Annotated in this window: 56 protein-coding genes and 9 pseudogenes (1 of these 65 only partly in view); 34 read left to right on the top strand and 31 right to left on the bottom strand. The window is 59.1% G+C overall.

Annotated elements, in window-relative coordinates:
* Positions 1 to 186: the 3' portion of a hypothetical protein gene (locus tag AC1D2R_RS19520; RefSeq protein WP_477969512.1), read on the top strand. It extends 126 nt beyond the left edge of the window; the window shows 186 of its 312 coding nt (coding positions 127–312); the start codon falls outside the window, past its left edge; it ends in the stop codon at positions 184 to 186.
* A gap of 23 nt (positions 187 to 209) precedes the next feature.
* Here AC1D2R_RS19520 and AC1D2R_RS19515 read toward each other — a convergent pair whose 3' ends face one another.
* Entirely contained in the window at positions 210 to 596 is a 387-nt protein-coding gene (locus AC1D2R_RS19515) for a helix-turn-helix domain-containing protein (protein ID WP_477969511.1), read from the bottom strand.
* On the opposite strand from AC1D2R_RS19515, the gene AC1D2R_RS19510 reads away from it, so the two are divergent.
* A complete protein-coding gene (locus AC1D2R_RS19510; RefSeq protein WP_477969737.1) occupies positions 595 to 1,485 on the top strand; it encodes a LysR family transcriptional regulator in 891 nt (296 codons plus the stop codon). The two genes, AC1D2R_RS19515 and AC1D2R_RS19510, sit on opposite strands and share 2 nt — an antisense overlap.
* A gap of 115 nt (positions 1,486 to 1,600) precedes the next feature.
* On the opposite strand, the pseudogene AC1D2R_RS19505 reads toward AC1D2R_RS19510, so the two are convergent.
* Positions 1,601 to 1,752 (bottom strand): annotated as a pseudogene (locus AC1D2R_RS19505) (HU family DNA-binding protein); the annotation flags it as partial.
* A gap of 266 nt (positions 1,753 to 2,018) precedes the next feature.
* On the opposite strand from AC1D2R_RS19505, the gene AC1D2R_RS19500 reads away from it, so the two are divergent.
* Complete coding sequence (locus AC1D2R_RS19500) at positions 2,019 to 2,942, top strand: ArdC family protein (RefSeq protein ID WP_477969509.1); 924 nt, start codon at positions 2,019 to 2,021, stop codon at positions 2,940 to 2,942.
* 83 nt (positions 2,943 to 3,025) lie between these two features.
* On the opposite strand, the pseudogene AC1D2R_RS19495 reads toward AC1D2R_RS19500, so the two are convergent.
* From AC1D2R_RS19495 to AC1D2R_RS19485, 3 genes and pseudogenes are all read right to left on the bottom strand, one after another.
* A pseudogene (locus tag AC1D2R_RS19495) lies at positions 3,026 to 3,269 on the bottom strand (hypothetical protein); the annotation flags it as partial.
* A 185-nt stretch (positions 3,270 to 3,454) separates the two neighbouring features.
* Positions 3,455 to 4,456, bottom strand: a complete 1,002-nt coding sequence (locus tag AC1D2R_RS19490; RefSeq protein ID WP_477969508.1) for an NADP-dependent oxidoreductase — start codon at positions 4,454 to 4,456, stop codon at positions 3,455 to 3,457.
* A gap of 136 nt (positions 4,457 to 4,592) precedes the next feature.
* The gene (locus tag AC1D2R_RS19485; RefSeq protein ID WP_477969506.1) at positions 4,593 to 5,180 is read right to left on the bottom strand and encodes a TetR/AcrR family transcriptional regulator; all 588 of its coding nucleotides are present in this window, start codon (positions 5,178 to 5,180) and stop codon (positions 4,593 to 4,595) included.
* Between the two features lie 105 nt (positions 5,181 to 5,285).
* Here AC1D2R_RS19485 and AC1D2R_RS19480 point away from each other — a divergent pair, with 105 nt between their 5' ends.
* From AC1D2R_RS19480 to AC1D2R_RS19470, 3 genes and pseudogenes are all read left to right on the top strand, one after another.
* Positions 5,286 to 6,092, top strand: coding sequence for an oxidoreductase (locus AC1D2R_RS19480; protein WP_477969504.1), 807 nt, complete (start codon positions 5,286 to 5,288; stop codon positions 6,090 to 6,092).
* 151 nt (positions 6,093 to 6,243) lie between these two features.
* Positions 6,244 to 6,564 (top strand): hypothetical protein, encoded by a 321-nt coding sequence (locus tag AC1D2R_RS19475; RefSeq protein WP_477969503.1) that lies wholly within the window; start codon positions 6,244 to 6,246, stop codon positions 6,562 to 6,564.
* Between the two features lie 69 nt (positions 6,565 to 6,633).
* Positions 6,634 to 7,584: pseudogene (locus tag AC1D2R_RS19470) on the top strand (ABC transporter ATP-binding protein); the annotation flags it as partial.
* Between the two features lie 46 nt (positions 7,585 to 7,630).
* Here AC1D2R_RS19470 and AC1D2R_RS19465 read toward each other — a convergent pair.
* Both AC1D2R_RS19465 and AC1D2R_RS19460 read right to left on the bottom strand, forming a co-directional pair.
* Positions 7,631 to 7,810: pseudogene (locus AC1D2R_RS19465) on the bottom strand (inorganic phosphate transporter); the annotation flags it as partial.
* 322 nt (positions 7,811 to 8,132) lie between these two features.
* The gene (locus AC1D2R_RS19460; protein WP_477969502.1) at positions 8,133 to 8,759 is read right to left on the bottom strand and encodes an eCIS core domain-containing protein; all 627 of its coding nucleotides are present in this window, start codon (positions 8,757 to 8,759) and stop codon (positions 8,133 to 8,135) included.
* A 227-nt stretch (positions 8,760 to 8,986) separates the two neighbouring features.
* Here AC1D2R_RS19460 and AC1D2R_RS19455 point away from each other — a divergent pair.
* Positions 8,987 to 9,138 (top strand): annotated as a pseudogene (locus AC1D2R_RS19455) (helix-turn-helix domain-containing protein); the annotation flags it as partial.
* A gap of 50 nt (positions 9,139 to 9,188) precedes the next feature.
* Here the strand turns inward: AC1D2R_RS19455 and AC1D2R_RS19450 are convergent.
* The 3 genes from AC1D2R_RS19450 to AC1D2R_RS19440 form a co-directional block, all read right to left on the bottom strand.
* Positions 9,189 to 10,436 carry a type II toxin-antitoxin system HipA family toxin gene (locus AC1D2R_RS19450; protein ID WP_477969500.1) on the bottom strand — a complete coding sequence of 416 codons (1,248 nt, stop codon included), beginning with the start codon at positions 10,434 to 10,436 and terminating at the stop codon, positions 9,189 to 9,191.
* A complete protein-coding gene (locus AC1D2R_RS19445; RefSeq protein ID WP_477969498.1) occupies positions 10,429 to 10,764 on the bottom strand; it encodes a helix-turn-helix domain-containing protein in 336 nt (111 codons plus the stop codon). The genes AC1D2R_RS19450 and AC1D2R_RS19445 overlap by 8 nt, the downstream gene beginning before the upstream one ends.
* A 732-nt stretch (positions 10,765 to 11,496) precedes the next feature.
* Positions 11,497 to 11,835 carry a hypothetical protein gene (locus AC1D2R_RS19440; RefSeq protein WP_477969497.1) on the bottom strand — a complete coding sequence of 113 codons (339 nt, stop codon included), beginning with the start codon at positions 11,833 to 11,835 and terminating at the stop codon, positions 11,497 to 11,499.
* Between the two features lie 254 nt (positions 11,836 to 12,089).
* Between AC1D2R_RS19440 and AC1D2R_RS19435 the strand changes: the two genes are divergently transcribed.
* The 3 genes and pseudogenes from AC1D2R_RS19435 to AC1D2R_RS19425 all read left to right on the top strand — a co-directional run bounded on the left by AC1D2R_RS19435 (position 12,090) and on the right by AC1D2R_RS19425 (position 14,305).
* Positions 12,090 to 12,419, top strand: a complete 330-nt coding sequence (locus tag AC1D2R_RS19435; RefSeq protein ID WP_477969496.1) for a DUF982 domain-containing protein — start codon at positions 12,090 to 12,092, stop codon at positions 12,417 to 12,419.
* 296 nt (positions 12,420 to 12,715) lie between these two features.
* Positions 12,716 to 12,914 (top strand): annotated as a pseudogene (locus AC1D2R_RS19430) (hypothetical protein); the annotation flags it as partial.
* Between the two features lie 731 nt (positions 12,915 to 13,645).
* Entirely contained in the window at positions 13,646 to 14,305 is a 660-nt protein-coding gene (locus AC1D2R_RS19425) for a methyltransferase family protein (protein WP_477969495.1), read from the top strand.
* Positions 14,306 to 14,588: 283 nt separating this feature from the next.
* On the opposite strand, the gene AC1D2R_RS19420 is transcribed toward AC1D2R_RS19425, so the two are convergent.
* The gene (locus AC1D2R_RS19420; RefSeq protein ID WP_477969493.1) at positions 14,589 to 15,659 is read right to left on the bottom strand and encodes a helix-turn-helix domain-containing protein; all 1,071 of its coding nucleotides are present in this window, start codon (positions 15,657 to 15,659) and stop codon (positions 14,589 to 14,591) included.
* Positions 15,660 to 15,787: 128 nt separating this feature from the next.
* Here AC1D2R_RS19420 and AC1D2R_RS19415 point away from each other — a divergent pair, with 128 nt between their 5' ends.
* Positions 15,788 to 16,786 (top strand): alpha/beta hydrolase family protein, encoded by a 999-nt coding sequence (locus tag AC1D2R_RS19415; RefSeq protein ID WP_477969492.1) that lies wholly within the window; start codon positions 15,788 to 15,790, stop codon positions 16,784 to 16,786.
* A 282-nt stretch (positions 16,787 to 17,068) separates the two neighbouring features.
* Positions 17,069 to 18,295, top strand: coding sequence for an MFS transporter (locus AC1D2R_RS19410; protein ID WP_477969491.1), 1,227 nt, complete (start codon positions 17,069 to 17,071; stop codon positions 18,293 to 18,295).
* Positions 18,296 to 18,477: 182 nt separating this feature from the next.
* Here AC1D2R_RS19410 and AC1D2R_RS19405 read toward each other — a convergent pair.
* A pseudogene (locus AC1D2R_RS19405) lies at positions 18,478 to 18,579 on the bottom strand (HU family DNA-binding protein); the annotation flags it as partial.
* Positions 18,580 to 18,841: 262 nt separating this feature from the next.
* On the opposite strand from AC1D2R_RS19405, the gene AC1D2R_RS19400 reads away from it, so the two are divergent.
* From AC1D2R_RS19400 to AC1D2R_RS19385, 4 genes are all read left to right on the top strand, one after another.
* Positions 18,842 to 19,138, top strand: a complete 297-nt coding sequence (locus AC1D2R_RS19400; RefSeq protein WP_477969490.1) for a hypothetical protein — start codon at positions 18,842 to 18,844, stop codon at positions 19,136 to 19,138.
* Positions 19,128 to 19,718: a type II toxin-antitoxin system VapC family toxin gene (locus tag AC1D2R_RS19395; protein WP_477969488.1), complete on the top strand. Its 591-nt coding sequence runs from the start codon at positions 19,128 to 19,130 to the stop codon at positions 19,716 to 19,718. The genes AC1D2R_RS19400 and AC1D2R_RS19395 overlap by 11 nt, the downstream gene beginning before the upstream one ends.
* A 113-nt stretch (positions 19,719 to 19,831) precedes the next feature.
* A complete protein-coding gene (locus AC1D2R_RS19390; protein ID WP_477969486.1) occupies positions 19,832 to 20,197 on the top strand; it encodes a hypothetical protein in 366 nt (121 codons plus the stop codon).
* Between the two features lie 264 nt (positions 20,198 to 20,461).
* Complete coding sequence (locus tag AC1D2R_RS19385; RefSeq protein ID WP_477969484.1) at positions 20,462 to 21,475, top strand: LacI family DNA-binding transcriptional regulator; 1,014 nt, start codon at positions 20,462 to 20,464, stop codon at positions 21,473 to 21,475.
* On the opposite strand, the gene AC1D2R_RS19380 is transcribed toward AC1D2R_RS19385, so the two are convergent.
* Positions 21,465 to 22,601, bottom strand: coding sequence for an MFS transporter (locus AC1D2R_RS19380; RefSeq protein ID WP_477969482.1), 1,137 nt, complete (start codon positions 22,599 to 22,601; stop codon positions 21,465 to 21,467). The two genes, AC1D2R_RS19385 and AC1D2R_RS19380, sit on opposite strands and share 11 nt — an antisense overlap.
* Positions 22,602 to 23,408: 807 nt before the next feature.
* On the opposite strand from AC1D2R_RS19380, the gene zwf reads away from it, so the two are divergent.
* Positions 23,409 to 24,947 (top strand): glucose-6-phosphate dehydrogenase, encoded by a 1,539-nt coding sequence (gene zwf, locus AC1D2R_RS19375; protein ID WP_477969480.1) that lies wholly within the window; start codon positions 23,409 to 23,411, stop codon positions 24,945 to 24,947.
* Positions 24,948 to 25,203: 256 nt separating this feature from the next.
* On the opposite strand, the gene AC1D2R_RS19370 is transcribed toward zwf, so the two are convergent.
* Together AC1D2R_RS19370 and AC1D2R_RS19365 are read right to left on the bottom strand one after the other, a co-directional pair.
* Positions 25,204 to 25,470, bottom strand: a complete 267-nt coding sequence (locus AC1D2R_RS19370; RefSeq protein ID WP_477969478.1) for a type II toxin-antitoxin system prevent-host-death family antitoxin — start codon at positions 25,468 to 25,470, stop codon at positions 25,204 to 25,206.
* 123 nt (positions 25,471 to 25,593) lie between these two features.
* Positions 25,594 to 25,742, bottom strand: a pseudogene (locus tag AC1D2R_RS19365) (DUF736 family protein); the annotation flags it as partial.
* Positions 25,743 to 25,947: 205 nt separating this feature from the next.
* Here AC1D2R_RS19365 and AC1D2R_RS19360 point away from each other — a divergent pair.
* On the top strand, positions 25,948 to 26,172 hold the full coding sequence (locus tag AC1D2R_RS19360; protein ID WP_477969476.1) for a hypothetical protein: 225 nt from the start codon (positions 25,948 to 25,950) through the stop codon (positions 26,170 to 26,172).
* A gap of 45 nt (positions 26,173 to 26,217) precedes the next feature.
* On the opposite strand, the gene AC1D2R_RS19355 is transcribed toward AC1D2R_RS19360, so the two are convergent.
* Both AC1D2R_RS19355 and AC1D2R_RS19350 read right to left on the bottom strand, forming a co-directional pair.
* Entirely contained in the window at positions 26,218 to 26,418 is a 201-nt protein-coding gene (locus AC1D2R_RS19355) for a hypothetical protein (RefSeq protein ID WP_477969474.1), read from the bottom strand.
* Entirely contained in the window at positions 26,411 to 27,367 is a 957-nt protein-coding gene (locus AC1D2R_RS19350; RefSeq protein ID WP_477969472.1) for a hydrogen peroxide-inducible genes activator, read from the bottom strand. The genes AC1D2R_RS19355 and AC1D2R_RS19350 overlap by 8 nt, the downstream gene beginning before the upstream one ends.
* Before the next feature lie 161 nt (positions 27,368 to 27,528).
* On the opposite strand from AC1D2R_RS19350, the gene katG reads away from it, so the two are divergent.
* The gene (katG, locus tag AC1D2R_RS19345) at positions 27,529 to 29,703 is read left to right on the top strand and encodes a catalase/peroxidase HPI (RefSeq protein ID WP_477969470.1); all 2,175 of its coding nucleotides are present in this window, start codon (positions 27,529 to 27,531) and stop codon (positions 29,701 to 29,703) included.
* Between the two features lie 169 nt (positions 29,704 to 29,872).
* Here katG and AC1D2R_RS19340 read toward each other — a convergent pair whose 3' ends face one another.
* Positions 29,873 to 30,070 (bottom strand): hypothetical protein, encoded by a 198-nt coding sequence (locus tag AC1D2R_RS19340; RefSeq protein ID WP_477969468.1) that lies wholly within the window; start codon positions 30,068 to 30,070, stop codon positions 29,873 to 29,875.
* A gap of 334 nt (positions 30,071 to 30,404) precedes the next feature.
* Between AC1D2R_RS19340 and vapB the strand changes: the two genes are divergently transcribed.
* On the top strand, positions 30,405 to 30,635 hold the full coding sequence (gene vapB, locus AC1D2R_RS19335; RefSeq protein ID WP_477969466.1) for a type II toxin-antitoxin system VapB family antitoxin: 231 nt from the start codon (positions 30,405 to 30,407) through the stop codon (positions 30,633 to 30,635).
* Positions 30,635 to 31,036 carry a type II toxin-antitoxin system tRNA(fMet)-specific endonuclease VapC gene (vapC, locus tag AC1D2R_RS19330; protein ID WP_477969464.1) on the top strand — a complete coding sequence of 134 codons (402 nt, stop codon included), beginning with the start codon at positions 30,635 to 30,637 and terminating at the stop codon, positions 31,034 to 31,036. The genes vapB and vapC overlap by 1 nt, the downstream gene beginning before the upstream one ends.
* 147 nt (positions 31,037 to 31,183) lie before the next feature.
* Here vapC and AC1D2R_RS19325 read toward each other — a convergent pair whose 3' ends face one another.
* Together AC1D2R_RS19325 and AC1D2R_RS19320 are read right to left on the bottom strand one after the other, a co-directional pair.
* Complete coding sequence (locus AC1D2R_RS19325; protein WP_477969462.1) at positions 31,184 to 31,567, bottom strand: type II toxin-antitoxin system VapC family toxin; 384 nt, start codon at positions 31,565 to 31,567, stop codon at positions 31,184 to 31,186.
* A complete protein-coding gene (locus tag AC1D2R_RS19320; protein ID WP_477969460.1) occupies positions 31,564 to 31,764 on the bottom strand; it encodes a type II toxin-antitoxin system VapB family antitoxin in 201 nt (66 codons plus the stop codon). Before AC1D2R_RS19320 ends, AC1D2R_RS19325 begins: the two co-directional genes overlap by 4 nt.
* 545 nt (positions 31,765 to 32,309) lie before the next feature.
* Here AC1D2R_RS19320 and AC1D2R_RS19315 point away from each other — a divergent pair.
* On the top strand, positions 32,310 to 33,041 hold the full coding sequence (locus AC1D2R_RS19315; protein WP_477969458.1) for a hypothetical protein: 732 nt from the start codon (positions 32,310 to 32,312) through the stop codon (positions 33,039 to 33,041).
* A gap of 178 nt (positions 33,042 to 33,219) precedes the next feature.
* On the opposite strand, the gene AC1D2R_RS19310 is transcribed toward AC1D2R_RS19315, so the two are convergent.
* Positions 33,220 to 34,056 carry a bile acid:sodium symporter family protein gene (locus tag AC1D2R_RS19310; RefSeq protein WP_477969456.1) on the bottom strand — a complete coding sequence of 279 codons (837 nt, stop codon included), beginning with the start codon at positions 34,054 to 34,056 and terminating at the stop codon, positions 33,220 to 33,222.
* 538 nt (positions 34,057 to 34,594) lie between these two features.
* Here AC1D2R_RS19310 and AC1D2R_RS19305 point away from each other — a divergent pair.
* Both AC1D2R_RS19305 and AC1D2R_RS19300 read left to right on the top strand, forming a co-directional pair.
* Positions 34,595 to 34,957 carry an ArsR/SmtB family transcription factor gene (locus AC1D2R_RS19305; RefSeq protein WP_477969735.1) on the top strand — a complete coding sequence of 121 codons (363 nt, stop codon included), beginning with the start codon at positions 34,595 to 34,597 and terminating at the stop codon, positions 34,955 to 34,957.
* On the top strand, positions 34,938 to 35,429 hold the full coding sequence (locus AC1D2R_RS19300) for an SRPBCC family protein (RefSeq protein ID WP_477969454.1): 492 nt from the start codon (positions 34,938 to 34,940) through the stop codon (positions 35,427 to 35,429). Before AC1D2R_RS19305 ends, AC1D2R_RS19300 begins: the two co-directional genes overlap by 20 nt.
* A gap of 99 nt (positions 35,430 to 35,528) precedes the next feature.
* On the opposite strand, the gene AC1D2R_RS19295 is transcribed toward AC1D2R_RS19300, so the two are convergent.
* The 4 genes from AC1D2R_RS19295 to AC1D2R_RS19280 form a co-directional block, all read right to left on the bottom strand.
* Positions 35,529 to 36,152: an ATP-dependent Clp protease proteolytic subunit gene (locus tag AC1D2R_RS19295; RefSeq protein WP_477969452.1), complete on the bottom strand. Its 624-nt coding sequence runs from the start codon at positions 36,150 to 36,152 to the stop codon at positions 35,529 to 35,531.
* A 44-nt stretch (positions 36,153 to 36,196) separates the two neighbouring features.
* Positions 36,197 to 36,568 (bottom strand): SRPBCC family protein, encoded by a 372-nt coding sequence (locus AC1D2R_RS19290; protein WP_477969450.1) that lies wholly within the window; start codon positions 36,566 to 36,568, stop codon positions 36,197 to 36,199.
* Entirely contained in the window at positions 36,565 to 36,879 is a 315-nt protein-coding gene (locus AC1D2R_RS19285; protein ID WP_477969448.1) for an ArsR/SmtB family transcription factor, read from the bottom strand. The genes AC1D2R_RS19290 and AC1D2R_RS19285 overlap by 4 nt, the downstream gene beginning before the upstream one ends.
* Before the next feature lie 514 nt (positions 36,880 to 37,393).
* Complete coding sequence (locus AC1D2R_RS19280; RefSeq protein WP_477969446.1) at positions 37,394 to 38,362, bottom strand: SDR family NAD(P)-dependent oxidoreductase; 969 nt, start codon at positions 38,360 to 38,362, stop codon at positions 37,394 to 37,396.
* Between the two features lie 132 nt (positions 38,363 to 38,494).
* Between AC1D2R_RS19280 and AC1D2R_RS19275 the strand changes: the two genes are divergently transcribed.
* The 3 genes and pseudogenes from AC1D2R_RS19275 to AC1D2R_RS19265 all read left to right on the top strand — a co-directional run bounded on the left by AC1D2R_RS19275 (position 38,495) and on the right by AC1D2R_RS19265 (position 39,713).
* Entirely contained in the window at positions 38,495 to 39,118 is a 624-nt protein-coding gene (locus tag AC1D2R_RS19275; RefSeq protein WP_477969444.1) for a TetR/AcrR family transcriptional regulator, read from the top strand.
* 107 nt (positions 39,119 to 39,225) lie between these two features.
* Positions 39,226 to 39,492 (top strand): annotated as a pseudogene (locus AC1D2R_RS19270) (type II toxin-antitoxin system RelE/ParE family toxin); the annotation flags it as partial.
* The gene (locus AC1D2R_RS19265; RefSeq protein WP_477969442.1) at positions 39,492 to 39,713 is read left to right on the top strand and encodes a hypothetical protein; all 222 of its coding nucleotides are present in this window, start codon (positions 39,492 to 39,494) and stop codon (positions 39,711 to 39,713) included. The pseudogene AC1D2R_RS19270 and the gene AC1D2R_RS19265, both read left to right, overlap by 1 nt.
* A gap of 563 nt (positions 39,714 to 40,276) precedes the next feature.
* On the opposite strand, the gene AC1D2R_RS19260 is transcribed toward AC1D2R_RS19265, so the two are convergent.
* The 6 genes from AC1D2R_RS19260 to AC1D2R_RS19235 all read right to left on the bottom strand — a co-directional run bounded on the left by AC1D2R_RS19260 (position 40,277) and on the right by AC1D2R_RS19235 (position 45,785).
* Positions 40,277 to 41,323 carry a glutathione synthase gene (locus tag AC1D2R_RS19260; RefSeq protein ID WP_477969440.1) on the bottom strand — a complete coding sequence of 349 codons (1,047 nt, stop codon included), beginning with the start codon at positions 41,321 to 41,323 and terminating at the stop codon, positions 40,277 to 40,279.
* Positions 41,324 to 43,213 carry a flavohemoglobin expression-modulating QEGLA motif protein gene (locus tag AC1D2R_RS19255; protein WP_477969438.1) on the bottom strand — a complete coding sequence of 630 codons (1,890 nt, stop codon included), beginning with the start codon at positions 43,211 to 43,213 and terminating at the stop codon, positions 41,324 to 41,326.
* Positions 43,210 to 44,028: an N-formylglutamate amidohydrolase gene (locus AC1D2R_RS19250; RefSeq protein WP_477969437.1), complete on the bottom strand. Its 819-nt coding sequence runs from the start codon at positions 44,026 to 44,028 to the stop codon at positions 43,210 to 43,212. The genes AC1D2R_RS19255 and AC1D2R_RS19250 overlap by 4 nt, the downstream gene beginning before the upstream one ends.
* 494 nt (positions 44,029 to 44,522) lie before the next feature.
* A complete protein-coding gene (locus AC1D2R_RS19245; RefSeq protein WP_477969435.1) occupies positions 44,523 to 44,963 on the bottom strand; it encodes a helix-turn-helix domain-containing protein in 441 nt (146 codons plus the stop codon).
* A 10-nt stretch (positions 44,964 to 44,973) separates the two neighbouring features.
* Positions 44,974 to 45,276 (bottom strand): type II toxin-antitoxin system HigB family toxin, encoded by a 303-nt coding sequence (locus AC1D2R_RS19240; RefSeq protein WP_477969733.1) that lies wholly within the window; start codon positions 45,274 to 45,276, stop codon positions 44,974 to 44,976.
* Positions 45,277 to 45,437: 161 nt separating this feature from the next.
* Complete coding sequence (locus tag AC1D2R_RS19235) at positions 45,438 to 45,785, bottom strand: hypothetical protein (RefSeq protein ID WP_477969731.1); 348 nt, start codon at positions 45,783 to 45,785, stop codon at positions 45,438 to 45,440.
* Here AC1D2R_RS19235 and AC1D2R_RS19230 point away from each other — a divergent pair.
* The 7 genes from AC1D2R_RS19230 (at position 45,768) to AC1D2R_RS19200 (ending at position 54,029) form a co-directional block, all read left to right on the top strand.
* Positions 45,768 to 46,292, top strand: coding sequence for an O-methyltransferase (locus tag AC1D2R_RS19230; RefSeq protein ID WP_477969433.1), 525 nt, complete (start codon positions 45,768 to 45,770; stop codon positions 46,290 to 46,292). The genes AC1D2R_RS19235 and AC1D2R_RS19230 overlap by 18 nt on opposite strands.
* Before the next feature lie 441 nt (positions 46,293 to 46,733).
* On the top strand, positions 46,734 to 47,780 hold the full coding sequence (locus AC1D2R_RS19225; RefSeq protein WP_477969431.1) for a LacI family DNA-binding transcriptional regulator: 1,047 nt from the start codon (positions 46,734 to 46,736) through the stop codon (positions 47,778 to 47,780).
* Positions 47,777 to 48,781, top strand: coding sequence for a Gfo/Idh/MocA family protein (locus AC1D2R_RS19220; protein WP_477969429.1), 1,005 nt, complete (start codon positions 47,777 to 47,779; stop codon positions 48,779 to 48,781). The genes AC1D2R_RS19225 and AC1D2R_RS19220 overlap by 4 nt, the downstream gene beginning before the upstream one ends.
* 2 nt (positions 48,782 to 48,783) lie before the next feature.
* Positions 48,784 to 50,397, top strand: a complete 1,614-nt coding sequence (locus AC1D2R_RS19215) for an acyl CoA:acetate/3-ketoacid CoA transferase (RefSeq protein WP_477969427.1) — start codon at positions 48,784 to 48,786, stop codon at positions 50,395 to 50,397.
* Complete coding sequence (locus AC1D2R_RS19210) at positions 50,390 to 51,169, top strand: enoyl-CoA hydratase/isomerase family protein (RefSeq protein ID WP_477969425.1); 780 nt, start codon at positions 50,390 to 50,392, stop codon at positions 51,167 to 51,169. The genes AC1D2R_RS19215 and AC1D2R_RS19210 overlap by 8 nt, the downstream gene beginning before the upstream one ends.
* The gene (locus AC1D2R_RS19205; RefSeq protein ID WP_477969423.1) at positions 51,169 to 52,677 is read left to right on the top strand and encodes an aldehyde dehydrogenase family protein; all 1,509 of its coding nucleotides are present in this window, start codon (positions 51,169 to 51,171) and stop codon (positions 52,675 to 52,677) included. Before AC1D2R_RS19210 ends, AC1D2R_RS19205 begins: the two co-directional genes overlap by 1 nt.
* Positions 52,678 to 52,769: 92 nt before the next feature.
* On the top strand, positions 52,770 to 54,029 hold the full coding sequence (locus tag AC1D2R_RS19200; RefSeq protein WP_477969421.1) for an ABC transporter substrate-binding protein: 1,260 nt from the start codon (positions 52,770 to 52,772) through the stop codon (positions 54,027 to 54,029).
* Positions 54,030 to 54,036 lie beyond the last annotated feature (7 nt).

Below are 54,036 nucleotides of genomic sequence, written 5' to 3'. Positions count from 1 at the left end.
CCCGGGCATGACGGAGGGCGAACTTGCGAAAGCAAAATAGAGAAAACCGCTTGCTACCGCGGAGTCAGCAGGCCTTGCCCGGACGGCGCTGACGTCGGCGGCGGGCGTATCGGTCTGGACGCGCCGGGGGGCAGTCCACCGTTTCGTTTCCGCATGGCTAAGGACCGCGCATTTGGAACTCAATGATGACGAATCTTCTCCCCCATGACTCAAGTCGAAGGCTTCCGCCCGCTTTTGAGCGGTTTAAGTGGATTTGCACCATCCGGTAGAGGAGAAAACAGTTCGGAGATATCGCAGGACAAAGCGATCGCCAACTTCTCAAGAGTCGTAACGGTGGGGTTTTTTCCCCCTCGCTCCAGATGGCCCGCGTAAGCGCGTTCGATATCAGCAGCGAGCGCAAGATCATCCTGCGAGATTCCTCTCGAAACCCGCAAGCGTCTCAAATTCAGTGCAACTCGCAGCCGTGCGTCCATTGCCGGAAAGACAGCATTTGACAGTTCATGAAACCACGTATTATAAAACCATGAAAGCAATGTAGCTGAATCGCGCTGTGAGGCACCAGCTTCGCTAGCCTCTGATATTCCGATGGCCGACATGGAACTACGCCAGCTTTCATATTTCGTTGCCGTGGCCGAGGAACTGCACTTCGGCAGGGCGGCCGCCAAGATCCGCATTGCCCAGCCAGCGCTGAGCACGCAGGTGCAGGCGCTGGAAAAGGAGCTTGGCCTGCAGCTGCTGGTCCGCACCACCCGGCGGGTGGAGCTGACACGGGCAGGCGAAACCTTCTATGATCGCTGCATCAGGATCCTCAGCGAAATCGACCTAACGACCGAGATCACCAGGGCGGTTGCCGGCAAGACGATGAAGCAGATCCGGATCGGCACCGTCTATCCGGCCACCACAGGGGTGCTGCCGGCGTTCCTGGCAAAGATTGCCCGCAAGTATCCGGATGTGCGCATCCATATTTCCAGCGGCAACACCAGCGATATCATCCGCAGCCTGGAAAGCGGCCAGATCAATCTCGGCTTCATCCGACCGGTCGAGAACATCGGCTCGCTGCGGTTCTTCTCGATTGCCCATGAGCGCTATCTGCTGGCGGTGGCAAAGGCGAGCCCGCTGGCAGCGCAAGAGGAGATCGGCATCGATGATCTTCGCAATGAGAAGATCATCGCCTTCAACAGGCAGAACCTGTCTTATACCGAGAGGTACTTCAACGAGAAGTTCGCGGCGTATGATCTGACCCGCAACATCGCCTATACCTGCGACGACACCTACTCACTGGTCTCACTTGTCTCGGCAGGGCTTGGCATCGGCTTTGCACCGGAGTGGGTTCGCGATCTGCCCAACCGTGCCTTCGAGCTCAAGAAGGTGAGGGGGATCGATTTCCGGATCGGGCTCGGGGTTGCCTGGAACAGAGACGATCCCACTGCCTCGCGCGATGACATCGTCGATATTGCCCGTTCGCTGGCACGGCCGGGCAGGTGAGGGGGCGGTTCGATCCGCGATTTCATCGTAGTCACGGGATGAGACACCGGGACATGCATTGACGGGTATCGATTGACGAGTCCCTTCACCACCACTTCGGCGAAGCAGGCTCGACCTACTTGTTCAGCGCATCCTTGAGTGCCTTGGCCGGCGTGAAGGCGAGCTTCTTTTGCGCTGCGACCTTGATGACCGCACCCGTTCCTGGTTGCGTGCCTCGCGCTCCGGTGTTTCCTTCGGCTTGAACTTGCCAAAGCCCGGGATCGAGCTTTATCCGGGCGGGCTGATCTTTCCATCGCCGTTCGCCCTTCGAATGGATCCGGCAGCGTGTTTCCCGCCGTTAAACACGCCGTCGTGTCACGGACCTCGCGTCCTGCCCCGGCTTTGGGTCCTGCCGGGCCCGCGCTGCCCCGCAACGGCTTTGCCGTCCTCCACTGCGTTGCGGCCCATTCGGGTGCAGGTCAGCGCTTGCAGCCCGGTGTTCGGACCGCCGTAGCAGGTCGCGATGGTCGCGACCTCAAGCCGGAGGTTCGAACATGAGCAGGCAACACACCAGCCAGCGATCCGATATCTACAGCCGCATCACCGACAAGATCATCGCCGAGCTCGAACAGGGCGTGAGACCGTGGATGCAGCCCTGGAGCTCGGCACAGGCGACCGATCGGATCACCCGGCCACTGCGCCACAACGGCCAACCCTATTCCGGCATCAACGTCCTGCTTCTGTGGTCCGAAGCGATCGCCCGCGGCTTTACATCGCCAACCTGGATGACATTCCGCCAGGCGCTCGAACTCGGGGCTGCGGTCCGCAAGGGCGAAACCGGCACGACGGTCGTCTTCGCCAGTTCCTTCATCCGCACCGAAACGGATGGCACTGGCCAAGAAGTCGACCGCGACATCCCGTTTCTGAAAGCCTACACCGTCTTCAATGCCGACCAGATCACCGGTCTGAACCCGCGCTTCCATCACGTCACACCAGTCGAGGATCCGATCAGCCGCATCGCCCATGCCGACCGCTTCTTTGCCGAAACAGGCGCGCTCATCCGGCACGGTGGATCAGCCGCATACTACGCTCCGGCCCGCGACTACATCCAGATGCCAGCTTTCGAAGCGTTCAGGGATGCCGCATCCTATGTCGCCATCCTCAGTCACGAACTGACCCACTGGACGGCGGCACCCAATCGACTTGATCGCGACCTCAGCCGCTACGCCAAGGACAGAAGCGAACGCGCCCGTGAAGAACTGATCGCCGAGCTTGGCAGCTGCTTCCTCTGCGCCGATCTCGGTATCGTTCCAGAACTCGAGCCGAGGCCTGATCACGCCAGCTATCTCGACAGCTGGCTCAAGGTTCTCGCCGGCGATAAGCGGGCGATCTTTACTGCCGCTGGCCACGCCCAGCGCGCCATCAGCTATCTGCACTTCCTGCAGCCGAACCAGATCGATGAAGGGGAGGCGGCGTGAGCCGCCTTTCAAAGGCTCCGATGGTCGGGGCTTCTACCGCCAAGTTTGGCAAATCAACAGTGGCTCCATGGGGCGATGGCACCCCGACGCAGGATGTCGAAGGTCGCAACTGACCGCGACGCGCGCTCGCCTTGGATCCAGCGGTCGGATGCTTCGTTCATTGGACGACGGCGCGGTAAAGCTGCCAATAGCTGTCGCCGAACCGGCGCATGTGATAGACGAGCGCATCCTGAAAACTTGTCGGATCGTTGCTTCGAACAATGGTTCCGGAAACGGGCTGATCGCCTTTGGTTTAGGTCCGCGTGGCGCGGAAGCGGACTGGGCAATGGAGCCCTCGGCGGCAAGTAGCTGTGGCTTTCTGGTGGGAGGCGCGCAGAAATGTCAGTCTCGGGGTCATCGGTTCGATCCCGTTCTAGGCGCAGGAAACTATCTGACGCATCCGTGAGAGCCGGCGAGCTTTGCAACTTGCCCCGATGCCACAGCTCGCCGCCTCGCTTCTTCACAGAAGACCGCTACTGCACCTTGATCACGACCTTGCCCTTCGCACGGCCCGTCTCGACATAGGCGAGAGCCTCGGGCGTCTGGTTGAAGGGGAATATCCTGTCGACGATGGGGCGGAGGTCACCGCTGTCGATCAACCCTGCGATCTGCTCCAGTTGCCGACCATTGGCGCGCATAAACAGGAAGGAATACTGAACGCCACGGTTCTTTGCCTTCTTGCGTACGCTGCGGCTGAGCAGGCGAATAACGAGCTTCAGGAGTGTGTTCAGTCCGAGAGCTTGGGCGAACGCCGGGTCCGGTGGACCCGAGATGGAGACGAGGTGGCCGCCCGGCTTGAGGATGTTGAGTGATTTCGCAAGTGTCTTCGGATCCTGGCTGTTCAGTACGACATCGTAGCCTGAGAGAACTGTCTCGAAGTCCTGGCTTGTATAGTCGATCACCACATCGGCGCCGAGACTTTTGACGAGGGTGGCATTTTTCGCGCTCGTGGTTGTCGCGACCGTCGCGCCCAGATGCTTGGCGAGCTGGATCGCGATCGTGCCGACGCCGCCCGAACCTGCCTGAATGAAGACTTTCTGGCCCGGCTTGACGTTCGCGATATCGACCAGCGCCTGCCATGCCGTCAGAGCGACCAGCGGGATGGACGAGGCATCTTCCATCGTCAGCGTGCGGGGTTTCAGCGCGACATCGTCTTCGTGGATGGCGATCAATTCCGCAAACGTGCCGACGCGATGATCCCTCGGCCGGGCATAGATCTCGTCGCCGACCTTGAAGCGGCTGACGCCGGGGCCGACCTTGACGACCGTCCCGGCGACGTCGTGGCCAAGCACGAAGGGCGGACGGTAAGGCAGGAATATCTTGAACCCGCCGTCCCGGACCTTTGAATCGAGCAGGTTGACGGCGGTGGCATGGACGCGCACGAGGACGTCCGCGCTCTGAACCTCCGGATCCGGCAGTTCGGCGAGGCGCAGCGGGCCTTTCTTTTTGTACTTGTCGACGACATAGGCTTTCACTGGAATCTCCGGTCTGTTTTTTTTCTTGGCCAGCAAGGTTTTGATTTCGCCGTGCGGTCCGCGCAGGTTCAGTCGTGGTCGAAGACGCGCCAGGTGTGACGGGCATCCGACCGCATAAACAGCGCGCGCGCCGATCTCAGGCGCAGGAAGCCGATGTGCGCTTAGGGCCAGCCAAGACGCGTATCGCGGTCTTTCCGGCCTCAAGGATGCGGCCCGACGCCTTTGTATCGACCGCGCGTGCCAGCTGTAGCGTCCCGATCAGCATCGCGAAAATCGCGGACGCCACCCCTTCCTTGTCGTCGATATCTGCCGGAAGCGCTTCGGCGAGCAGGACCACAAGGACGCGGGACTGTTCGGCATACATGCCCCTCGTCTCCTCCGGCTGACGCGCAAGCTCCGGCAACAGTGCTGCGGATGCGCAACCCAGTCCCGGATTGTCCCGATGTTCAGGTGAAAGGTAGATGTCGAGCACGCGATCAAGTCCACCTTCGTCAAGCACCTCGCGCAGCCATACGGCTTGCTTGTTCAAGGCATCAGACAAGGTTTCCCGGACCAGATCGGCCTTTGAGGGAAAGTGGGGATAGAAGGCGCCGTTGGTCAGGCCGGCATCCTTCATGATCGTCGCAAGACCCGAGCCCGCAATTCCATCCGAGCGGAACCGCTCGACGGCGACATCCATGATCCTGCGGCGTGACGTGTCCTTTCGGCCTTTTTCGTATCGCATGACGTTCACTCAAATCCTATTGCATTATGATCATAATATCAATAAATGAGCATAAGGCAACTGGTCTCTGGTCTGGAGCCGGGGACATTCACCCGAGGGAAAAACATGGACGCCGTCAGAACTGCAATCGTAACCGGAGCATCTTCAGGCATTGGCTATGCCACCGCAGAAGGTCTGGCTCGCGCGGGGTTCACCGTTTTCGGAACCAGCCGGAAGATTGGTAATGACGCCCCCACGGGCGTCACGATGCTGGCCTGTGACGTGACCGACGAGGCGTCCGTCCTCGCGCTGGTCGCAGAGGTGGTCTCACGAACAGGCAAGATCGACCTTCTCGTCAACAATGCCGGCATCGGCATGTTCGGCGGTGCAGAGGAGTCCTCGATTTCGCAATCCCAGGCCCTGTTTAACGTCAATGTGTTCGGCATTATGCGAATGACGAATGCAGTTCTGCCGGTGATGAGGCGCCAGGGCGGCGGCCGCATTCTCAACATTGGCTCCATCCTCGGTGTCATCCCGGCGCCGTATTCGGCGCATTACTCCGCAGCCAAACATGCGATCGAGGGATATTCGGAATCGCTCGATCACGAGGTCCGGGCTTTCAACGTCCGCGTTTCCGTGATCGAGCCGGCATTTGTGCGCACCGTCTTCGATCAGAACGGCATGGAACCAGACCAGACGAAGGTCGAATATGATAAGGCACGCGCGGCTTTCGCGGCACTGCTGCGGGATGTCATGCCCAAGGCCGATTTGCCCGAAGTGATCGTAAAGGTCATCGTCAAGGCGGTTAACGAGCCTGTCCCGCGCCGGCGCTACACTGCGGGCAATGCGGCGCGGCTGGTGAGCCTGCTGCGCCGCTTCGCAACAGCCAGGCTGTTCGACAAGATCCTGCGTAAGCAGTTCCGCATCGCTTAATCACACCTGGGCGCAACGCACGCGCGAGAATATTCCCAGGTTCAGTACAGGAGTATCCAAGGGAAAGTGGTTTGATCGGGGCCGTCGTTGCCTGATACAAGGTCGATGCGTATTGTGCGTTCGATCGCGACCCCAATTCAATCGGAATAGAATGACATCGCAACTCGACTTCTTTGCAACTGCTGTTCCGCCGGCCACCGCGCAGGCTGCCAAGCGCAGGGGATTGCAAAGAGCGGGCAAGGGGGGACGGTCTCGGATGACGAAGCCATTGCCCGTCATCTGGAAACAACGGGCAAGCTGGCGGGAGATGTGTTCCGCCCTGCATCTCTACCCGACGTTGCCGGCAAGTATCGGCTGGCCCATACGCCGTGGCTCAACCACCCCTGAAACGCAACTTTTACGTGACGCCTTCGGATTTGATATCGTCCCGATCCCTAATGGCCGTGGGATCGAGATCCTGTTTGACTTTTGAACGCACAACACGGTGGCCCAATCCCCCAACACGATGGCTGCCTTTGCGGGTCCTCGCGCATTTGGTGACGAGACGCCCGATGCAGCCGATGGCGTAGCGGCGGTCGGCCGGCCACTTCTTCGCGTCCGCAACCTGGTAACGCGCTTTCCTGTCCGCAAGGGCGCATTCCAACGGCATGTCGCCAATATCCATGCAGTCGAGGATGTGTCCTTTGATCTGCAGGAAGGCGAAACGCTGTCGCTGGTCGGCGAAACCGGATGCGGCAAGTCCACCACCGGGCGGTCCATTCTCCGGCTGATCGAGCCGACATCCGGCAGCGTCGAACTTGCCGGCGAAAACGTCCTCGGCCTCAAGGGCTCAAGCCTGCAGGCGCGGCGACGCGACATGCAGATCGTCTTTCAGGACCCTTATGCCGCGCTCGATCCGCGCCTTACGGCTTTTGACCAGGTGGCCGAACCCCTGATCGTTCATAACGTCGAGAAGGGCGTCGCTCTGCGCGACCAGGTTGTCGGCCTGGCAGAAAGGGTGGGGCTCTCGGCCGATTAGCTTGACCGTTACCCGCATGAATTTTCCGGCGGCCAGCGCCAGCGCCTGTGCATCGCTCGCGCCCTGACGCTGTCGCCGAAGATCATCGTCGCCGACGAGCCGGTCTCGGCGCTGGATGTTTCCATCCAGGCGCAGGTCGTCAATCTGATGATCGAACTTCAACAGGAGCTCGGCCTTTCCTACCTGTTCATCTCGCACGACATGGCAGTGGTGGAGCGTGTCAGCCACCGGGTAGCCGTCATGTGCATGGGCCGGATCGTCGAGATCGGCGCCCACGCCGACATCTTCGGCAATCCGCAACACTCTTATACGCGCGCGCTGTTGTCAGCGGTCCCAAATCCCGATCCGTTGAAAAGACGGGCGCATGTCGCGGTCACCGATCAGCCCGGCTCACCACTTAGGCCAGTCGGATACGTTTCGCAGGAGGCAAGCTACCGCCAAGTTTCCGGGGGACATAGAGTGCTGGTGGATTGAAGAATGGAATAGATCCTGCAACCCACTGATAGACTAAAAGCGAACCTTAGAACACCTGCCGCAAAATCACGTAAAGCACGAAGGCGATCGCGATCGAGGCGGGCAGGGTCAAAACCCATGCCATCAACATGTTGCGCACGGTCGATCATTGCAGGCCAGAGCCATACGCGGCCATTGTCCCGGCCACACCAGAGGTAAGCACGTCAGTTGTCGAAACGGGCAGACCCGGAGACGCACGGCCAAGCAGTGCCCAGGACCGGACCGTACTGCATGAGTATGGTTTTGGAGGTGACGCTTGGCTGAGGAGACGGAGCTGAAGGGCGCACGGGCGCGCATGTCGTCGTCTTCGGGGTCATCATCGCCGATCCGCAGGTCACCCAGCGGTTTTTGGTTGCTGTAATTGGGATGGTAGCGGCGCACTGCGGTGCGGAGCCAGGAGTTCCCCGGACAACGCGTCATCTGATATCCTGCAATCGATCGTATTGAGCCGGCGGTGGACGGCCTGAGGGTATTCCGGGTGTGAACTGAATGACGTTAGGTTACGGGATCTATGGCGCTGTCTTTCGGTTCGAATTGAACCGGTCAGTGGCAGCGTATGCCTCGTTCTCAACCGAATCCCAGCTACTCAAATACCGTATGGAGAACGTGCGCGTTCCCCAGTCGCGAAACTGCTGAACATGCTTAAGCTCATGAACCCATAGCCCGGGATCCCTGGCTGCAGCTTCATTTTTGAAAATGACGGTGTCGATCAATGTGACCGCATCTGCGTCGCCAAACAGAAAGGCCAAGTTTACGAGATTTAGAGCGCCGCTGTCCGCGATTTTGAAAGCTACCATCTCATAGATCTGTTGGTCGTAGAAGTTTCCGAGCGCTTGACGAATGGCCGGCGGCATAGGCGACACCCCACTGGAACGGGCGGCGTTTCGCGATAGGATAAACCATTTCTCCACTGCCGCAGCACCGGTCGCAGCTTGGTCCTCCAGCCGAATACCGTCTAACTCCTTTCCCGTTTGCGCTATCTCCCGGCCGATATTACGACGACTATTTGGTGTATCGCGAATAGCAAGACCCGCTTCTCGCTCGACGTTGCGCATTCGTTCTGGATGGGTGATTTCGCCCATGTGATTTGGTGCCGCAGCTAACGACACTGTGAGTAGTAAGATCGTCATTGTCATCATTTCGCGCGTTCTCGTGACTTGGCCCTCAAAACAGCCTCCCGACACAATGTAGCGCATTCGCACCGCGTTTGCCGAACATGGGCTGCCAAGCGCGATCCGTAGTGAGCCGTTCGCCAGAGTGGTTGAAAATAGCGCTCTAGATGTGAGCTTTCAGGAGGTTGTCCATTCGGAGCGGATTTAGGAGACTGGAGTTACCACACCTCAGTTTTCCAGGATCGCTCCGAATGGACATTCACAAGAATGCCCGACTGCCACCTTTGCGTCGAGAAGAAATGGCTTTGGCGGGTTGTCTCAAGCACAAGCTGCCCGCGTCTATGGCGTTTCAACGAAGATCGTGTCGCGCTGGATCGCACGTTTCAAAACGGCGGGACGCGCCGGTGATCGGACTGGCGCAGGGCGGATTAAAACTGCGAAGGAAGGTTCTCGTCATAGGGCTAGCGCTCGCTGCAAATCATCATGCTCGAACGCACTGGCCATACGGTTGATTTCAGCCGACCGCGCACCGACTGCTTTTGCTGTCTCGCGCCATGTTGCGGTGGAGATAGCCACTTCCTTGATGATCGCGCGAGCCTGGGCGAGCGTGAGGGCGAAGAACCCAGCCGCTTCTTCCAGCAGATCGAGCGAGCACGTGCCTTCATCGAGATCGATGTTGGTCGTCAGCACCCGTGCTTTGACGTCGGTCGGCACTGGATTGAGGTCATAGGCAGGTGACAAAGACCAACCTGCTTTGCCGAGCCACAGAAAGCCGTGATTTCGCAGGTGATCGTCGACGTTGGAGATCAGCACATTGAAGGCGACGCGGCGATAAAGCGCGTGGGCATCGGTTTTTCCCTGCGCGCCGTGCTCGGCCAAGGCGTCAACGATCTCCGGGTAGCTGCCGCGCTCGCCGTCCTTTGCGCCCATCATCGCCATCGCGGAAAGGAAGGGGATTCGGACAGCACCATCGCGGTCGAAGCGACGCGAGAGCATGACTTTCTTTCCGGCCACGTCGATGAGTTCGTGGAGGGGCGTGACGATGCCGGCTTGTCCAGCCAGTCGCAGAGCAATCTCCTCCCAGGTCTCCATGCTGTAGTCGTCGGTTTCCTTGGGAAACTTGGCAATCGAGAGATGGCCATGCTGATCGATGACAGAGGCCTTCGGCCGCGCTCCACCAAGCGACGAGCCAGGTGCGAAGATAAGTTGTAGGTCATCGTCGGTTTCTTCATCGCGCAGGATGCGTTCCGTGATCTGCAGCAGGCGGCCGAGTTCAATGAGGGCGGGGACGCCGGCGCGGATCGGCGCCTGGAATTCCTCTTCGCCGACCCAGCGAAAGCGGAGCGCGCCGAGGCGTGTCTCGTCGGCGACGCCAAGGAGATAGTCGCTTTCGGCCAGCGTGCGAACGGCCCGGCCGTCGCGCTCAGCGATGCGCCGCTCCAGGCGTTGCATGAGCCGCCGGCCCCAGGTATCGGGTGCAGAGTCGCCAATGGAGCCAAAGGTTGCAAGGCCCGTTGATGGCGCGAAAGCGCCCCGGGTCAGGGCTAGCGCGGGCTCTAGCGAGAAGCGGTCGGGGTCCTCAAGCCAGGCCCGGTCATACTCAAACATGATCGTCTCGGCACCACGCACGCGATTGCTCCGCATCCGTCCGATCGGACGTGTGTCGCCGTGTAGGTCGAGATGAACTTCGAAATTAGCCACCACGCGACGATCCCGGCAATCGTTTCGGGTGCGCGTGCTTAGGTAGTTCCGCGCTGGCGAGCGACTGACCGATGCTGTCGTTACTGATGTCGGCGACTTGGCTCAGGCCCTCTAGCAAGCCGAGTGCCTGTAGAACGCCTGCGTAGATCCCGATGCTGACATTGGTGTCTCCGGCTTCGATCTTCTGAAGCGTTGAGCGTGAGGTAAAGGCGCGTTCGGCCACTACAGCCATAGGCAGGCGGCGACGCCGGCGAGCGTCGTGTATGTCTGCGCCCAGTTTGCGCAGCGCGCGCCGCACAGCGGCGGGGGGATTATGAGGTGTTGGCATTTGCCACCTTCGCACTACAGATTGGCCGAATATGTAGCACGAAGATTACAATTAATCCAGAAGGACGTTCACAGGCCCAGGTCAAATCGTCGTGCCACTGTGACTGCTTGCTCCGCTCGGACGGCGTCGCCAACGCGATCAGCTCGTAGGGCAACTTTGCCTCGTCTGAGGCCGCGAGAAAGGCAAGGCTCGCGTCTTCGCGAGAAAGAAAAACCCCGCCAAAAGTGGCGGGGCGTAAGGGCGTGCTGGACATCGTGCTAGAGTGCTACAAAGGGCATAACATAGTGCGCTGTTCCTCTCTTTCATCCTCGGAGGAACACACGGGGGCAAGAGCCGTGACGCTCGAGCGTCAATAGTGACAGCTGGACGGGGCGCGCGGTTTGAAGCCCTGGGCACAGATCGGATTCATCGGACGCTTGCGATCCATCATTCGGGGAGTGAGCATGCCGTTGGTCGTCGGGGTCGTCGACGCTGTGTGTTGCTTACTGACTGCCGTTCGGCTGGATTGCTGTGTCGGGGCCGCCTTAGCTGGCTCAAAAGTCGAAAGATTAAGAAGGGCAGCGACTGCTGCAGCTAAGTAGAGTGTACGGTTCACTGGTATTGTCCTTAGGATGGCGGTGACAGCAAGAGCGATCACCGCATTCAAAACATCCCTCCCGGCGGGGGGTCATAGTGCCAGTATATGAACCGTTGATGACAGTGCGTGCGGGAGGTCAGAAGCATCATACTTCTTCAGTCCGCGGGGCCTTCCAACGATGTCGAAGCGAGGGCTTTCTTCTTCAGCTTGCGGAGCACCGGAGTTTTTTCCGTTGGGTCTTCATCATCGTCAGGATCTGACTCTGCGCCGACTTCGTCCATTCGATGCGCAATCGCCAGAGCGTAAATAGTATGGAGGACATTCCTATCGGTCACGTGCGGGTCGGTCAGTGCAAGCAGGGATGCACGTACAATCTTCTTGCTGGTCGCCTTTGGGCAGCGTTCCATTACGAAATCGTAAAGCGCCTTATCGGAACGACCCTCGCTCGCGCCGTCTAAGAGGGCTTCATAGACCCGCTTGCGTTTCTCACCCATTGTTCTCTCCATTTGTCGCTTTTACGACACCATCTGTCATAACCCCCCCCGCAAGACGCGGCCAAGGGGAGAAACAAGCAAAGCACGGAGTGGACCGCGTCAGCACCGGGGTGCATTGCGGTGCTGTTGGAGAGTCCGCGCGACGCAATCCGCTGTTCGCTAGAGGTAAGATCCAGAAAATTAGCAAATTCTTAACAACGCCTCTTGACTGACGAAATATGCATGTTCATCTGATTCGTCTTTGGAGGATTGCGATGTCAATAAACCAGAGTATCCGAGAACTCATCGTCGCCGTGGAGCGACGCAAAGGGATCACCATGCGTCGCCACGTCACCCTTGATGACCTGGCCCGCAGCCTGCTCTATCGCTGGCCCGAGGATGACCGCGGCAAGGAATGGATTGTCGCGCAGCAGATGTGTCTTGAGGCCATGGAGGGCGTTCGAGATCCTGATCAGGCGAGGACGGCCTTTGTCCTCGCATCGAGAGCGGCTGGAATGCTCATGGTCAGGGAAGAGTACATGCAGGAGCGACCGGAGCGCCGGCCAGGGAAGACCAAGCGCGGACATTCACCAACGGCGCATTGACAGGAGCATATTCGCATGGGCTATTTCCATCTTACGCCCGACATGACGAAAGTTGTGCTGCTTGGAGTGTTTGTAGCGGTCGCCTTGAAGCTGCTGGGAATCTACTAACTCTGGGCAAGGTTGACTCTGCATGCGGCCGTCTAGCTGATTCGAGAGTGATCGCCCGAGAATAAGTCGCAGGACGTGTGATTTGGTCGGCTGGTGCGCGCCACGTTATCTGCGCGGCATCTGTTGGTGCAGGTAGTGTTCCCAACACCATCATCGCGGCTCCACGTGTGGCACGTCGAAGCCGAACCGCCCCACTTGCCGCATTTTTCGATGGCGCCCGCACCATCCTCATGGCAAACCAGCTGGATGGCTTCGACTGCCCAGGCTGTGCCTGGGGCGATCCCGATCACGGTTCATCCTTCGAATTCTGCGAAAACGGCCGCCGAGGTGGAGCTCAACGGCCGGCTCACACATCCGACGCGCTATAATGCGGCAAGCGATTGCTACGTGCGCGCCGGGGCGCGAAGGAACTGACAGATGCAATTATGGCCTCCTGTGCAGTTCTTTGTGCACGCGGGCAGGATGCCAGCAGCATCATGATTGGCGAGGGGCTGTGCCGTTCGTGCGCGGTGGAACCAGATGCCCTCCGACGCCGCGACCGTGGTGCGGCTAAGTTACTCGCTTCTCAGGTCTGGGATTTTTAAATCGATTTTAAATATTTGTACCAAAACACTAATCGATTTTAATCATTTCACTTAAAAATTCATGTTGCGGTGCGGAATAATTCCGACCTTAAATGGCTGGCGAATTTGCTATCTGGAGCAAGGTAGATGACTTTTACATTTCCGCTTACTGAAAATCGCAATGTCGAGGAACTGCTGAAACATTTGGCACAGCATAAACTTAGCTGTCCAGGGAACTGTGTCGTGTCGGCAAAAACCCACGTCGCCCATGTATCGTCTTTCCATACGTTTGCGCTGGGTACTGCGCGTACCGCGTGGTAGCGACGGCAACGGCACCATACTGAGATTTGTCACAGCTTCAGTGCCAAGTCCGATGTGCTTTCAAATGGGTAGCATCGATCATCAATTGTTCCGGCTTGCCCCGTCTGGCTGGGAGTTCAGCTAAGATTTAACTGAATACACCAAGCATGCCACCGTCCCCTGTTGGCCCAAGCCAGACATCGGGGTAAACTGGACACCGTACTTCGCTTCTCCTTTGAGGTAGTAAGGTAGCGGATGCCCGTCTCGGCTTACTTCAAGGCAGGTTTGTTTGTGGTCGCTGCGGCTGCCGCATTGTTCGCAGCGGCCGGCACGATGGCTGTCCCGGGCTTTTGGGCCTATCTCGCGATCATCGCTGTCGTCATGATCGTTTCGTTCGCGGCGCTCGATCCGGACCTCCTGCGCGAACGCATGCGGCCGGGTGGCAAGGAGCCGCCGCTCGCGCTGAGGGTCTTCTCGCTCGTTCTGTTCATGCACTGGATCGTTGCCGGGCTTGACCGTGGCCGTTTCCATTGGAGCGACAACGTGCCCGATTGGCTTCAGGTCATTTGCCTGTTCACGGTTGCGGTCGCCTACGCCCTTGCACTGTGGGCTATGCGTGTGAACCGGTTTTTCTCCTCAGTCATTCGCATCCAGGCCGACCGCGGCCAGCACGTCGTCAGCACGGGGCCTTATGCCGTCGTCCGCCACCCTGGCTACACCGCTGGATTTCTGATCATGGCGGCAAGCGGACCCGCGCTCGGATCGTGGCTTGCGGCTGCGCTCGTTGTGCTCTTTAGCCTGCCGTTTCTGCTCTACCGCACCATCACGGAGGACCGAATTCTTCGTGCGGAGCTTGCGGGCTATTCGGATTACGCCGCGCGGGTCAGGTGGCGGCTTCTCCCGGGTATTTGGTGAGAGCCAAACCTTCGTAGGAAGCGTGCTTCGAAGGTTGTCGCGGTCTACGTCGTCCTGTTTGCAGACCCTCAAAGGTCTCACGCCCTATGAATTCATCTGGAAATGTTGGACAAAAGAGCCCGAAAGATTCACACTCGATCCGACCCATTAAATGCCGGGACCAAAGATCTAATGTAAACACCGAACTCTTCTTAGCGGAATCCCAAATTAATCCACCGCACGATCCACATTCTCACCTTTCCCGATCGTCGTCCGACGCCGACGCCTTCAAGCGTAGGTGAGCTCAATCCCCCAAAGGCCTATCCCAATACCACAGTTTCGGCGGACCCCCGACGGATCTCCCATCGGGGATTTCAGTTCGACGCGAACGCCACCCGGTTGGATTCATGCCCGTGACGCGCCTGAACTCTCTATTAAAGTTGGATTTGGTAAGAAAGCCGACATCATAGACGATGGAGGTGATCGGCACATCCGCGCTATCGAGCAGGCGGCAGGCCGATGCGATCCTGAAATCATTTACATACTGTGAGACGTTTTTGTGTTGAACGGCGTTTACGGCTCGGGAGAGACGGCGTCCCGGAATGCCAATTCTACGCGCCAACCGGCTGAGATTGAGGTCGTGATCGCGATACAGCTCCTTGGCCCGCATCAGTTCCGCCAGTTTGGCAACGATATCGGCATCATCGCCGGAAGCCGGCATAGGCTGCACGGCTACCGGTTCGTTCACCGAGGGATTTTGCGGCATAATCGCTGCCGCGACCCCGAGAAGCAACACCAAGGGAACGGTCGCGGTCGTGACAATCGTTGCGGCGAATGAGCCGCCGAAGAGGCGCAGGTCCATCGAGATCAGAGTGTCGGCGATGGTTGCGAGAAACAATGTGGCGGCCATCGTCTTCAGCGATAGGTGGACCATCGGGGCGTCGTCGAAACGTGCAAGCACCAGAGCATTCGGACCGGCCCAGGCAAGGCGTCCCAGGGCTACGGCATAAAATGCGAAGACCGCGATGAGCGTCAGATCGATCCATTGTGGAACTGCGACCAACTGGACGGCGATCAGCAGCGTCGGGAGAGAATGGGGCCAGAAATGGGCGAGCGGGGTTTCGCCCCGCTCTGCGACGAACGTACGAAAACAGAGCCATGACAGTGGGCCGACAACGGAGGCGAGCAGGGACTGGATAGGAAGGACACTTTCCACGGCGTAGCCCCAGCGCACGCCGATCACCGTCGCAAGCACGGCAAGCATCAAGACCAAGAGCCGGATTTGCAGACCGGCACGCGGCTCGCGAAGACGCATCTGCGCGCAAAGGATCATGAGCAACAGCGCTGCCACAAACGGAAGTGGGACAAATAGCATGTGAGCGGTCCTGATTCGCCACAAGTATTGACCAGATCGCGATAGAGCGCGACCTACATCGCGATCTGGGTCGCCTCTGCTGATCGGGATGGCCAAACAGCCCCTGTCATTCAATCGGGGCAATATCCATGCGTTCTTTCTACCAGACAGTTTCCGCGTTTCTCGCCCAGTTCATCCTGTTCGTTTCGACAGCCACAGCCGCTGGCGTCGGCTTCCAGGAGGTCAAGATATCCGATCCAGTCGACCGTCCGCTCCGAGCGCTGATCTGGTACCCGTCTGATGAGGCAACGAAACTGCAGCCTTTGGCCGGCTATCAGCAGATCGTAGCTCTCAATGGTACCGTTGGCGGAGAAGGGCTGCCGTTGGTCGTCATTTCGCACGGCACTGGCGGTAGCGCTCTCGGACACCATGATACCGCCTTCGCGCTCGCCGAAGCCGGTTTCGTCGTCGTCGCCTTGACCCATTCGGGCGACAACTACGCCGACATGCGCTATTACGCGACACGGATGCAGTTGACTGAACGCCCCCGCCACATCTCGCTCGCCATCGACTACATGTTGCAAAGGTGGTCGCAACGTGGGGCGATCGACGGCGATCGCATCGGCATCTTCGGATTTTCGATTGGTGGTTACACGGCGCTCGTAGGCCTTGGGGGCGAACCCGATTTGTCCGGTTTGAGCGAGCAATGCGAAGCGCTTCCGCAAAAGTGGGCTTGCCGCGAATTTGGTTTGCCGGTCGACCTCGTCCGGAAATTCGGAACAGGCCCCCTCGATGTCATCCATGATAAACGTCTCAAGGCTGCCTTCGTCGCAGCGCCGGCTATCCCGGCCCTGTTTCAATCCGATGGTTTGCGAGGTGTGCACCAACCGGTCGAACTCTGGGCGGCAACGCTGGATGAAATTGTGCCATTGGACCCGGATTTCGCAATCGTCAAGGACGGATTACCGGTCAAGCCCGTGACGCATATTGAGCCAGGAGCCCGCCATTATTCATTCTTGGCGCCATGCACGCCTAGCCAGTTGGCGGCGCTCCACGAAATCTGCGCAGACGAGCCCGGCTTTGATCGAGTCGCGTTTCATGCCAGGCTGAATGCCGCCGTCGTGGCGTTCTTCAAACAGCACCTATGAGATCAGACTGGCTCCAGAAAGCGCGGTTCGATTGCGCTTGCGGCTGCCGTGACGTTGTTGGCGGAGGGCGAGGATTGTGAGGCAGTAGATCGGATCAGGCTGCCGTGTGAGTCACGGCTTTCCACTTGAGGTTTGGCACTTAGTCGTAAGAATGCGGCCGTTCCGGCTAGATGAAGATTCGTAGCGGCGTTGCTGAAAATCGAATTCAAAAACCGGAAACGGGTGGTTTCCGGTCGCGAAAAGGATTGAGCCTACGTGCACAACGTATCAATGAGGGTTTGCATGAACAGCTCCGTTTCTTCTTTTCCCGATGCGTTTCGGCGCATCGGCTGGTCCAACCTCCTGGCTCAATTCTCCGAACAGATCGCGTTAGCGGCTGCCCCTCTTGCGGCTGTTCTCGTTCTTTCTGCGGGGCCGTCCGAAACCGGGTGGCTTCAGACCGCCCAAACCTTGCCCTTCCTGCTCCTGTCAATTCCGGCCGGGCTCGTCGTAGATCATGCATCACGCCGGACGCTTATGGTGGGATCGGAACTGCTGCGCGCTTTTTCGCTTGCAGTGATCGTGGTGCTGCTGATTGTCGGCGCGCTGAATCTGCCGCTATTGGCGATGCTGGGCTTCGTCGGCGTGATCGGCACGGTCTGCTACAGTGTCGCGGCACCTGCCCTTGTTCCCTCGCTCGTTCCCAGAGCGCAACTCGCGGACGCCAATCGCTGGCTGGAACTGGCTCGGAGTGCTGCCTATACCGCCGGTCCGGCGCTCGGCGGTGCGCTTGTTGGCTGGACTGGTGCTCCGGCTGCCTATGTGCTCGCCACCGTACTCTCACTTCTGGCAGTCCTGTTTCTCGCTGGCCTTCCCAAGGAGGAGAGCGTTTGCCGGCAAAAGCGCGACCTGATGCACGATCTGCGGGAGGGTGCCAGCTTCATCCTGCGGCATGATCTTCTGCGCCCGATCCTTGCGACTGCTATCTTCTTCAATACCGGCTGGTTCGTGCTGCAGTCTGTCTACGTCGCCTATGCCGTGCAAAACCTCGGCATGAGTGCCTTCGAGGTTGGCGTCACGCTCGGAATCTACGGCGGCGGCATGATCATCGGGGCCGTGATTGCGCCTGCTCTTTCACGCAGGGTCTCCTTCGGGACCATGATCGTTCTTGGGCCGATCGGGGGCTTCAGCGCGGCGGTGATCATGCTGATGACGCTATGGCTTCCCTCAGTCTGGGTGGTCAGTTTGAGTTTCTTGCTGTTTGGCGCAGGGCCGACCCTCTGGACAATCTCGACCATTACGCTGCGGCAGGCGGTAACACCCAATGCCATGTTGGGCCGCGTGTCAGCCTTCATCATGACGGCGACCTTCGGCGCCCGACCATTCGGCGCGGCAATCGGCGCGGTTGTCGCGGCGCATTCTGGCGTGCCGGCCTGCCTGACCGCGGCGACAGGCTGCTTTCTTATCCAACTCCTGATCATCGCCGCGTCCCCTGTGCCGAAACTGCAGTTATTGCCTGAGACAGCGTAAACTGGCGTAGCTACAGAGTGGCGTTCGGCTCCTGGTCTCCCATTCTCCTGCAAGAGAGCAGCCCGGCGTTGCCGTGCTCGCTATCAAATCATCAGGGCAAACGGGATATCGTCGACGCACCTTCCGTCGGGTTGATGCCGCGCGGCTCGTAAGCGCGCTGGTCACGCAGGATTTGGAAGGCGTGTGATGGCTGCAAACATCGCTTCGACGATCGCCTTGCCCTGGGCCTTCGTCAGGCCGTGGTCGGTGGCGATCTTGTCGGCGATTTCGTTGGTCGTTGTCATCGGTTGAAACTCCTGTTGTCTGGGAATCCATATCTCGACCCCCGTCGCCTGTCACTTTGCCACCCAGCTTGCGCATGCGTTTCACCCGACAAGGCGACCTTCACCTCTCGGGCCTGGCCGAGTGGTTCGCGGAAGATGAAGGGCGTCCCTACGCCAGTCGGGCAAAGAGCGCGTCTAGAATAGATGCCGATCAACGATTAGACTATTGAACCTTGTCTTCCCGTTCAACGTAATCGATATTCTGTTCAACACGGAGAATTTTATGGGCACCCAACCACGAACTGCTGCGGAAAGCGAAGCGAAGGTCGCGTTGACTCGCAATAGGCTCATACTGGAGCAAGCGAAGGCCGTCGGTCTCCTTGGTACGGCGAAGAATACCCGCTTGTCGGGCCGAGTGCCTTCGGAGTTGATCGAGGCAGCCAAGAAGCGTGCCCATGTCACTTCCGACACTGAGCTGCTGGAATTGGCGCTTTCACGGCTGGCTCTCGAAGACGACTTTGGCGCGCGTCTGGTGGGCCGCAAGGGCCGCATCCCGACGGATATCGATCTTGGGATTTGATCTCTCTGAAACCCTCCGATCACTAAAGCCCCAGAAGCATGTCGGGACGCTCGAGCGCAGGCCCGACGAAGATCTTCCTTGGGTTGCCGACGAACCGGCGATCGGAGGGCCTCTGTTCCTGGATACCAGCGTCTATCTGGATGTGCTTCAAGGGCGCTCACCGGTTGAGGTCGATAGGTTGATTACGTATCGCCTATGCCATCATTCGGCGGTCTGCCTGTCTGAGCTGACACACACCTTCGGCCGACTGGACCCCAGGCACGCCTCTACAAAAGCGGTCCTCGAAACCATCGCGGCGACGGTCAAAGACATTCCGGAACACCAACTTCACGCCCCAGATGCAGCCATCTGGGGACAGGCCGGGGTGTTGGCGGGTCTACTCTTTCGCTTGAGCAACCTGCCAAAGGGGGAGGGACATGAGCGCCGCTTCGTCAATGACGCCATGGTTTTCTTGCAGGCACGGCAGCTGGGTGCGAGCGTACTGTCTGGCAATGTTCGCGACTTCGATTTCCTTTCACAGATCATACCGACCGGTCGGGTCATCCTCTATCGAGCCCCACTTGAGGCGCGATCATCATGAACGCCGAGCTCTCACCCTCGCCAACGTCTCACTCAGTTCAACTGGCTCGTCGTCGATGAACGAGTTGCGCACGACGACATGGGTCCTGGCGGGAGAACGTTGCCCGGCCATTTGTGAATCGTGATCACAAAGAATGTATCGGAAAATGGCTGTATCATTCAAAGCCATACACCATCCAGCCTCCGGAGAAAGACGTATTAACGGCCCTGAGGCATCGCGAGATTCAAGATTTTTTCCGGTCGGTCTCCGGGGCACCGAAAGCGAAGATCGACGCATTTCGGCGAATCCTCGATGAAGGGAGGTTACAAGCCGCCCGCGTCCTGGCGGTCGGCGATTCACTTGCCGAGTATCGCGCCGCTGCCGAGCTGCAGATTCCATTTTTGGCGATCATCGCCCCAGGCGTAACGGACCGCTTCCCGTCAGGGGTGGCGAGGCTGCCGGACCTCCGGCGCATCAGCGATCATATCGACTGCGCCTGAAAACGAAGGTTTTGAGAGGCCCGCCCAGCTCAGCATCGTATGGCTCCTCGAGAGGCTTCCGTATGCAATCGGGACTCAGCCTATCGACGCTGGGGGAGGCGGACCTCTATCAGCCCTTTATATCCCAGGACGTGGTACGAGGTGGTCACCGGCTGGGTCCGTTGCGCCCCTTGCGGTCGGACCCCACGGCATAAAGTGGTGCGCTAGCACGCGTTCAACGAAGCCGGCATGGCGTCATCGGGCCGGCGTCGCTATTACTTGGCGATGGCACGCAAAACCAACTCCGTTCCCGGCATACGAGACGTCGCGAAATTGGCGGGCGTCTCCGTGGCCACCGCTTCCCGCGTCATCTCCAAGGCCGACTATCCGGTCGCCGAGGCGACACGGGAGAGGGTGATTGAGGCCGCGCGTACTCTGGGGTTCGTGCGCAACGCCATGGCGCGCGGCTTGTCGCGATCGAGGTCCGAGAGCGTCGGCGTGATCGTCCCGGCACTCCACGCGTACTACGCAGCCATGATCGAAGGCATAGACGAGGCTGCGACCCGTCAGGGTCTGACCATCCTGCTGGGCCTCAGCCGAGGCGACGAGGCGAAGCGTGAGCACTTGGTCACCGAGTTCCTCGAGCGGAGGGTCGACGGGCTTCTGATCTGCGCGGGGGCCGACGACCACCTGCCGGGTCGAACGCCGGCCGAGATGCCGGTCCCGATCGTCCTCATCGGCCAGCAGCCGAACCCCGGCTTCCCGATCGTCGTGACGGACAACGTGGCGGCCGGCCACGAAGTGGCCGAACACCTCTGGAGCCTTGGGCACCGCGCGTTCGCGTACTTGGCCCCGGACAGCGGGTGGCACGATTTCCATGATCGCCAGGTCGGCGTCGCCGCGTTCCTCCGGGAAACCGGGGAGAACTACAAGTTGGACGTGCTCGACGGGATCTACAGCGAGGCCGACGCGTTCTCGCGCGTGGGCGAAGCACTAAAAGGCGGCCTGGCCGCAACGGCCGTCATCGCGTCGACCGACCGGCACGCGTTGGGCGCCATGGCCGCGCTCACTGACGCGGGACGGCGGGTCCCCGACGCGGTGGCTGTTGTTGGGTTCGACAACTACCTCACCAGCCAGTACCTGCGCCCGGCCCTCACCTCGATGCACATGCCGGCCGGCGAGATGGGCCGCCGTGGACTGGAGATGTTGGCCGCAGCGATCGGCGGCCAGCAGGTTCCGATGCGCTTGGAGCTGCGCGCGACGCTGGTCGCGCGGGGCTCGTCGGTGCCTAATCCCTGATTATCCCTGCCCTGGCCATAGCCATGAGGCCGACGGCGGCGACCCCCGCGAGGACCGCGGGAAGGACGAAGACGTGCGGCAGGCCGAAGGCAGCGACGCCGAGGCCGCCGGCGACGCCGCCGAGCGCGGAGCTCAGCGCCGTGGAGCTCATGAAGATCGCCGACGCCGTCGCCACGGCTCCCGGCAGCAGGCGTTGGGCGACGATGATGCCCAGGACCATGAACACTCCCCAGACCCCGCCCATCAGGATTTGACCCGCGAACATGCCCGCGGCGGAAGCCCAGAAGGCGAAGCAGAGATTGGCGCAGACGCCGAGCCCCGCGGCGAGCCACATCAGCCGGAGTGTGCCCACCTTGCGCGCAATGACCACGCTGAACGGCATGATCATCAGCTCAATGAAGGGCTGGATGCCGATGACGGCCCCGCGCACGGCCGGCTCGAGCTTGAGGGTCTCCTCCATGTAGAGGAGGAGGAAGCCGTATTTGATCGGCTCACCGGCGTAGACCAGGACGAACAGGCCGGTGAACGCGAGCAGGGGCACCATCGCGCGCCCCGGCGACTGCTGCCCGGTCGCGTCCTGGGTCGCCGGCTTGGGGGCGGGCGGGACGCTCAGCGTACCGAGGGGGATAATCTGAAGCAGCCAGCAGGTCGCCGTCACCCAGATCATGGCGCGAAGCCCGTACTGGGCTGCGAGCCAGGCGCCGAGCACCGGGCCGACGATCCAGCCCGCGGTCATTGCCATGCGGATTATGCCGACGACGCTCTCGTTGGCTTTCCCCGGCTGGCAGCTCAGCTCGTCGTGGACGGCGGTGAACACCTGCGACGTCGCCGCGCCGGCTAGGGAGAGGACGGCGGTGCTGATCACGAACGGCATCCACAGCGCGTGCGACATCGCGATGGCAGCCCAGCCGACGAAGCCCAACAGCGCGCAGATCCTGAACAGCCCCAGCCGAATGCCCGTGCGGTCGGAGTACCTGCCCACCATGTACCCTCCGACGGGGGCTGCGATGCTCGTGAGGTAGTAGAGGCCAGCCACAGGCAGCGGGGTGCCCAGCTCCCTGACCAGGAAAAGCACGATCTGCGGTGCGGCCGCAGACGTGCCCAGGCCCGAGAGGAATAACGCCACGGTGGCGCCTCGGAAGAGCGGGGACGCCAGCACGTCGCTGATGGCTGAGGCAGGCCGAGCCTGAACTGAAGTATCCACCTGGTGTCCTCTCGTGCACGGGCGAGCGCGTGGCGCCCCTTTCGAATTCTTAAAGCAGAGGACGGACAGACAGTAAACGGTTACTGTACATGATTTGATGGTTTTTTTGGCTGGTCGTTGCGGCGGTGGCTGGCTTGATATGCGTTGCCTTGCCTGTCCGAGCAGCTGGCTTTATCGGACGTTCGCCTTCAGCGGAGGGCGTAGCGCCGAGCCATCGAATGATTGCGTCCAGGCCGAGGCGGAGCTCTGCCGTCAAATCGTCTTCGATCCCGTACGCCTGTCCGATCGTCATCCAGTCGATGCGGCAATTTGGGATTCGCGGCGGCTTGCTGTAGATAAATAGGCTGATGAGGTAAGGGCGGATATTCTCAGCACCCGCTTCGGAACTATTGGCGCAATTCGCACATCGCGGAACTCCGAGATTTTTCGCTGAAAACTCGCTTGGTCACGCGTTCATCCCGCTACCATAGCCAACAGTCGCTGGGAAACCAGCGAAAGATGCAGGCGACCTCGTTCGCGGAACTCTTAACCATGCTGGCAAGCTTACTAACCCACCGGCTTGGGATCTATTCAAGAGCGACCGGCCGTTCGTGTTGGCGCGGGACCGAGGCTGTGGGTCGCCTTTCCATCCGCCCTCCCTGCGGCCGCTCGGCCTCCCCGCAAACAGAGACCCTAAATCCTTGATCGACTGGGTAATTCATGCCTCTATTAGCATTATATCGGGAACACATGCCGCGGGGCCTCAGGCATGAGGACAGCTTGCCACACAGGTGCAGCTCTGGGCGCAACAGCAGAAAAGGGAACGGCACTGTGCGAAAGAATCCCACTCGGGTCGGGCCCGGCTATCCGCAGGTCGTCGTCCTCTTCGGCGCAACGGGCGATCTCTCCCGGCGCAAGCTGCTGCCGGGGCTGTTCCATCTCATCAAGGCGGGCTTCATCCCGGGGTGCCGCATCGTTGGCGTCTCGCTCGATGAGACCGATGCCGATGGTTTCCGCGCCATCGCACGCGAGTCGCTGAACCAGTTCCTGACCCGTAAGTTCACGGAGGCGGAATGGGAAGATTTTTCCGCATCGCTTGACTATGTTTCGCTTTCTGCCGGCGCCGGCGTCCTAAAGGAGGCGGTGAACAGGGCAGAGGAGGCGCTTGGGCCAGAGACGCGGCGCGTGCATTATCTCTCTGTGCCGCCGAGTGCGGCGCTTCCGGCTGTGCGGCTCCTTGCAGAAGCAAAGCTCGTTGAGCATTGCCGCATCATCATGGAAAAGCCGTTCGGCATCGATCTTGCCAGCGCGATGGAACTGAACAAGAAGCTGCACGAGGTTTTCGACGAAAAACAGATTTTTCGTATCGACCATTTCCTCGGCAAGGAACCGGCTCAGAATATCCTGGCATTCCGCTTCGCAAACGGCCTTTTCGAGCCAATCTGGAACCGCAACTTCATCGACCACGTGCAGATTGACGTTCCGGAAACGCTGGGGCTTGCCACTCGCGCTGCCTTCTACGAGACGACAGGCGCCTATCGCGACATGGTGGTAACTCATCTCTTTCAGATCCTCGCCTTCATGGCGATGGAGCCGCCCACGGCGCTGGAGCCGGCGCCGATCTCGGAAGAAAAGAACAAAGTGTTCCGCTCCATGCTGTCGATCGAGCCACGCGACGTGGTGCGCGGCCAATACATTGGCTATCGCAAGGAGCCGGGTGTCGATCCGGAGAGCGACACCGATACCTTCATCGCCTTAAAATGCGCCATCGACAACTGGCGCTGGGCGGGCGTCCCCTTCTTCCTGCGCACGGGAAAACGCCTTGCCGAGGGCCAGCGCATCATCTCGATCGCCTTCCGAGAGCCACCCAAATCGATGTTCCCGGCCGGTTCGGGCGTTGGGGCGCAAGGGCCGGACCACCTCACTTTCGACCTTGCTGATGCCTCAAAAGTCTCGCTGTCCTTCTACGGCAAGCGACCTGGCCCTGGCTTTAGGCTCGACAAGCTGTCGTTACAGTTCGCCATGAGCGAAACCGGACTGATCGGCGAAGTGCTCGAGGCCTACGAACGCTTGATCCTCGACGCCATGCGTGGCGATCACACGCTATTCACCACCGCTGAGGGCATCGAGCGTCTGTGGGAGGTCTCGCAACCTCTTCTGGAAAACCCACCACCGGTGCGCCTATATGATCAGGGCGGCTGGGGGCCGAAATCGATCCACCAGCTCATCGCCCCGCATGCCTGGCGCCTCCCGTTCGAGCGGGCCTGGCGAGATTCGACCAAGGAGTAATCGGCAGCCTCCACCAGAAGTATCCTAGCCTCGTTACGATTGTCCCATTCAACAAGCCCGTGACGGCTCGGCGACATCGTAATTGTATTCATCGACCACAACCCATCTGCGCTTCAGGTCGTCCAAGCCGGCTCGGCGCGCTTCCGTAACGAGAACGTCAAGGGCGGCGCGGTCCGACTGCGGCGGCTGTGTCGTAACCGCACGCCGAAACACACGGTAATTCCGAACTCGCCCGTCTGGATGTCGTCGTAAACACTCATCGCCCGACCTCGTCGTCATCAGCATACTGCTCGACAGCACGCTCCATGTCGGCAAACAGGGCATCGGACATCGTGTCGATCGTTCCGATCGCCCGCGCATCGGCGCCCTTAATCAGTCGCTCGTAATCATCGATGTTCAAGATAACGAGACGCGGCTTGCTTCGCTGGGTGATCGTCACGGGGTGACGAAGCGCCTCGGCGATGATGTCGCCGGATTTCCGCGAAAGGTCGCTCGTCGTGTAGGATCCGTTTCGGCTGGCCATCTTTTCACTCCTTCGAAGTCGTTCCCTGGACTATAGCGAAGCGATGCGGCGAAATACAGCAATTACAGCATTGCTGTGTTTGCTGAAAATGAGTCCCCGCCGGTGGCGGCCTCGTGATGGTCATCAGTCCCCGTTCGGATGGGACCAGATGAGAGCTGAAGCCCGTCCTCGCCTTGGACCTCGTCGAGCTTGACCGAGAGGTAGTCGCGGCCCTGCTCGGAGGTCTTCTGCCAGGCTGCGCCGAGTTCAACGGATCGACGGAGATCCGGACCTGGTCCAAGACGCCATTTTCAAAAGCGGGATTGGACTGCGTCCGGTGTTGTGCTGACGGGACGCTCGATTCCTGAGCAGCGGCTTTCACGCGTGACCGCTGCGTCAATGGCTTGACGCCAAACCTCGGATAGGCAAAACCGAGCGCAGTTTATTTCCATCCGCCTGACCGGAACCAGTAACGGGAATGTCCCCCTGTGGACAGTGATGGCTGGGGTTCGTCTCTGGGAATTCGACGCCCGCGTCAAATCGGGCGTCGTCGCCGGATGGATTCATAAGGCCGCCGCGACAATCATCGAAAAGCCATACGAAAAAGGCCATCTCCTGGCGACAAAATTCAGGCTCCTGGAAGACGAATCTGGCCTCGATTCAACTTCGACCACGCTTCTGGATGCTTTGATCGCGGATCTTGGCAGCAAGTCTGTCAACTGAGGAGCGAATGCGCGCCGATTTCATTTCGGGGCGCGTTCGGATTGTTCAGTTCCATAAATCCCGGTCGAAAACATCGGCTCGCTCAGGTTCTTCTCGATCGCCCACAAGCGGCATTATCTGGCGGTCGCCCCTTTCAATCCGCTGGCCAAGCGCGAGGAGATCACCATCGAGGATCTGCGCGATCAGAGGATCATTGCCTTCAATCAAGCAAGCTCGATCGCTGTTTCCCGTGATTTTCTTAATCAATAAAAAGTTGAGACGACGGCTCCTCGTTGACACGGGGGAGGTTCCCAAGTTCGCACTTCTTGCGGATGCCGGCGTCACGGACGATTTCGGCGATCGGACCGAATTGGGACACCAAAGGATTGGTCTTGCGCCAGATCATGCCGATCGTACGGAAGGGGCGGGGCTCCAACAGGCGGAACACGCTGACGTCCGCTGAGCGCGTCTCCGTACGCACCGCCATCTGTGGCAGCAGCGTGACGCCGATGCCAGCACCCACCATCTGCACCAGTGTTGTAAGTGAGCTTCCCTCCATGAGTTCGCGAGGGGGCGCGGCGGCGATGTTGCAGAAAGAGAGCGCTTGCTCACGGAAACAATGCCCCTCCTCCAGCAGGAGAAGGCGCATCTCGTGAAGCATTTCAGAACTCGGCACGGGCTTTCCCGCGTCCTCGAGCGGCCGTACCAGAACAAACTCCTCGTCGAAGAGGGGAATCTCCTCCAGCGTCGGTTCGGAAACCGGAAGGGCGACTATCGCGGCATCGAGTCTCGCCTCCTGCAGGTCTTCGATTAGCCGCTGGGTCACCGCCTCGTGCGGCCGCGGGTCGAGCCCGGGATAGCGCTGCGTCAGCGTCTTGATGACGTCGGGCAGCAGATAGGGAGCGATCGTCGGAATAACGCCGATGCGAAGCCGGCCCGTAAGCGATACCTGTGTGGCGCGCGCCAGTTCTGCGAGGTCATCGACCGAGCGCAGAATGGCACGCACGCGTTCGGCAAATTCCTCACCGAGGCTGGTCAAGCGGATCTGCCTGCTGCCTCGTTCCACGAGCGGGGCGCCGATCAGTTCCTCGAGCTCGCGGATTTGCACGGACAGCGCCGGCTGGGAAATCGCGCAGGATTCTGCGGCCCGCCCGAAATGCCCTAAACGTGCCAGCGCTTCGAAATAGCGCAGATGCTTCATGGATAGACCAATCATAACCTAGAGCTATCAGACCCTTTAGAATATACAATTGGAATTTATCGCCAAGCTTGCCTATTGGCTATCATGGGATTTGAACCTGACGGGTGGTTCACCAACCCGCGCAGAAACACTTGGCTCGCAACGTCAACCCAGTTTGAAATTTAGGGAGAGTGAACGTGGACACAAAGACAACACCGGCCGGGAAGTGTCCGGTCATGCACGGCGGCAACACGGCCCTCGGCAAATCTGTCACGCAATGGTGGCCGAACGCACTGAACCTGGACATCCTTCACCAGCATGACACCAAGACCAATCCGCTCGGCAACGATTTCAACTATCGCGAAGAGCTGAAGAAGCTCGACGTAGAGGCCCTGAAGGCCGACCTTCGGGCGCTTATGACAGAGAGCCAGGAGTGGTGGCCGGCCGACTGGGGCAGCTATGTCGGCATGATGGCCCGCGTCACCTGGCACGCGGCTGGGTCTTATCGCGCGGCCGACGGCCGTGGCGGTGCCAATACCGGCAACCAGCGTTTCGCGCCGCTGAACGCGTGGCCGGACAACGTCAACACCGACAAGGGCCGCCGCCTGCTATGGCCGATTAAGAAGAAGTACGGCAACCGGATCTCCTGGGCCGATCTGATCGCGCTTGCCGGTACGATTGCCTATGACGTTGCGGGGCTGAAGACCTTTGGTTTCGGCTTCGGCCGCGAAGATGTCTGGCATCCGGAAAAGGACGTCTATTGGGGTGACGAGCAGGAATGGCTTGCTCCCAGCGACGGCCGCTATGGTGATCTTGCGCAGCCCGCCACACTCTCGAACCCGCTTGCTGCTGTCCAAATGGGGCTGATCTACGTCAATCCCGAAGGCGTCAACGGCAAGTCCGATCCGCTTGCCACCGCCGCGCAAATGCGCGAAACCTTTGCCCGCATGGGCATGGACGACGAAGAGACCGTCGCGCTCACCGCTGGCGGCCACACCATCGGCAAGACCCACGGCAACGGCAACCCGGCCGACCTCAGCGCCGATCCTGAAGCGGCAGGCCCGGAATTCCAAGGCCTCGGGTGGATGAACACCAAGGGACGCGGCATCGGTCGGAATACCGTCGTATCCGGCCTTGAAGGCGCCTGGACCACCGAGCCGACCAAGTGGGACAACGGGTTCTTCGAAATGCTGTTCAAGCACGAATGGCATCTGGTAAAGAGCCCGGCCGGCGCAACCCAGTGGGAGCCGATCTCGATTGCTGACGCGGACAAGCCGGTCGACGTGGAAGACCCAACCATCCGCCTTAACCCGATGATGACCGACGCCGACATGGCGCTCAAGGTGGACCCGATCTACCGAGAGATCTCGCTGCGCTTCAGCAACGACTTTGCTGCGTTTTCGGATGCCTTCGCACGCGCCTGGTTCAAGCTAACTCATCGCGACATGGGCCCGAAGGCTCGCTACATCGGCCCGGATGTCCCGGCAGAGGACCTCATCTGGCAGGACCCGATCCCGGCAGGCAGCACGACCTATGACGTTTCGGCCGTCAAGGCGAAAGTCGCCGCCTCCGGCCTTTCCGTCTCCGACCTCGTCAGCACTGCGTGGGACAGCGCCCGCACCTTCCGTGGTTCAGACAATCGCGGCGGGGCCAACGGCGCGCGCATCCGGCTGGCGCCCCAGAAGGACTGGGCCGGCAACGAGCCTGAACGTCTCGCCCGCGTTCTCGCCGTACTCGAACCGATCGCCGCCGAAACCGGCGCCTCGGTTGCAGACGTCATAGTCCTGGCTGGCAACTACGGTGTTGAACAGGCCGCCAAGGCTGCCGGCTTCGACATCCAGGTGCCTTTTGCCGCCGGTCGCGGCGACGCCACTGCCGAGCACACCGACGCCGACAGCTTCGCGCCGCTCGAACCACTCGCCGATGGTTTCCGCAACTGGCAGAAGGATGACTATCTGGTCAGTGCCGAGGAGTTGCTCCTTGACCGCGCACAGCTTCTGGGCCTTACCGCGCCAGAAATGACGGCCCTCGTCGGAGGCCTGCGCGTCATCGGGACCAACCACGCAGGCACCGGGCATGGTGTCTTCACGTCCAAGGTCGGAGCGCTCACTACGGACTTCTTCGTCACTCTGACCGACATGGCCTATTCCTGGGTCCCGACCGGCAGGAACCTTTACGAGATCCGCGATCGCAAGACCGGCAGTGTCCGCTTCAATGCGACCCGCGCTGACCTCGTCTTCGGTTCCAACTCCGTGCTGCGCGCCTATGCGGAAGTCTACGCCCAGGATGACAGCAAAGAGAAGTTCGTGAGGGACTTCGTCGCCGTCTGGACCAAGGTAATGAACGCCGACCGCTTCGACCTGGCCGCCTAACGGCGAAACGGTCTACCGCAGGCACCGCAAAAGAGCCTCCCGTGTGCTGGGTGCACACGGGAGGTTTTTTGTTTGTGCGGGGGATGCGGGGTGGCAGAGAGAAGTCGCGTCGCATGGGCAAAACGGCCTTTCAGGCTATGTTGTTGCGCTTCCCAGAAGCGGGCCGCCGCTACTTAACTCCGTTGGAACCACTCTCACGCCTCGCGTGCGACTTCGCAGCGCCCTTGTCATTTTCCGGCAATATCCTGTGCGCGGGATCTTTTCCCGCGTGCTCTCGTGCGTGCGCCTCCGGCCCGGCAACGATGACACCATTCTGGTCCTCGTCGACATGCTCCTTCGCCCGGCGATTTGTAACGTCTTTGGTCATTGTTCCAGTCTCCTTTCGTGGCCTCATGGCACGTTAATGACCGGAAGCGAGCCTGGTTCCATCGGACCGCATGAAAGCGCTGGCTCCAGCGAAGATAACGTCTCACGTTTTGGATGATCTGGTTTTCCATCAGTGGCAGTGGGTTGGTTCCTCACGCGGATTTCCCGCTCTCGGCATCCAACAAGTGAACAGCGCGTATGCTTTCGTTCTTTAAATTATCACTATTCCAAAAGGTCGGCGGTTCGGTTCCGTTGAGACGAAAGTATATCCCATTGACATATCCCAGTTGTAAAGCTAAGGGATATGTCATTCGTATATCCGTGGGGAACTGAAGATGGAGCAGGGCGCAGTGTTTCAAAGCAATCGTAGCCAGGCCGTTCGGTTACCGAAGGCCGTCGCTCTGCCTGATGACGTTAAGCGCGTCGACATCGTTGCTGTCGGACGCACGAGGATTATCGCCCCCGCCGGAGAAGCGTGGGACAGCTGGTTCGAAGGTGAAACAGCAACATCTGATTTCATGAACGAGCGTGACCAGCCAGCCTTGCAGGAGCGCGAGGCGTTCTAATGTTGAAGTACATGCTAGATACTAATATCTGCATTTTCACGGTGAAGAATCGGCCACAGCAAGTACGAGAGGCATTTAACCGCCACCATGGCCAGCTATGCATTAGCTCTGTCAGCTTGATGGAGTTAATCTACGGCGCGGAAAAGTCAGCAATTCCAGAAAGAAATTTATCTGTTGTCGAAGGCTTTGCTGCGCGACTTGAGGTGCTCGCCTACGACCAAATGGCAGCAAGCCATACCGGTCAATTGCGTGCCGAGCTGGCACGGAGCGGAACACCGATCGGACCTTATGACCAGTTAATTGCCGGTCATGCGCGCTCGCGGGGCCTGATATTGGTCACGAATAATCGGCGTGAGTTTGATCGCGTTCCAGGCTTGCGTATCGAGGACTGGACAGCCTAGGTGCGCCAAGCTGATCACGACAGTAGACTGCGGCCCTATGGGTTATGTCGCAATCCCAATATCATTGCTGCCCATCTACTCGAAATGACATGCTATGGTTGAATTGGTTCAAGACCATGGACTTCAACAGTCCCCTAGCCTCTACGTCTAGTTGGCTGAATTCATGGGTACATGCAATATTGCGCCTGCCTTTCGAGCCGCAGCTGCTAAACGCTTGTCTCTGGTCCACAAGATCGATCTCCGGTCTAGCATCGTCGAAGCCAACAAGTGGGCCTCCGTGTAGCCGATCCCCAAGCTGAAGATCGAATGCCGATCAATCATCGTCATGACCTCATCGTGCGTGGCGATGAACGCTTCGCGCTGCGCTGCCAGGAACGCCATCACGGTATCGCGGTCCCTTAGACTGCCGAGCGCCAGCTCGCCGACAACGACAGGGTGGCAGAGCAAGCGGTCGTCCTCGATGATCTTGCGTAACTCGGCGTCTCCATAGCGGAAATGATCAATCCAGATTGAGGTGTCAACCAATATCACTTTGCAACTTCGCTCCGGCGGCGAGGAGCTGCTTCTGCATCGGGCATGGAGCCACCTAGCGCGACGAGCCGCTTTCCGGACTCGACTCGCACAAGTGTCTCCAACGCCTGGCGGACAAGTGCAGCCGTTTCTTTAGTTCCGGTCAGGGATCTTGCACGCTCCATGAGCTTGTCGTCGAGATTGATAGTGGATCGCATGCTCAGCCTCCTACGTTGAATGTGTTATGGTTTGCACCATTTGGTGCCGAAATATGCGCCTCGCTGTACTCTCCTACAATCAAGTATCGGTTATCGATCGGATTATCTTTGAGACTTCGGTCGAATCCCATCAGGGGCGAGGTCAGTCGGCACTCAGGCGGATCGGGCTGACGAGGAAAACAGAGGCGGGATCCTCGGCATGGCCGCGATCGGATCTGACGTTCAAAGACGCTTGATCTGGTCGGCCGAGCAGATCAACGCGATTTCGACCGGAGCTTTTCCATAGGAGCCGCAACAGATTGTTCGTCAATAAATTGCGAACCAAGTGCCCGGGTGATACAAATATTTGGTCTGCGACCGTGCCTTTAGAAGTCTTCGACGGTCCGCACGAGCGAGCTTATCAGTTGATCGTCCAGCGTTCCCTTCTCCTTCCCTGTTGTGACAGAAAGCCGTTGCATGCGTAGGATAGTGTCTAAGTTTTTCGCCGCCCTCCTTTCGATCGGTGGTTCTTGCGGCACGATAGCTCGGCGCTTTGGGAGTAGCGTATGAGGCAGCCCGTTGCCACTTCCAAGTTAACTTCGTTCCTGCGCCGGGCCGTCATTTGGTGGCTTGCACAGGTGAAGCATGCGCTTCCGCCGACGATCTTCTTCTTCGTCGGCTTCAATCTGATCCTTTGGACCAAACGCCTGATCCTAGAGGAGCACGGCGTCGAGTTCAGTGGTTTCTTCACCGCGCTGGTAGCGGCGCTACTGATCGGAAAAGCCGTTCTGGTAACCGACAACCTGCCTTATATGCGCCGCTTCGATGGCGCGCCAATGATCCAACCCGTGTTGTTCAAGAGCGCGATCTACTGGCTGTGCATACTGATCGCGCGGCTGGCCGAGGAGTTTGTCAATTTCGTCGCTGCAGGCGGCGCAATCGCCGATTTCAGGGACCACTTGGTTAATCACTTTTCGCTGGCGCGATTTTTATCAATTCAGATATGGTTGATGGTTCTATTCCTCGTCTATGTCACGATGCACGAACTTAACAATCTCTTCGGACACGGTGAACTGTATCGCCTGTTCTTCCGCTGGCGCTCGTCCGAGGCCAAGCTTGCGCGTCGTCAGCGCGTTCGCTTGCTCACGCGTCTCAACCGACTCGCTGAAGCTAACCCCATTGAGGCGTTCAGTGAACGGACATCGCCTGTTCACACGGAACTGGTCGCCATACTCCACCAACTCGCTTCGCCGCCCGTCGCGTCCACATCTGACGACGGTATGGTTGATGGACGATAACCGTGTGACCGACACGCTTCATGATCGCATAGCTTCTATGTCAGCGCTGAAGATTGGGCGGCTATTGCTGCTCAGGCGGTCGCATTCGTAATCCCTCGGCAAACATTCGGCCTGGTGTTTTGGACTAGACTGACACGCCCCGGATTGACGTTATGAGGAAAGGTGGAAGGTCTTCGCATCAACGATTGGCCAAAGCTCGAGCCATCGGCAAGAGAAGCAGTAATCCGCCAATTGAGACTACGATTACGATCACGGCCACTTTCGGATCGTTGAAGTTCTGACCCGCAACGACGAGTGCGGCGGCAAAGTTGCGCTGTGCAGTGCTGAGCGCCATGACCCGCCGGGTGCCGGAATCGGAGCCTCCGAGCAGCCAACCTGTTCCAAATCCCAATGCGATAAACACCAAGCCCGCGAGGATCCCTCGGGTACCGAAAACATCCGCAATCTTGTCCCAATTCGTTATGACGATCAACGACGTCATAACGATGAGAGTGACATTGGATATCGAGTCCAGTGCAGGTTTGATGCGGCGTGCCCCGTCCGCATACCACGCATTGAGGATGAGCCCGGCGGTGAGTGGGATGAGCATGAGCACGACGAGCGAGCGGGCAATCCTCCATCCATCAACCGAGACGCCTGGAAGCAACATAGGCAGCACCACAGGCAGGTAAACGACTGTGATGACCATCAGCAGCACCATCAGGCCCACCGCGGACGGAACATTGCCCTTCGCAATTTCGGAGAGTTTCGGAGAAAAAGGCGCTCCCGCCGAACAGCCAAGCACTAGCAGTCCGATTGCGAAGGGTTCATCGAGCCAGAGCAACTTTGAGACTGTGAAGGCGATCAGGGGCATTAGAACAAAATTGGCCAGGATTGCGAGCGAGATGAGCCGAACATTGCGGAGCGGCATGGAAATCTGGGAGATTGTCAGGCTTGCTCCCATCGCCAACATGTTCGAAAGGACAAAAATCAGCGCGAAGACGGTCGCCGCTTTGCTCAGAATTTCCATTGTCATCTAGATCTCTCACATCCTCCACAACAGTGGTGTCCCCGTGACTGTGCCAGATCCTGCGCGTTACGCTGTCAATAAAATGTCGTCGCCACCCGTCGTCATGCCGATGGCATGAGTGCCATCAAGCGGGACGAGGACATCCGGCAAGCTGAGTTGTTGGTCGAAGCCCTGTACGAGACGCGGCGCGCTTCATACTTCGCGTTGCCCATGACGAAGCCGAGATCCGATGCCAACGTGTCGCTTCAAGTTATACCCTTTTTTGCAGATTTGTATAACAAACCGAACGCGATCCTTCGCTGTATGATGCAACATCACGGAGGGTCATATCAAAATCCTTGCATCGACGCTCTGAAGGCGGGCGATGGCTGCTAAGGCGCTTCGGCAAAAAACCGGTTCAAGATTTTCGGGACTGCCAGCGAAAACTACGCTGGTCGCCAATTTACTCCGGCTGCGCTCGTTACGTTCCATCTCGCCCATCACCTTGGCGGCCGATCTCGCCCCTTGCACGACGCCGATCTGCGTGCTACTGACACTGAACTATATGGTTCAGTTTTCGACAGCTCGTCTTGACGCCTGCTTTTCTGCGCTCTCGGACGCGACGCGCCGTGGCGTTCTGGAGCAACTCGGGAGTGCGGATGCGTCGATCACGGAGCTTGCAGAGAAGTTCCACATGACGCTCACTGGCATGAAGAAGCACGTCGGCGTGTTGGAGCAGGCTGGGCTGATTACAACAGAGAAGGTCGGCCGCGTGCGGACCTGCAGGCTCGGCCTGCGCGGACTCGAAGAAGAAGCGGCCTGGATCGAAGCGCGCCGCCAGACCTGGAGCGCACGCTTCGACGCGCTGGACGAAGTCGTCGAGGTCCTGAAACGGAAGGAGAAAATCGATGGGCGACAGAGCGAGTAACGGCCGCACGACGGTCGAACGGAGGTCCGAGCGCGAACTTGTCGTGTCGCGCACCTTCAACGGTCCGGTTCGCCTTGTGTTTGACGCGTGGACAAAACCCGAGTTGTTCAAGCTGTGGTGGGCGCCAAAGTCGTGCGGTGTCCCCCTGCTGTCCTGCGAGATGGATGTTCGCACAGGGGGCAGCTATCGCATCGCGTTCGGACACGACGCCTCGAACTCGATGGCTTTCTTCGGCAAGTATCTCGAAGTGTCGCCGCCTTCGCGCCTCGTGTGGACCAATGCCGAAAGCGACAACGGCGCCGTCACCACGGTGACCTTCGAGGAAGAAAACGGCAGAACCCTGCTGGTCCTGCGAGAGCTCTATCCCTCGAAGGAAGCGCTCGATGAAGCTTTCGTCGGCATGGAAGACGCGATGCCCGAGCAGTTCGCGCAGTTGGATGAACTTCTCATCTCCCTTGGTGCGAGCGCGTGACAGGCCGTCCATCACTCAAGCGGCCATGTCTCAAACAAGTACAAAACAGCGAGTTGGCGCAGCGTGCCAGCTGCCGTTCCGGGCTTGGCGGGGTTCGTTTCACGTCGCGCCGGCGTGGTAGGTGGCATTTTCTCGAACCTGCAGAATGCGGTCGATAAGGCCCCATTCCAATGCCTCTTCCGCCGTCATGAAGCGGTCGCGATCCATCGCTTGCTCGAATTCTTCGTAGGTGCGGCCGCAATGCTCGGCGTAGAGCCGTGTCATGCGATGCTTGGTCTTCTGCATTTCCTCGGCATGGATCAGCATGTCCGATGCCTGTCCTTGAAATCCGCCCAGTGGCTGGTGAATATGGATGCTGGCATTTGGAAGCGCAGTGCGTTCGCCCGCCTGGCCGGACATCAACAGGAACGAGCCCATCGAGCGGGCGGTTCCCATGCACAGCGTATGCACCGGGGCGTGAATGTACCGCATCGTATCGTACATCGCGAGACCGCTGGTTACGACGCCACCTGGCGAATTGATGTAGAGATGGATTGGCCTTTTGGGGTTTTCGGCTTCGAGAAACAGCAATTGTGCGCAGACAAGCGCCGAGACCGTATCGTTTACCTCCCCGTTGAGGAAGATGATCCTCTCACGAAGCAGGCGGGAATAGATGTCGAAAGACCGCTCTCCTCTGCTGGATTGTTCGACGACCATAGGGACGAGTTGCATTGCTTCGCGCATCGGCGAACTCCAATCATACGAGACTTTCGGGAGGGCTTGCCGCGTTAGGCGGCGAGCATGAGAGTCGGGCTGTTGCCGTTGGCGACCGTTTTCGCCAGCCGCTCGAAGGTCGCTCCGGTCAGCTCGTGTACGATCCGCAGGCTGGTCCCGCCCGATCCATTCGGGGCGATCGTGAAGGTGACGGTGCTTTCGAGATGGGGCGGGGTATCGTCGCGCAATTTGTAGCGGATTTCCTTGCCCGGCGTTTCGGAGAGCGACTGTGGATCGGCAAGCGCCTTCCTCGGCAGCCATTTCTCCCGGAATTCCGCGATGCTGATCGCCCGCCAGACCTTCTCCGGCGACGCGTCCAGTTCGTATCTCTGTTCGAAACCGCTTTCCTGCACCTTCGCCTGCACCTCGGCTTTCACGTCGTTCATTGATCCATATCCTTCAGCAAGAGCTTGAGAGCGTCGATGCGAGCCGGCCAGTAGGCGCGGTATTTCGCCAGCCATTGCGCGATAAGGGCCAGCCCGTCCGGATCGACTTCATAGTTCACGAAGCGGCCCTCCTTTTGTTCACGCACCAGCCCTGCCGCTCGCAATACGGCGAGATGCTGGGACATCGCCGGCTGGCTGATATCCATGCCCTGGCGCAGCGTGCTTGCGTTCATGCTGCCGTTCGCCAGCTTTTCAAAAATCGTGCGCCGGGTCGGATCCGCCAGAGCGCGGAAAATATCATGTTCGATCATGACTACACATAAGCACCGACTTATGCGATTCGCAAGCCTGCCTGGAACAGAACCGGAATTTGGTGGTGGCCGGCTTGCGATGCTGCAGTCGTCGAGCGCGACACACAGCTGATCACCGAGCGCTTCTGAGTTTACGAACGAGACGGGGATGAGAACGGGTCGCCCAGGCGCTGGAGTGTCCGAAGGACGCTGGCCGATACGTGGCGCCGCCCAGCAGTGAAGAGCCGTCGCCAATGGCATCGGCGCAGGGCAGGTAATCCTTCCTCGAATTCAAGCCGCCCAACAATGTTTCAACGACAGAATTCGCAACATCAGGAACATTGGCGGTGCTGCAAGCGAAGCTTTGATAATCAGGGCCTTCGCTTACACAGACCAACGCGTCGAAGGTTCGAGCCAAATCAAGGCGGTCACCATTGCTAGCGGCGCACAGCGTTCAGCCGAGGCGACCGCAAAAAAGCAAGTGCGGCTGTGGAGATGTTGCCAGCACCACAGCCAAGAGCGGTTGCAACTGCTTTCAGAAGCGCTCAGCGATCATTTCTTCGCTCTTGCTCCAGAGCGCCTTGGCCCGTTCAGCATCAAGCGCGTAGGGGCGGACACCCTCGCTAATGCGGCTGACGGGGTTATCCGTCACGGTCGCGACATGGCAATTTTCGCAATAGAGACCACCGACCGCGTCGGCAGCGGCAACAAAGCCGGCCCATACGGACGTGGCGGCACCCTGCGGTATGGACTTCAGCTCATAGGACGGCTTGCCTTCGGCTGCGAGCTCCTCGTTGATCTTGCCGATCATTGCCTCTAGCGCTCCGTCATCCAGGTGACGGCTGAGCTCGGTGCGGATGCCGCCGGGATGTACTGCCGTTGCACGGACACCCCGCGCCTTGTGCCGTCGGTCGAATTCGACAGCAAACAGGATATTGGCAGTCTTAGAGCGGCCATAGGCAATCCAGGGATCGTAGGCCGTGTGTTCGAAGTTCGGGTCTTCGATATCGACATCGGCGAAGCGGTGGCCGGATGATGCCAGGTTAACCAATCGTCCCCCGGGCACAATCAAGGACGCGATGCGGTTGACGAAGGTGAAATGGCCGAGATGGTTGGTGCCGAACTGCGTCTCGAAGCCATCAGCCGTGCGGCCGAAAGGGGCCGCCATGACACCGGCATTGGCAATGATGACATCGAAGGGACGACCATCCGCCAGAAGCGCATCGGCGCAGGTGCGAACACTTGCCAGTGATGCCAGGTCAAGTTCGATGAGGTCGAGGCTGCCGCCATTGGCGGTCTCGGCGCGGACGATTGCCGTTGCGCGTTCCGCCTTGGCAAGATCGCGGGCGGCGCCGACAACGTTCGCCCCGTGAGCGACAAGCGCTCGCGCGGTCTCGACGCCGAGGCCGGCGGATACGCCCGTGACGAGCACGCGTTTGCCGCTGAGGTCGATCCCGGAAAGCACGTCGTCTGTGGTGGATTTAGCTCCAAACACGTTTGTCATGGATAGTCTCCTTGTGCTGTGCAACGTACAGGCAGCCGTGCGGAACGAATCCATTGTCCGCCGCCCCCCGATGGATTAAAAGGAGGATGCCTCCGCTTTAAATACGGAGGCGTCCTCCGTTTATCAAGAGGCATGCCAGAGGTGACCCGAAAAAAAGACGAGACCGCCGCTCCTCGCAAACCGCGCGCCGATGCTGAACGCAATCGGCTGCGTTTGCTGGACACAGCAAAGGGCGCCTTTGCGGCAAAAGGCCCGGACGTCAGTCTGGAGGATATCGCCCAATCGGCCGGTGTCGGGATAGGCACGCTCTATCGCCACTTTCCGAACCGCGATGCCCTGATCACGGCCGTCTACCGCAACGAGACGGAGCAGCTGGTGCAGGCGGCGCGACGACTGGCCGAGGGAAATCCTCCGGTGGTCGCCCTGCGCCAATGGATGCTCGTGTTCATCGACTATATCGCTACGAAGCAGGGGATGTACCCGGCGCTCAACTCGATTGGAGGAGGCACGTCCGATCTCTACGCAGCTTCAGGCACGCAGATCAGGGACAGTATCGAGATGTTGGCCAGCCGCGCTGTCGCTAGTGGTGAAATACGCCTCGATATCGATCCTCTAGACCTGCTGCGCGCAGTGGCAGCCGTCGCTAATGTCAGCGCCGGCGCAAACTGGAAGGAGGCTGCCACACGTTTGGTAGACATTCTGGTCGGGGGGCTCAGAATCAAATCTGGCGAAGAACAGGCGGATGAGCGCAATTGAATGGCTCCGCGTTTCCGGACACCGACTGCTCTAAGAATCCAGGTCATTCGCAGTGCTGCGAGGCTGAGCTGTAGGCGACCCGCTCTGGTCAATGTGTTGAAAGAGCTGGGCCCTCTTATGGTAGACCGCGAGTAGACACCCACAATGATTCTAAGCACGCCAACACGAAGGAATTGCGTTTTGATGCAGCCGATGGAGTGTGGAGAGTTGCGTTCGCATTCGACCCCAAGAGAAAACCGATTCTCCTGGTGGCAGGAGATAAATCCGGCGTTAGCGAAAAGCGCTTCTACAAAAAGCTCATCAGTGTTGCCGATAAAAGGTTCGACGCACATCTTGCCAGGCTAAAAGTACGACTGCAAAAGGGAGATAAATAATGGCTATTTCCGCGGACGACGTATTTGCCGAGACAATGTCTCCCGAACTCATAAAAGCCTCCGATCTCCGGACAAAAGAGATTATCCAGGAATTTGAGACGCTTCAGCAGTTGCGAAAAGCCCGCTCTCTTACCCAGGAACATATTGGTGAAAGCTTGGTAAAAAGCAGGTCTCGATTGCGCAGTTGGAAAAGCGGTCGGATTTTCTTCTCTCGACACTGAGGGGCTATGTGAACGCTTTGGGTGGCGAGCTCGATTTGGTCGTGAGATTTAAAGATCACGCACCTGTCGTACTATCTGGGATAGGTGACGACAGCCTCGGGGAGGTTTCATCGGCGAAACGAGATAGGGGTAAGCCTTAAAAAAATCTCGTCCTAGTAAGGCCGCTTGAGGAATGGTTTAACCGCCAGCGCCGCGGGCCTGGGGCATCGGTGCCAACATACGGGCACGAGCTTCGGAGGTAGTCTATGCGGCCCGCGCGGGAAAGACGACGCTCGCACGTCAGTTCGCCGATGGCGTCCGCAAATACCGCTGGATGACGCTAAACGTCTGATCCCCGAGCCGTATTGTCCATGGCATCTCCCGGTATCTCGGGAATCAAGGCCATTTACTCCATGGGTGCCACTGCAATTCGGACTGAAGTAAACGCTCTTGCAATCCGAGATAAACGAAAGCATGTTCCGGTTTGGACGTAACGACATTCCAAATTGGCCTCGAAAATCTTGGATCCGGAAAGGGTTTAACGCATTCGTCTCCAAGGCGGGATTGAAGCGCCTGTTCGGCTCTCAAAGGGTCGCGAGCGTTCTATTGGATAGCTTTCCGGCGTAGTTCCTTTTCATTTCCACTTTCTGCTCGAGGGCTGCGATGACATCAGGGGCGAGGTCCACGCCGTGCAGTTCGGCGATGTGTGGCAGCCCCCCTGGTGTAAAGACGTTGATCTCCAGGATCTTGTTTCCGACGATGTCGAGTCCCACCAGGAACATGCCGTCTTCCACCAGTTTTGGGCGAACGACCTCGGCAACAGCCAGGATCTGGGGTGTGACTTCCACGGCCGCCGCGCTTCCCGCGGCCCTCATGTTCGAGCGGACTTCGCCTTTCGCAGGCACGCGACGGAACGCAGCATAAGCACCGTCCCGCTGGAGCGGTTTTCCGTTCATCAGGAACAGGCGGACGTCGCCGGCGGTCGCATCGGGAAGGTAGCCCTGAGCGATAAGATAGCCCTCGCCGCTGACCGCCTCGAAAATTTGGTTGAGGTTGGCCTCCTTGCTGGAGGCAATTCTAAAAACGTTTTTGCCACCGGATCCCTGAAGTGGCTTCAAGATCACACCTTGTTTCTGCTGATCGATGAAGGCACGGATTTCCTCGATGCTCTTCGAAATGAGTGTGGTGGGCCGAACCGCCTCGGGAAAACCCTGGAAGTAGAGTTTGTTCTGGGCGCGTGCCAGACCGTCCGGATCATTGACGGTCAGCACCCCGCGTTCTGCCGCCAGCCTTCCGAAGATTGTGCCGACCTGTGCCGCCCAAGGACGTTCGTCGACATCTTCAGACGGATCATTGCGGAGGAAGAGGATGTCGATCTCCCCTATGTCAATCGTCTCGATCTTTGCTTGATCGCCTCGCAAAGCAGTGACAAAGGCATCAGCCTTCTTGTACTTATTGCCCTTGAGCATGGTCGCCCGGATCATCAGGCTGTCATCGGGACGCAGAACGAAATCACCCGGTGTGAGGTAGCAGATGTCATGCCCGCGAGCGATGGCCGCGAGCGCCAGTGCAGTCGTCGTGTAGTAGCCGGCTTCGCCCTCGATGGAATTTACGAAAAATGCAATCTGCATTCACGGCTCCTGTTGCTGGATCATATCGAGAGGCCGCATGCCGTCTTTCGCCTTCTGCAGCCGCATGCGTCCCTCGTTGTTCTCTAGGAAAATCGGGCTGATGGGCACAACGCCAAGGAGGCCTCGATCTGCAAGCTCCTGCATGACGCCAAAATGCGAGGCAGCGATCTTGCCCATCCAGAATGGTCCAAGCGCTCCGCCTCGTTTCAGATGGGCGAGAAGTGCAAGCAGCCCCCGCAGATAGATCGCATCCTTGGCAAGGCCGCCACCTCGGTAGAGCCTCAGAACCAGGTTGAAGGCTGCAGAATCGGAAAAGTTATGGTCGTCGACCAACATGCGGTACGCTTCCGAAAAGCTCGCTCCATCAAGCATTGCTGCGCATCCCACGACCCGGGCGGCGAGGAGTTTCAGGCGCTCGACCGTCATGCCGCCGGCAAGATATTCCGCGAAAACGGCAAGGCCCTCCTGCATGCCCTCGTAACCCGACAGGCCAGACCGGAACAGGCGCAACCCTTGCGCCGAACCGTTGAAATAGGTGAGCAAATGTACACCCACCTCATGCGACAGCAACGGTTCGACGCGACGCCGATCCATCGACGTACTGCGGGAAATCAGCAGACGGTTGCCAGACACCAACAGGCCGGATGGTAGGTCGTCGCGAAGTTCGATCGACACGTCAAATTCTTTGGACTGGCGGTGGTACGCGGCTATCATGGCTTTCGCGCGCGCTTCTACGTAGAAGCAGTCGGCGGTTTTATCGTGCGCGACCGCATCATCGTCGCAACTCGGCTCGCGACCCGTAAGGGCAGCAAGGATTGCTTGCGCTTCGAGCAGCAATGGCCGCTCGACCGGCCCGTAGAGCGCACGACCTAATTCCACGAACTTGGGAGTTTGCCGTGAGCCCAGGAGCGAGAGCTGCAAATCGAGCTCCTGCTGCTTCTCCCGGTAAAGCTGGTAAAGGACCGGATCTTCGAGATGATCGAATGATATAGAGAAAAGCTTCCGCTTGATGGTCTCGATCTGGAACGAAAGCGGTCGATAGAGGAACTTGGGCTGCTGCTTGAAGCCACTGGTTTTGAATTCCTGGAGGGCAGCTTCCGCATTGATCGGTGTGACGACGAGAAGCAAATCGAATGTCGAGGCAATCTCGTCGATGCTGCGGTCGACGCGCGACACAGCGTCGACGAACGCCTTTCGTCCCAGAGCCCGATGGGTGGTCAGCGTGAGGACCTGGTGCGCCTCGGTGAAAGACGCGAAGGCGCGCAGCCCTGCGTCGAACAGCATGGCGACCAGCTGCTCGCGAAGTTCGGGATAAACGTTGTCCCAGTTGGGCTGACGGTAGATTGGTGCGAACCGTACTGCAATCGCAGACAAGTGAGCGCCAACTAGTCTCTCATTCCCGGAGGTTGCCGCCTCAGTTTTCTCGACCCGTGGGGTGCGGAACCGCACCTCGCTTTGTCGCACGGCGGCGGAAAACGCATCAGCTGCTTCAGTCGCGTCGCGGCTCGACCAAATCGAAATTTCGAAGGGCGGCAGGAAAGGGGCATCATCAGTCAGGAACCTGTCCTGCGACAACTCACCGATCTCCAACACGATGCAGGCACCAAATTTCTCCTTCAGAGTGCTGGTCACGGCTTCGATGACAGCAAGTGCTTCGTCCCAAAGAGGTGCAGTCAAATAGGAGGCGTTTGCCTGGGCGATATCGCGGGCCACCGGCTCGGCCTCATTTTCGGCGATATGGATGCAGAGAAAGGGCAAGGGGCGATCGATATGAAGACGCCCACCAGAAGGCAGGTCGCGTCGGACCGCCTTGCCATCTCGGATGCAGCCGAGAACCTCTGCAAGCCATTCATCAGGATCTTTCCGGTCGACCTGCTCTGCGTTGTTCAAGGGCCCTCCGTCAAAGCATGCTTGAGCACCGGTACGGCAGAGGCGACGATCGCCCGCAGTTTCGTCAAAACATCGAGGTTCGGTTCTCCGGTCCACTCGTCCATAAATATCTTCTTGAATTCGACGGCAATTGCGCACCCGGTCAAAGGGAAATGTTCATGGACGAAACGGGTTTGTTCGCCCTTACCCTGGAAGGCGACGTTCTCGCGCACATCCAGAGGCCGGCCATCAATTTCGAAGGATCGGAAATGCCCCAGGAGAGTGTCCACAACGTGAGACCATCGCTTTCGATCCATTGACGACGTACCGATGTTGATGTCCGGCGCTTTGGCCTGATCGCTCGGTATGCAAGCCTGTCCTCCACGCCTGTGATTATAACTGTGTATGTCGAGCACGACAAAACGGCCGTGGCGCTGTTTGATGCCGCTGAGGAAGTTGAGCAGCATGTCATAGTAGTCGTCGTGAACCTGAAGCGAAGTTTCGACGTGGGTGGTCTCAAGCTCGTTGCGCCAGACCTTCAAGCCCCATGCCTGTTCAGGCGTTCTATAAATCGCGCTGTCACGGCTTCGGTTGAGATCAACCTCGAAGCGAGAACGATGGACGACGATCCGGTTGGCGACGTCGCGGGTGGTAAATTCGGTGAAGGGATCCTCTTCGCGCAGCCGCTCATCATGCGACAGCGCAAACAGGCCTTGCAATTCTTCACGAACCTGATGTCCTTCATGAATTGCCGTAGCCACGACCGGTGAAATACCGCGCTCTACGGTCCAAAGAGCGTTTTGCGGAACGGGTGGTGAAATGAGTGACGGAGACATACGGTGCGAAGATCCAGGCCACTAGGTGAGATTACTTAATTAGTGTCCCCACCGCAAAAGCAATGGTTGCGCGCCACACGCCCTGTGGGAGGGTGGCGGCCGAACCCGGGACGCATGACGCCCCTCATTACCGCAACCGTTTCGTTCGCCGTCGAAGACAGAAGCGAACCCTTCCGCGATGACAACGGAAATATCTTGCAGTGATACGGCGTCAATCTCGACATCGATGATGAGGTCTGCGATCAGGAGGCAGGCGGCTTGCGGGACTGCGAATTGGCGACATCTCGCAGGCGCGTGAAGCCCGCAAGATCCACCTGAAAACCGCCCGCTCAGCGGTGCTTGCCTCGATCGACATTGATTGCAGACCGGTAGGGCTTGTTCGAGCTTACCGTCGACAGCTATAGCGTAAGTGGAGTTCGGGCGTCCCTCTCCATTGCCCTTGCGACTGAATGCATCGAGCGCAACCAGTAGATAGGCGATAGTGTGGCCACGGGTTACGCCCTTTTCCTGACCGGATTGGCGGTGCGCCGACCAGTCTTCGACGCGAGGCCCGGACGGTGGGTGTGCAGACGCTCAAGCTCATAGGGGATAATGAGGCATTCCGCAGGGATGCCCCAACTCTTGTTGAGTTTGTGCACCATTTCCAGGGTAAGAGCACGGCGCATCTTGAGCACTTCGGAAGCGCGGGAAGTGGAGCCGATGAGCGAGGCCAGATCAGCCTGACTGCGACCAGTCATCTCCATGTGCAGTTTGATAACGTCAATCGGGTGCGAGGTACCAGTCGGGTAGTGCTCATCTTCGTAACGATCAACAAGTGTGATGAGCACATCGAGCTTGTTGCCTTCAGGTGACCCGCTTTCAGCTCCCCAAAGAGCTTCTATCTCATGGAGAGCATTTGTGTGGTCTTCTTCGGTAAGGATCGGTTGAATATCCATCTACGGCTCCTCAGAATTGAGATACGGTCAGGGCGTCAATGCGGTCGTATTCAGCATGGGTACCAATGAACTTGATGAAGGCGGCTTGTCTGCCAAAGTCGAAAGCGACAATCAGGCGGTAGTTGCCGCCCTGCACCTCAAAGCGGACCCGCTCATGGTTGAGGCCCTTGGACTTGGAAAAAACAGAAGTGATATCCTGAATAGACGCCCACGATGCCGCCTTCGTCAGTCGCTCCCAATGCTCCAGGGAAGGCTTTGCTTGTGGGTGATTGGTGGCAAAATCTAAAAGTACCTTTCGAGAGACAATCCGCATTTCCAATCTCGCTTCCCATATTGGGAAGGTAACACAAAAGCGACGAAGGTCAAGCTATTTTCCCAAATTGGGAAGAGTCGCCGGGCGCCAGCCCGAAAACGGGTCTTCCAACCAAGCCGGGCTGTGCATCATGCAAATAGCGGACTTCGCTTTCGAACCGCTCATTCGGGTAGCTCCCCCGCCGCCAGGCCGCGCAGGTACGAACTGAACATTTCGGCCATCGCACCCGCATACACTTCGATCTCTTTTTCGGTGCGGGATCTGCCGGAGAAGTCCTTCCCCACCGTGCTGATCGTCGTCATGACGAGGTCGCCGGCAAGCTCCCGCACCGCCTGTGGCGCGTGCGGGAGCAGCTCCAGCATGAACTGAGCGATGAGCGGTTCGTCAGCCTCCCTTGCCTCGAGAGCCTCTGGCGCATCGCGATAAAGCGGCGCGGCATCGTTCAATGCCCCGCGCACCGCGGCCTCCTCGCATTCGGAATGGAGGAAAGCATGAACGAAAGACCGCAGTCGGTCCAGTGGCGGCCGGGAGCGATCTCGGAGTATTTCACCAAGCAGGCTCGACGTTTCTCGCCACTCGTCGCTTTGCAGGCGGAACAGGATCGCCGCCTCGGAACGTCCTTCGGCATTTCTACGCTCTTTTTGGCAGCCGCACTGCGCGACAACGGCGGCGGCCGACTGATCACCAGCGAGTTCGAGCCGTCCAAAGTTGTCCGCGCAGGACACAACCTCGCTGACGGCGGTCTTCTCGACCTTGTCGACGTCAGGCAGGGCGATGCTCTCAAGACGCTCGCCGACCTTCCGGGGGCGATCGACCTGGTTCTGCTCGATGGCGCAAAGGCGCTCTACTTGGATGTTTTCAAGCTGATCGAGCCACGGCTACGGCCGGGCGCTCTGATCGTCGCCGACGATGCCGACAATTGCCCGGAATACCTGGACTACATCCGGTCAACCCCGGGCACCTACATGTCGACGTCTTTCGCCGACGACATCGAGGTGACGATGCGCATTGTCTGATCGGAACACAACTTACGCCCACTCTGCTGGTCGGGCGTGCATTGCGACGATGCGGCGCGGGTCTATCGTCTTGCCCTCGAAAGTAGCGTGACGGAGAACGTCTATCACGCAAAGACGGGCATCACTGCAACGAACCACAATCTAAACCTGATTGGCATACCGCGGACCGAACTGAAAAAGGCGGCGGCGGATCGTTCAACGAGGTGAATTTGGAGCGTTCCAAAGAAATGATAGGCAATTTCATCGTGCTCTCGATACAAAAGCGCTCCCTTGTAAAATGCCACTATTGGCCGATAACTGCGCTTAGTTTCTTGAAAATGCACCGACATCGGGTGGGTTCCTCGCGCCGACGCAAGTGTGGGAAACGTGATTTCGACTTGACAAGATTGGAACGTTCCAATTAATTGCGCCCTCAATGGCTATGAAGCCAAGGAGGATTTCATGACAAAAGGGCGGGTCACCGTCATTGACATAGCCAAAGCGGCCGGCGTTTCGAAGTCGACCGTTTCGCTGGTCTTGCAGGGATCCTCACTTGTCAACGACGGTACCCGCGCGAAGGTCAACGCAGTGATGAGAGAGCTCGGCTACGTGTATAACCGTGGTGCCGCAAATCTCAGGCAGGCGGGGTCAAATTCGAAGATCATCGGCGTCGTCGTCAACGACCTCACAAACAGCTTCTTTGCCGAGCTTGCTGTCGGCGTGGACATGGTCGTCCAGTCTGCGGGCTTCGTTCAGTTTCTTTCCAATACCAGCGAGAGCATAGGCCGCCAACGCGAAGTCATTGCCTCGATGCGGGAGCACGGCATTTCCGGCCTGATTCTGTCGCCGGCCCGCGGGACCGAGGCGGTTGACCTGAAGCCGCTCGTGGCAGCAGGCATACCGGTGGTCGTTGTCGTGCGGAACGTGCCCGGAGCGCGGGTCTCCTCAATTGTCTCGGACAATCTTGAAGGGATGTCTGCAGCCGTTCAGCATCTGGCATCGCTTGGTCATCGCCGTGTCGCGTTCCTGGGAGGTTTTCAGGACACGGCAGTGTTCCATGAGCGTCTTGAAGGCTATCGCGCCGGGCTTTCAGCGTCCGGTCTGGAGTTTGACGAAAACCTGGTCGTTGCCTCCGTGCCGTCGAGAGCCGGCGGAGTCGATGCGGTGGGGCGCGCCCTTTCGATAGAAAACAGACCGACTGCGGCAGTCTGTTTCAACGATGCTGTCGCCTTTGGCGTGTGCGACGGGCTTCGCGCCCGACGCATCGAGCCAGGAAGTGATTTCGCCGTTATCGGCTTTGACGACGTTATTGAGGCAAAGACCGCGGTTCCAGCGTTGACGACAGTGTCGGTCGACCCGGAAGGGATGGGACGCCGTGCTGCTCAACTCCTCCTCAAGCAGATCAACGCCGGAAAGCCTGACGCCGAGGCCATTGTAACCTCGGTTCGTATCGTGGTGCGCGAGAGCTGCGGCTCGAAAGACAATACGCAAGGGAGGAAATTGGGATGACGTTGCGTTGGGGAATAATAGGCGCGAGCACGATCGCGCGCGAATGGGTGATTGATGCGATCCGTGCAACGGGTGGCGAGGTTGTCTCGGTCATGAGTTCCAATGCGGAGCGTGGTCAGGCCTATGCCGTCGAGAAGAACATCCCGCGATCCGTATCCACCATCACGGAGCTTGTTTCTGATCCTGGAATTGATGCCGTGTACATCTCCACCACCAACGAGTTGCACTGCGACCAGGCTATAGCCGCCGCAAGAGCAGGAAAACATGTGCTCTGCGAAAAGCCACTGGCAATGTCGGTCGCAGACGCACACGCCATGGCCAAGGAAGCGAGAGATGCAGGTGTGGTGCTTGCCACGAACCATCACCTTCGCAATGCTGGGACCCACCGAGCCATGCGAGACGCGATTGCTTCCGGGAAAATTGGAAAACCTCTTTCTGCCCGCGTGTTCCACGCCGTCTATCTGCCGCCGCATCTTCAAGGGTGGCGTCTGGACAAGCCCTCTGCCGGCGGTGGGGTAATTCTCGACATCACCGTACATGACGTGGACACATTGCGATTCGTCCTTGGGCAGAACCCGGTCGAAGTGGTCGCGCTAACGCAATCTGGAGGAATGGGCAAAGCCGGCCTCGAAGACGCGGTAATGGGCGTCATGAAGTTCGAGAGCGGACTTATCGCGCAGTTCCATGATGGCTTTACCACCAAGTATGGCGAAACGGGCTTTGAGGTCCACGGGACCGATGGCTCCCTGATTGGACGAAACGTGATGACGCAGCGCGCAGTAGGATCCGTGCTTTTGCGCACAGCCAACGGTGAGGAGGATCTGCCGGTCGCCCACGACAATCTGTACGAAACAGCGCTGCATGCCTTCCACAATGCTGTCGCCGGGAAGGGAAAACCGTCGGCATCCGGGGAGGACGGCATCTGGTCTCTCGCAACAGGGCTCGCCGTGATCGAGGCCGCCAGGAATGGTGCTGCCGTGACAGTAAAGACGGGACTTTAGATATGAGCAAACACATAACGCCCGCCGAAGCAGCTGCGCTGATACCCGATGGCGCTGTGCTTTCCGTTTCGTCTTCCAGTGGCCTGGGCTGCCCGGATCTGATGCTCAAGGCGATCGGAGAGCGTTTCGATGCGACGGGCCATCCCAGGAATATCACGACGCTGCATCCGATCGCTGCGGGCGACATGAGCGGCATCAAGGGTGTCGACCACATCGCCAAGAAGGGTTTGTTAAAAAGGATCATCGGGGGCTCCTATCCATCGGGGCCATCGACTGCGGAGCCACCGCTGATCTGGCAGATGATCACTGGCAATGAGATTGCGGCATACAACATTCCGTCCGGAATCATGTTCGACATTCACCGCGAGGCGGCCGCGAAGCGGCCGGGTGTTCTGACAAAGGTTGGGATCGATACATTCGTCGATCCCGACCGCCAGGGATGTGCGATGAACGAACTCGGTTCCCATGAGACGGTGGTCAAGCGGGTTTCCTTCGAAGGAGAGGAGTGGCTGTTCTTTCCGTCGATTGTTCCACACGTGACCATCATCCGCGCGACGACGGCCGACGAACGAGGCAACCTCACATACGAACACGAGGGTGCCTACTTGGGCGGCCTTGACCAGGCGCTCGCGGCCCGAAACAACGGCGGCATCATCATCGCCCAGGTCAAGCGCATCACCAAAGAAGGTTCGCTGAAGCCGCATGACGTCCGCGTACCCGGCATGCTGGTAGACTACGTGATCGTCGATCCCGATCAGAAGCAGACGACCCAAACGCTATACGACCCCGCGATCTCGGGCGAAATACTCCGACCGTTGGAAAGCTTCCGCGTTCCAGAATTCAACATCCAGAAGGTCATCGCACGTCGCGTCGCACAGGAGTTGCAAGCGGGAAGCTGCGTCAATCTGGGCTTCGGTATCTCGGCAAATGTGCCGCGCATCCTGCTGGAAGAAGGCCTCCATGGTTCTGTCACCTGGGTCATCGAGCAGGGGGCGGTCGGGGGCGTGCCGCTGCTGGACTTTGCATTCGGCTGCGCGTCGAATGCTGACGCCTACATGCCGTCTCCCTACCAGTTCACCTACTTTCAGGGAGCAGGCTTCGACGCCTCTCTTCTTTCCTTCCTTGAAATTGGAAGAGACGGTTCCGTCAACGTCTCGAAGCTTTCATTCCGGCCCCACGTAACGGCTGGCGCCGGCGGTTTCGTCGACATTACCGCGCGGGCGAAGAAGATCGTGTTCTCAGGCATGTTCAATGCCGGAGCGAAACTGGCTGTCGCCGATGGCAAGCTCGTCATCGAGAAAGAAGGCAAGCTGAATAAACTCGTCAACGAAGTTGAACATGTCACCTTCTCAGGCAAGCGGGCGATCGAACAGGGCCAGGACATCACCTATGTCACCGAGCGCTGCGTGATGAAGCTGACCTCCGACGGGGTCGTTCTCACCGAGATCGCGCCTGGCGTCGACCTGCAGACGCAGATTCTGGATCATTCAGAATTTCCGATCGTTGTCGCCAACGACCTGAAGACGATGGATGCCAAGTTGTTTCACGAGCCGAACATCGGCCTGTCGCTGCCGAGCAAAGGGGCTCGCCTCCTGGAGGGTACCTTCAATGACTAGTGGTACAGTCAAGGTTCACGTCGAAGATCACGTTGCGCTGATGACGGTATCGCGACCGGAAAAGCTAAACGCTCTTGATCTGGACATGCTCAACGCGCTTGGCGATGCAGCCGACGAGGTGGAGTCGAACGCAGCGGTGCGAGTGGCGATCATCACGGGCGAGGGCAAGGGGTTTTCCGCAGGCGGCGATATCAAGGCCTGGGGTGGGATGAAAGCAGAAGAGTTCGGTCACGCCTGGGTCCGTCATGGACACCGGATCTTCGAAAGACTTGCCACAATCAGGGTCCCCCTGATCGCCGCGTTAAACGGCCACGCGCTTGGAGGCGGACTGGAGCTGGCGGGCGTCGCGGACGTCCGCATTGCGGAGGAACAGATCAAGATCGGCCTACCGGAGACCGGCCTCGGCATGGTGCCTGGATGGTCCGGCACGCAACGTCTCGTGAAGCGCTTCGGAGCACAGATTGTTCGCCGCATGGCGCTTGGAGGAGAGATCTTCTCGGCTGAGGAGGCGCGACTGCTCGGGGTGGTCGACATGGTCACATCGACCGGAAACGCGGTGAACGCAGCAAGAGAATATGCCCAGCGCGTCGCCGCACGAGGCCCCGCCGCGCTCGAGGTCGTCAAGCTCATGATCGCGTCCTCAAGCGGTGAGGATAATGGCACCGCAGTCGAAGCGCTGGGTTCGATCCTCGTTGCGAAGACCGGTGACCTAAAGGAGGGCGTCGCGTCCTTCAGCGAAAAACGCCCGGCCCAATTCAAGGGAGATTGGTAATGACAGTTCTGATTGCTCCAAGGCCGCTCGGCGGCCACACCGCCCGCGACTTCAAGATGTTTATTGCCGGCAAATGGGAGGAGGGATCGTCCCAACCTATCGAACGTGTGGCCCCGAGCCATGGCGTCGTCGTGAGCCGCTTCCAGGCAGGGTCGAAGGCCGATGCCGAGCGGGCGATCGCGGCTGCCCGCGAAGCGTTCGATTCCGGCCCCTGGCCGCGGATGACCGCCTCGGAACGGTCCGCCATATTGCTCAAGGCGAGCGATCTGATCGCTGCGCGCGCGGAGGAGCTCGCCTACCTGGACGCCATTGAAGCGGGCAAGCCGATTTCGCAGGTTCGCGGTGAGATTGCAGGTTCCGTTGACATCTGGCGTTATGCTGCAGCACTTGCGCGCGACCTGCATGGCGAAAGCTACAACACCCTCGGCGACGGCACGCTTGGCGTCGTCCTGCGTGAGGCAATCGGGGTCGTGTCGATCATCACGCCTTGGAATTTCCCCTTCTTGATTGTTGGCCAGAAACTCCCGTTCGCGTTGGCGGCGGGATGCACAGCCGTCGTCAAGCCATCCGAACTTACCTCAGGATCGACGCTGGTCCTGGCCGAGATCCTTCAGCAGGCAGGCGTTCCGGACGGCGTGGTGAACATCGTCACCGGAACGGGACCAGAGGTCGGGGCCGTCATGACGTCCCACCCTGACGTAGACATGGTATCGTTCACTGGATCGACCGGGGTGGGCAAGCTCACCATGTCGAACGCCTCTCAGACGTTGAAGAAGGTCTCGCTGGAACTGGGTGGGAAAAACCCGCAGATCGTGTTTCCAGATGCGGATCTCGACGCGTTCATCGATGCCGCCGTTTTCGGCGCATACTTTAATGCTGGTGAATGCTGCAACGCCGGCTCGCGGCTTATCCTTCACAAGGACATAGCGTCCGATGTCGTCAAGCGCGTCGCCGCGCTCGCCAAGGGCGTAAAGGTCGGCGATCCGCTGGATCCCGCAACCCAGGTCGGTGCCATTATCACGCCGCAGCATCTCGAAAAGGTCGCCAGCTATGTTGCCGGTGCAAAGTCAAGCGGTGCGAAGGTGGCGCACGGGGGCGAGCCGATCGACTTTGGTATCGGCCAGTTCATGGCTCCGACGATACTGGAAGCCGTTACACCCGGCATGACCGTTGCACGTGAGGAGGTCTTCGGTCCCGTTCTGTCCGTCCTGACCTTTGAAACGACAGCGCAAGCGATCGAGATCGCCAACGCGATCGACTACGGCCTCTCGGCCGGCGTCTGGAGCCGCGATTTCGACACCTGCCTGACGATCGGACGCAAGGTGCGCGCAGGAACCGTGTGGATGAACACCTTCATGGACGGTGCCTCGGAGCTTCCGTTCGGGGGCTACAAGCAGTCCGGTCTTGGGCGCGAACTCGGCCGCCACGCGGTCGAGGACTACACGGAGACGAAGACGCTCAATATGCACATCGGCAGCCGAACCAACTGGTGGATGCCGCGTGACTAGGAGCTGATCGGCTCGCTAAACTACGCCCGAGGAGGGTGGGGTGACTGGAACGGGAATGGGTCCGTTTCCAACTTGCAACTGGGAGGAATACGATGCGCAAGTTAATGATGACGACTGCGATTGCAGCGCTGATGGTAGCGGGCTGCGGTGCAGCGCGCGCTGATGATGTCAAGGAAGTCCAGATGCTGCACTGGTGGACATCGGGCGGCGAAGCTGCGGCGCTCAACGTGCTCAAGGGCGATCTGGCCAAGGAAGGCTATGCCTGGAAGGACGTGCCTGTTGCCGGCGGCGGCGGTGACGCTGCCATGACCGCTTTGAAGGCGATGGTCGCTGCCGGAACCTATCCGACCGCGTCGCAGATGCTCGGCTACACCGTTCTCGACTATGCCCAGGCGGGCGTGATGGGCGATCTGACCGAGACGGCGAAGAAGGAAGGCTGGGACAAGTCGGTTCCAGCGGCACTGCAGAAATTCTCCGTTTACGACGGCAAGTGGGTTGCGGCACCTGTCAACGTTCACTCGGTCAACTGGCTGTGGATCAACAAGGCCGTCATGGACAAGATCGGCGGCACCGAGCCGAAGACCTTCGACGACCTGATCGCGCTGCTCGACAAGGCCAAAGCGGCTGGCGTCATTCCGCTGGCACTCGGCGGTCAGAACTGGCAGGAAGCGACGATGTTCGATTCGATCGTGCTGTCGACGGGCGGTCCTGAATTYTACAAGAAGGCCTTCAACGATCTCGACGAAGCTTCGCTGAAATCAGATACGATGAAGAAGTCTTTCGACAACCTTGCCAAGATCAAGGAATATGTCGACCCGAACTTCTCCGGCCGTGACTGGAACCTTGCGACCGCCATGGTCATCAAGGGCGATGCGCTTGTTCAGGTCATGGGCGACTGGGCCAAGGGCGAGTTCGTSGCKGCMAARAAGACSCCGGATACCGACTTCCTGTGCTACCGSTTCCCGGGCACGGAYGGCAGCGTGATCTACAACTCCGACATGTTCGGCATGTTCAATGTGCCGGATGATCGCAAGGCTGCTCAGGTCGCGCTGGCAACGGCGACGCTTTCGAAGAGCTTCCAGTCGGCGTTCAACGTCGTCAAGGGCTCGGTTCCGGCCCGTACCGACGTTCCCGATACCGACTTCGACGCCTGCGGCAAGAAGGGCATTGCCGATCTCAAGGCTGCCAACGAAGGCGGTACGCTGTTTGGCTCGCTGGCGCAGGGCTACGGCGCTCCCCCGGCAGTCGCCAACGCCTACAAGGATGTCGTGTCGAAGTTCGTCCATGGCCAGATCACGACCTCCGACCAGGCCGTCGAAGAACTCGTCAAGGCAATCGACGACGCCAAGTAAGCTAAGC

The sequence above is a fragment of the Rhizobium sp. P1_C7 genome, assembly GCF_056406295.1.
This window is presented reverse-complemented; position numbering and strand designations above follow the sequence as displayed.

Excerpts from the sequence above, each read along its gene's own strand:
- AC1D2R_RS19510 (WP_477969737.1), top strand. The coding sequence starts at position 595 with ATGGAACTACGCCAGCTTTCATATTTCGTTGCCGTGGCCGAGGAACTG.
- AC1D2R_RS19515 (WP_477969511.1), bottom strand. The coding sequence starts at position 596 with ATGTCGGCCATCGGAATATCAGAGGCTAGCGAAGCTGGTGCCTCACAG.
- AC1D2R_RS19500 (WP_477969509.1), top strand. The coding sequence starts at position 2,019 with ATGAGCAGGCAACACACCAGCCAGCGATCCGATATCTACAGCCGCATC.
- AC1D2R_RS19485 (WP_477969506.1), bottom strand. The coding sequence starts at position 5,180 with ATGCGATACGAAAAAGGCCGAAAGGACACGTCACGCCGCAGGATCATG.
- AC1D2R_RS19480 (WP_477969504.1), top strand. The coding sequence starts at position 5,286 with ATGGACGCCGTCAGAACTGCAATCGTAACCGGAGCATCTTCAGGCATT.
- AC1D2R_RS19475 (WP_477969503.1), top strand. The coding sequence starts at position 6,244 with ATGACATCGCAACTCGACTTCTTTGCAACTGCTGTTCCGCCGGCCACC.
- AC1D2R_RS19460 (WP_477969502.1), bottom strand. The coding sequence starts at position 8,759 with ATGACAATGACGATCTTACTACTCACAGTGTCGTTAGCTGCGGCACCA.
- AC1D2R_RS19445 (WP_477969498.1), bottom strand. The coding sequence starts at position 10,764 with ATGCCAACACCTCATAATCCCCCCGCCGCTGTGCGGCGCGCGCTGCGC.
- AC1D2R_RS19440 (WP_477969497.1), bottom strand. The coding sequence starts at position 11,835 with ATGGGTGAGAAACGCAAGCGGGTCTATGAAGCCCTCTTAGACGGCGCG.
- AC1D2R_RS19435 (WP_477969496.1), top strand. The coding sequence starts at position 12,090 with ATGTCAATAAACCAGAGTATCCGAGAACTCATCGTCGCCGTGGAGCGA.
- AC1D2R_RS19425 (WP_477969495.1), top strand. The coding sequence starts at position 13,646 with ATGCCCGTCTCGGCTTACTTCAAGGCAGGTTTGTTTGTGGTCGCTGCG.
- AC1D2R_RS19420 (WP_477969493.1), bottom strand. The coding sequence starts at position 15,659 with ATGCTATTTGTCCCACTTCCGTTTGTGGCAGCGCTGTTGCTCATGATC.
- AC1D2R_RS19415 (WP_477969492.1), top strand. The coding sequence starts at position 15,788 with ATGCGTTCTTTCTACCAGACAGTTTCCGCGTTTCTCGCCCAGTTCATC.
- AC1D2R_RS19410 (WP_477969491.1), top strand. The coding sequence starts at position 17,069 with ATGAACAGCTCCGTTTCTTCTTTTCCCGATGCGTTTCGGCGCATCGGC.
- AC1D2R_RS19400 (WP_477969490.1), top strand. The coding sequence starts at position 18,842 with ATGGGCACCCAACCACGAACTGCTGCGGAAAGCGAAGCGAAGGTCGCG.
- AC1D2R_RS19385 (WP_477969484.1), top strand. The coding sequence starts at position 20,462 with ATGGCACGCAAAACCAACTCCGTTCCCGGCATACGAGACGTCGCGAAA.
- zwf (WP_477969480.1), top strand. The coding sequence starts at position 23,409 with ATGCCGCGGGGCCTCAGGCATGAGGACAGCTTGCCACACAGGTGCAGC.
- AC1D2R_RS19370 (WP_477969478.1), bottom strand. The coding sequence starts at position 25,470 with ATGGCCAGCCGAAACGGATCCTACACGACGAGCGACCTTTCGCGGAAA.
- AC1D2R_RS19360 (WP_477969476.1), top strand. The coding sequence starts at position 25,948 with ATGGCTGGGGTTCGTCTCTGGGAATTCGACGCCCGCGTCAAATCGGGC.
- AC1D2R_RS19350 (WP_477969472.1), bottom strand. The coding sequence starts at position 27,367 with ATGATTGGTCTATCCATGAAGCATCTGCGCTATTTCGAAGCGCTGGCA.
- AC1D2R_RS19340 (WP_477969468.1), bottom strand. The coding sequence starts at position 30,070 with ATGACCAAAGACGTTACAAATCGCCGGGCGAAGGAGCATGTCGACGAG.
- vapB (WP_477969466.1), top strand. The coding sequence starts at position 30,405 with ATGGAGCAGGGCGCAGTGTTTCAAAGCAATCGTAGCCAGGCCGTTCGG.
- vapC (WP_477969464.1), top strand. The coding sequence starts at position 30,635 with ATGTTGAAGTACATGCTAGATACTAATATCTGCATTTTCACGGTGAAG.
- AC1D2R_RS19320 (WP_477969460.1), bottom strand. The coding sequence starts at position 31,764 with ATGCGATCCACTATCAATCTCGACGACAAGCTCATGGAGCGTGCAAGA.
- AC1D2R_RS19315 (WP_477969458.1), top strand. The coding sequence starts at position 32,310 with ATGAGGCAGCCCGTTGCCACTTCCAAGTTAACTTCGTTCCTGCGCCGG.
- AC1D2R_RS19310 (WP_477969456.1), bottom strand. The coding sequence starts at position 34,056 with ATGACAATGGAAATTCTGAGCAAAGCGGCGACCGTCTTCGCGCTGATT.
- AC1D2R_RS19305 (WP_477969735.1), top strand. The coding sequence starts at position 34,595 with ATGGTTCAGTTTTCGACAGCTCGTCTTGACGCCTGCTTTTCTGCGCTC.
- AC1D2R_RS19300 (WP_477969454.1), top strand. The coding sequence starts at position 34,938 with ATGGGCGACAGAGCGAGTAACGGCCGCACGACGGTCGAACGGAGGTCC.
- AC1D2R_RS19295 (WP_477969452.1), bottom strand. The coding sequence starts at position 36,152 with ATGCGCGAAGCAATGCAACTCGTCCCTATGGTCGTCGAACAATCCAGC.
- AC1D2R_RS19290 (WP_477969450.1), bottom strand. The coding sequence starts at position 36,568 with ATGAACGACGTGAAAGCCGAGGTGCAGGCGAAGGTGCAGGAAAGCGGT.
- AC1D2R_RS19285 (WP_477969448.1), bottom strand. The coding sequence starts at position 36,879 with ATGATCGAACATGATATTTTCCGCGCTCTGGCGGATCCGACCCGGCGC.
- AC1D2R_RS19280 (WP_477969446.1), bottom strand. The coding sequence starts at position 38,362 with ATGACAAACGTGTTTGGAGCTAAATCCACCACAGACGACGTGCTTTCC.
- AC1D2R_RS19275 (WP_477969444.1), top strand. The coding sequence starts at position 38,495 with ATGCCAGAGGTGACCCGAAAAAAAGACGAGACCGCCGCTCCTCGCAAA.
- AC1D2R_RS19265 (WP_477969442.1), top strand. The coding sequence starts at position 39,492 with ATGGCTATTTCCGCGGACGACGTATTTGCCGAGACAATGTCTCCCGAA.
- AC1D2R_RS19260 (WP_477969440.1), bottom strand. The coding sequence starts at position 41,323 with ATGCAGATTGCATTTTTCGTAAATTCCATCGAGGGCGAAGCCGGCTAC.
- AC1D2R_RS19250 (WP_477969437.1), bottom strand. The coding sequence starts at position 44,028 with ATGTCTCCGTCACTCATTTCACCACCCGTTCCGCAAAACGCTCTTTGG.
- AC1D2R_RS19245 (WP_477969435.1), bottom strand. The coding sequence starts at position 44,963 with ATGGATATTCAACCGATCCTTACCGAAGAAGACCACACAAATGCTCTC.
- AC1D2R_RS19240 (WP_477969733.1), bottom strand. The coding sequence starts at position 45,276 with ATGCGGATTGTCTCTCGAAAGGTACTTTTAGATTTTGCCACCAATCAC.
- AC1D2R_RS19230 (WP_477969433.1), top strand. The coding sequence starts at position 45,768 with ATGAACGAAAGACCGCAGTCGGTCCAGTGGCGGCCGGGAGCGATCTCG.
- AC1D2R_RS19225 (WP_477969431.1), top strand. The coding sequence starts at position 46,734 with ATGACAAAAGGGCGGGTCACCGTCATTGACATAGCCAAAGCGGCCGGC.
- AC1D2R_RS19220 (WP_477969429.1), top strand. The coding sequence starts at position 47,777 with ATGACGTTGCGTTGGGGAATAATAGGCGCGAGCACGATCGCGCGCGAA.
- AC1D2R_RS19215 (WP_477969427.1), top strand. The coding sequence starts at position 48,784 with ATGAGCAAACACATAACGCCCGCCGAAGCAGCTGCGCTGATACCCGAT.
- AC1D2R_RS19210 (WP_477969425.1), top strand. The coding sequence starts at position 50,390 with ATGACTAGTGGTACAGTCAAGGTTCACGTCGAAGATCACGTTGCGCTG.
- AC1D2R_RS19205 (WP_477969423.1), top strand. The coding sequence starts at position 51,169 with ATGACAGTTCTGATTGCTCCAAGGCCGCTCGGCGGCCACACCGCCCGC.